This window comes from Synechococcus sp. RC10B2 (genome assembly GCF_047502635.1).
Genome location: NZ_JANSHO010000073.1, coordinates 1 through 55504, shown reverse-complemented (window position 1 = coordinate 55504; position 55504 = coordinate 1). Strand labels below are relative to the sequence as shown.

At 61.4% G+C, this 55504-nt stretch carries 53 protein-coding genes, 3 tRNA genes, 1 pseudogene and 1 riboswitch; of the genes and pseudogenes, 32 read left to right on the top strand and 25 right to left on the bottom strand.

All coding sequences use genetic code 11. The features are described from left to right. Positions 1-52: 52 nt before the first annotated feature. The 3 genes from NW855_RS11100 to NW855_RS11090 all read left to right on the top strand — a co-directional run bounded on the left by NW855_RS11100 (position 53) and on the right by NW855_RS11090 (position 1796). Positions 53-412, top strand: coding sequence for a methyltransferase domain-containing protein (locus NW855_RS11100; RefSeq protein WP_143596959.1), 360 nt, complete (start codon positions 53-55; stop codon positions 410-412). An 89-nt stretch (positions 413-501) separates the two neighbouring features. Continuing rightward, on the top strand, positions 502-1077 hold the full coding sequence (locus NW855_RS11095) for a tetratricopeptide repeat protein (protein WP_143596960.1): 576 nt from the start codon (positions 502-504) through the stop codon (positions 1075-1077). A gap of 167 nt (positions 1078-1244) precedes the next feature. Further along, complete coding sequence (locus NW855_RS11090; protein WP_099812198.1) at positions 1245-1796, top strand: hypothetical protein; 552 nt, start codon at positions 1245-1247, stop codon at positions 1794-1796. A 284-nt stretch (positions 1797-2080) separates the two neighbouring features. Here NW855_RS11090 and metK read toward each other — a convergent pair whose 3' ends face one another. Both metK and NW855_RS11080 read right to left on the bottom strand, forming a co-directional pair. Then, positions 2081-3340: a methionine adenosyltransferase gene (gene metK, locus NW855_RS11085; RefSeq protein WP_414508752.1), complete on the bottom strand. Its 1260-nt coding sequence runs from the start codon at positions 3338-3340 to the stop codon at positions 2081-2083. 302 nt (positions 3341-3642) lie between these two features. Continuing rightward, positions 3643-3753: riboswitch (SAM riboswitch) on the bottom strand. Positions 3754-3821: 68 nt separating this feature from the next. Next, positions 3822-4190, bottom strand: coding sequence for a hypothetical protein (locus tag NW855_RS11080; protein WP_011430055.1), 369 nt, complete (start codon positions 4188-4190; stop codon positions 3822-3824). A 189-nt stretch (positions 4191-4379) separates the two neighbouring features. Here NW855_RS11080 and cobO point away from each other — a divergent pair, with 189 nt between their 5' ends. The 3 genes from cobO to NW855_RS11065 all read left to right on the top strand — a co-directional run bounded on the left by cobO (position 4380) and on the right by NW855_RS11065 (position 7588). Then, a complete protein-coding gene (gene cobO, locus NW855_RS11075) occupies positions 4380-5066 on the top strand; it encodes a cob(I)yrinic acid a,c-diamide adenosyltransferase (RefSeq protein ID WP_011430056.1) in 687 nt (228 codons plus the stop codon). Between the two features lie 17 nt (positions 5067-5083). Continuing rightward, positions 5084-6490 (top strand): cobyrinate a,c-diamide synthase, encoded by a 1407-nt coding sequence (locus NW855_RS11070; RefSeq protein ID WP_099812197.1) that lies wholly within the window; start codon positions 5084-5086, stop codon positions 6488-6490. Between the two features lie 750 nt (positions 6491-7240). After that, positions 7241-7588, top strand: coding sequence for a DUF1815 family protein (locus tag NW855_RS11065; RefSeq protein WP_011430058.1), 348 nt, complete (start codon positions 7241-7243; stop codon positions 7586-7588). A gap of 118 nt (positions 7589-7706) precedes the next feature. Here NW855_RS11065 and NW855_RS11060 read toward each other — a convergent pair. Beyond that, positions 7707-7779, bottom strand: a tRNA-Glu gene (locus NW855_RS11060). 326 nt (positions 7780-8105) lie between these two features. Here NW855_RS11060 and clpP point away from each other — a divergent pair. The 4 genes from clpP to NW855_RS11040 all read left to right on the top strand — a co-directional run bounded on the left by clpP (position 8106) and on the right by NW855_RS11040 (position 11460). Beyond that, positions 8106-8708: an ATP-dependent Clp endopeptidase proteolytic subunit ClpP gene (gene clpP, locus NW855_RS11055; RefSeq protein ID WP_011430060.1), complete on the top strand. Its 603-nt coding sequence runs from the start codon at positions 8106-8108 to the stop codon at positions 8706-8708. A gap of 508 nt (positions 8709-9216) precedes the next feature. Beyond that, positions 9217-10641 carry a form I ribulose bisphosphate carboxylase large subunit gene (locus tag NW855_RS11050; protein ID WP_011430061.1) on the top strand — a complete coding sequence of 475 codons (1425 nt, stop codon included), beginning with the start codon at positions 9217-9219 and terminating at the stop codon, positions 10639-10641. Between the two features lie 70 nt (positions 10642-10711). Next, positions 10712-11119 carry a RuBisCO chaperone RbcX gene (rcbX, locus tag NW855_RS11045; protein WP_011430062.1) on the top strand — a complete coding sequence of 136 codons (408 nt, stop codon included), beginning with the start codon at positions 10712-10714 and terminating at the stop codon, positions 11117-11119. A gap of 8 nt (positions 11120-11127) precedes the next feature. Next, on the top strand, positions 11128-11460 hold the full coding sequence (locus tag NW855_RS11040; RefSeq protein ID WP_011430063.1) for a ribulose bisphosphate carboxylase small subunit: 333 nt from the start codon (positions 11128-11130) through the stop codon (positions 11458-11460). Positions 11461-11717: 257 nt separating this feature from the next. Here the strand turns inward: NW855_RS11040 and NW855_RS11035 are convergent, their stop codons facing one another. From NW855_RS11035 to NW855_RS11025, 3 genes are all read right to left on the bottom strand, one after another. Then, positions 11718-12476, bottom strand: coding sequence for a DUF92 domain-containing protein (locus NW855_RS11035; RefSeq protein ID WP_041438244.1), 759 nt, complete (start codon positions 12474-12476; stop codon positions 11718-11720). Between the two features lie 48 nt (positions 12477-12524). Next, positions 12525-12615, bottom strand: a tRNA-Ser gene (locus tag NW855_RS11030). 106 nt (positions 12616-12721) lie between these two features. Beyond that, positions 12722-13228, bottom strand: a complete 507-nt coding sequence (locus tag NW855_RS11025; RefSeq protein WP_228375466.1) for a hypothetical protein — start codon at positions 13226-13228, stop codon at positions 12722-12724. A 573-nt stretch (positions 13229-13801) separates the two neighbouring features. On the opposite strand from NW855_RS11025, the gene NW855_RS11020 reads away from it, so the two are divergent. Both NW855_RS11020 and NW855_RS11015 read left to right on the top strand, forming a co-directional pair. Then, a complete protein-coding gene (locus NW855_RS11020) occupies positions 13802-14779 on the top strand; it encodes a PhoH family protein (RefSeq protein ID WP_011430067.1) in 978 nt (325 codons plus the stop codon). Beyond that, a complete protein-coding gene (locus NW855_RS11015) occupies positions 14776-15501 on the top strand; it encodes an HAD-IA family hydrolase (protein ID WP_414402367.1) in 726 nt (241 codons plus the stop codon). The genes NW855_RS11020 and NW855_RS11015 overlap by 4 nt, the downstream gene beginning before the upstream one ends. Here NW855_RS11015 and NW855_RS11010 read toward each other — a convergent pair. From NW855_RS11010 to NW855_RS11000, 3 genes are read right to left on the bottom strand one after another with little or no spacing between them, the layout of a single operon-like run. Beyond that, positions 15479-16267, bottom strand: coding sequence for an alpha/beta fold hydrolase (locus NW855_RS11010; RefSeq protein ID WP_011430069.1), 789 nt, complete (start codon positions 16265-16267; stop codon positions 15479-15481). The two genes, NW855_RS11015 and NW855_RS11010, sit on opposite strands and share 23 nt — an antisense overlap. After that, positions 16255-16998: a lysophospholipid acyltransferase family protein gene (locus NW855_RS11005; protein ID WP_011430070.1), complete on the bottom strand. Its 744-nt coding sequence runs from the start codon at positions 16996-16998 to the stop codon at positions 16255-16257. The genes NW855_RS11010 and NW855_RS11005 overlap by 13 nt, the downstream gene beginning before the upstream one ends. 11 nt (positions 16999-17009) lie before the next feature. Then, complete coding sequence (locus NW855_RS11000; RefSeq protein ID WP_011430071.1) at positions 17010-18143, bottom strand: cob(I)yrinic acid a,c-diamide adenosyltransferase; 1134 nt, start codon at positions 18141-18143, stop codon at positions 17010-17012. 192 nt (positions 18144-18335) lie between these two features. Between NW855_RS11000 and NW855_RS10995 the strand changes: the two genes are divergently transcribed. Next, positions 18336-19268, top strand: coding sequence for a PLP-dependent cysteine synthase family protein (locus tag NW855_RS10995; RefSeq protein ID WP_414402366.1), 933 nt, complete (start codon positions 18336-18338; stop codon positions 19266-19268). A 74-nt stretch (positions 19269-19342) separates the two neighbouring features. After that, positions 19343-19423: transfer RNA gene (locus NW855_RS10990), tRNA-Leu, on the top strand. 72 nt (positions 19424-19495) lie between these two features. Here NW855_RS10990 and NW855_RS10985 read toward each other — a convergent pair. Beyond that, complete coding sequence (locus NW855_RS10985; RefSeq protein WP_011430073.1) at positions 19496-19987, bottom strand: pentapeptide repeat-containing protein; 492 nt, start codon at positions 19985-19987, stop codon at positions 19496-19498. Positions 19988-20669: 682 nt separating this feature from the next. Between NW855_RS10985 and lptB the strand changes: the two genes are divergently transcribed. Continuing rightward, the gene (gene lptB, locus NW855_RS10980) at positions 20670-21398 is read left to right on the top strand and encodes an LPS export ABC transporter ATP-binding protein (protein ID WP_011430074.1); all 729 of its coding nucleotides are present in this window, start codon (positions 20670-20672) and stop codon (positions 21396-21398) included. Positions 21399-21410: 12 nt separating this feature from the next. Here the strand turns inward: lptB and NW855_RS10975 are convergent, their stop codons facing one another. Continuing rightward, a complete protein-coding gene (locus NW855_RS10975) occupies positions 21411-22874 on the bottom strand; it encodes a pyruvate kinase (protein ID WP_414508751.1) in 1464 nt (487 codons plus the stop codon). 255 nt (positions 22875-23129) lie between these two features. Between NW855_RS10975 and NW855_RS10970 the strand changes: the two genes are divergently transcribed. Beyond that, on the top strand, positions 23130-24251 hold the full coding sequence (locus tag NW855_RS10970) for an LptF/LptG family permease (RefSeq protein WP_240527680.1): 1122 nt from the start codon (positions 23130-23132) through the stop codon (positions 24249-24251). A gap of 11 nt (positions 24252-24262) precedes the next feature. On the opposite strand, the gene NW855_RS10965 is transcribed toward NW855_RS10970, so the two are convergent. Together NW855_RS10965 and NW855_RS10960 are read right to left on the bottom strand one after the other, a co-directional pair. Beyond that, positions 24263-25276 (bottom strand): phosphate ABC transporter substrate-binding protein, encoded by a 1014-nt coding sequence (locus NW855_RS10965; protein ID WP_414508750.1) that lies wholly within the window; start codon positions 25274-25276, stop codon positions 24263-24265. A 92-nt stretch (positions 25277-25368) separates the two neighbouring features. Beyond that, positions 25369-27420, bottom strand: a complete 2052-nt coding sequence (locus NW855_RS10960) for a ribonuclease catalytic domain-containing protein (protein ID WP_414508749.1) — start codon at positions 27418-27420, stop codon at positions 25369-25371. Positions 27421-27800: 380 nt separating this feature from the next. Between NW855_RS10960 and NW855_RS10955 the strand changes: the two genes are divergently transcribed. Continuing rightward, positions 27801-28433 (top strand): response regulator transcription factor, encoded by a 633-nt coding sequence (locus NW855_RS10955; RefSeq protein ID WP_099812190.1) that lies wholly within the window; start codon positions 27801-27803, stop codon positions 28431-28433. A 199-nt stretch (positions 28434-28632) separates the two neighbouring features. After that, the gene (locus NW855_RS10950) at positions 28633-29841 is read left to right on the top strand and encodes a Coenzyme F420 hydrogenase/dehydrogenase, beta subunit C-terminal domain (protein ID WP_011430080.1); all 1209 of its coding nucleotides are present in this window, start codon (positions 28633-28635) and stop codon (positions 29839-29841) included. Positions 29842-29863: 22 nt separating this feature from the next. Here NW855_RS10950 and NW855_RS10945 read toward each other — a convergent pair whose 3' ends face one another. Continuing rightward, positions 29864-31060 (bottom strand): aspartate aminotransferase, encoded by a 1197-nt coding sequence (locus tag NW855_RS10945; protein WP_414508748.1) that lies wholly within the window; start codon positions 31058-31060, stop codon positions 29864-29866. A 165-nt stretch (positions 31061-31225) separates the two neighbouring features. Between NW855_RS10945 and der the strand changes: the two genes are divergently transcribed. Continuing rightward, positions 31226-32605 (top strand): ribosome biogenesis GTPase Der, encoded by a 1380-nt coding sequence (der, locus tag NW855_RS10940; RefSeq protein ID WP_011430082.1) that lies wholly within the window; start codon positions 31226-31228, stop codon positions 32603-32605. 35 nt (positions 32606-32640) lie between these two features. After that, the gene (gene smpB / locus NW855_RS10935) at positions 32641-33105 is read left to right on the top strand and encodes an SsrA-binding protein SmpB (RefSeq protein WP_011430083.1); all 465 of its coding nucleotides are present in this window, start codon (positions 32641-32643) and stop codon (positions 33103-33105) included. 185 nt (positions 33106-33290) lie between these two features. Here smpB and NW855_RS10930 read toward each other — a convergent pair whose 3' ends face one another. The 3 genes from NW855_RS10930 to NW855_RS10920 form a co-directional block, all read right to left on the bottom strand. Next, the gene (locus NW855_RS10930; protein WP_011430084.1) at positions 33291-33893 is read right to left on the bottom strand and encodes a glutathione S-transferase family protein; all 603 of its coding nucleotides are present in this window, start codon (positions 33891-33893) and stop codon (positions 33291-33293) included. 71 nt (positions 33894-33964) lie between these two features. Next, positions 33965-35041: a GTPase Era gene (gene era, locus NW855_RS10925; protein ID WP_011430085.1), complete on the bottom strand. Its 1077-nt coding sequence runs from the start codon at positions 35039-35041 to the stop codon at positions 33965-33967. An 8-nt stretch (positions 35042-35049) separates the two neighbouring features. Continuing rightward, positions 35050-36789 (bottom strand): SpoIID/LytB domain-containing protein, encoded by a 1740-nt coding sequence (locus NW855_RS10920; RefSeq protein ID WP_011430086.1) that lies wholly within the window; start codon positions 36787-36789, stop codon positions 35050-35052. 66 nt (positions 36790-36855) lie between these two features. On the opposite strand from NW855_RS10920, the gene NW855_RS10915 reads away from it, so the two are divergent. Further along, the gene (locus NW855_RS10915; RefSeq protein WP_049749741.1) at positions 36856-37287 is read left to right on the top strand and encodes a DUF1818 family protein; all 432 of its coding nucleotides are present in this window, start codon (positions 36856-36858) and stop codon (positions 37285-37287) included. A 58-nt stretch (positions 37288-37345) separates the two neighbouring features. Here the strand turns inward: NW855_RS10915 and NW855_RS10910 are convergent, their stop codons facing one another. Together NW855_RS10910 and NW855_RS10905 are read right to left on the bottom strand one after the other, a co-directional pair. Then, a complete protein-coding gene (locus NW855_RS10910) occupies positions 37346-37756 on the bottom strand; it encodes a hypothetical protein (protein WP_099812188.1) in 411 nt (136 codons plus the stop codon). A gap of 53 nt (positions 37757-37809) precedes the next feature. Further along, positions 37810-38805, bottom strand: coding sequence for an AAA family ATPase (locus tag NW855_RS10905; RefSeq protein ID WP_011430088.1), 996 nt, complete (start codon positions 38803-38805; stop codon positions 37810-37812). A gap of 129 nt (positions 38806-38934) precedes the next feature. On the opposite strand from NW855_RS10905, the gene NW855_RS10900 reads away from it, so the two are divergent. The 3 genes from NW855_RS10900 to NW855_RS10890 all read left to right on the top strand — a co-directional run bounded on the left by NW855_RS10900 (position 38935) and on the right by NW855_RS10890 (position 42164). Continuing rightward, on the top strand, positions 38935-39375 hold the full coding sequence (locus tag NW855_RS10900; RefSeq protein ID WP_011430089.1) for an RrF2 family transcriptional regulator: 441 nt from the start codon (positions 38935-38937) through the stop codon (positions 39373-39375). Positions 39376-39528: 153 nt separating this feature from the next. Then, positions 39529-40443, top strand: coding sequence for a S1 RNA-binding domain-containing protein (locus tag NW855_RS10895; RefSeq protein WP_011430091.1), 915 nt, complete (start codon positions 39529-39531; stop codon positions 40441-40443). 500 nt (positions 40444-40943) lie between these two features. Continuing rightward, positions 40944-42164: an S-layer homology domain-containing protein gene (locus tag NW855_RS10890; RefSeq protein ID WP_414508747.1), complete on the top strand. Its 1221-nt coding sequence runs from the start codon at positions 40944-40946 to the stop codon at positions 42162-42164. 157 nt (positions 42165-42321) lie between these two features. Here the strand turns inward: NW855_RS10890 and NW855_RS10885 are convergent, their stop codons facing one another. Continuing rightward, positions 42322-42963 carry an exopolysaccharide biosynthesis protein gene (locus NW855_RS10885; protein WP_011430093.1) on the bottom strand — a complete coding sequence of 214 codons (642 nt, stop codon included), beginning with the start codon at positions 42961-42963 and terminating at the stop codon, positions 42322-42324. A gap of 191 nt (positions 42964-43154) precedes the next feature. Here NW855_RS10885 and NW855_RS10880 point away from each other — a divergent pair, with 191 nt between their 5' ends. Then, positions 43155-43547 (top strand): hypothetical protein, encoded by a 393-nt coding sequence (locus NW855_RS10880; protein WP_041438250.1) that lies wholly within the window; start codon positions 43155-43157, stop codon positions 43545-43547. Here the strand turns inward: NW855_RS10880 and NW855_RS10875 are convergent. Together NW855_RS10875 and NW855_RS10870 are read right to left on the bottom strand one after the other, a co-directional pair. Next, entirely contained in the window at positions 43526-44272 is a 747-nt protein-coding gene (locus NW855_RS10875) for a GvpL/GvpF family gas vesicle protein (RefSeq protein ID WP_041438253.1), read from the bottom strand. The two genes, NW855_RS10880 and NW855_RS10875, sit on opposite strands and share 22 nt — an antisense overlap. Then, complete coding sequence (locus NW855_RS10870) at positions 44250-45371, bottom strand: sugar phosphate nucleotidyltransferase (RefSeq protein WP_011430095.1); 1122 nt, start codon at positions 45369-45371, stop codon at positions 44250-44252. Before NW855_RS10870 ends, NW855_RS10875 begins: the two co-directional genes overlap by 23 nt. A gap of 262 nt (positions 45372-45633) precedes the next feature. Between NW855_RS10870 and hisG the strand changes: the two genes are divergently transcribed. The 6 genes from hisG to NW855_RS10840 all read left to right on the top strand — a co-directional run bounded on the left by hisG (position 45634) and on the right by NW855_RS10840 (position 51023). Next, a complete protein-coding gene (hisG, locus tag NW855_RS10865) occupies positions 45634-46383 on the top strand; it encodes an ATP phosphoribosyltransferase (RefSeq protein WP_414402822.1) in 750 nt (249 codons plus the stop codon). A 199-nt stretch (positions 46384-46582) separates the two neighbouring features. Then, positions 46583-47377: a photosystem II manganese-stabilizing polypeptide gene (locus NW855_RS10860; protein ID WP_011430097.1), complete on the top strand. Its 795-nt coding sequence runs from the start codon at positions 46583-46585 to the stop codon at positions 47375-47377. 105 nt (positions 47378-47482) lie between these two features. Further along, positions 47483-47683, top strand: coding sequence for a hypothetical protein (locus NW855_RS10855; RefSeq protein WP_099812186.1), 201 nt, complete (start codon positions 47483-47485; stop codon positions 47681-47683). A gap of 409 nt (positions 47684-48092) precedes the next feature. Continuing rightward, positions 48093-49472, top strand: a complete 1380-nt coding sequence (locus NW855_RS10850; protein WP_011430099.1) for a DUF3084 domain-containing protein — start codon at positions 48093-48095, stop codon at positions 49470-49472. Next, the gene (locus tag NW855_RS10845; RefSeq protein ID WP_049749742.1) at positions 49469-49927 is read left to right on the top strand and encodes a Holliday junction resolvase RuvX; all 459 of its coding nucleotides are present in this window, start codon (positions 49469-49471) and stop codon (positions 49925-49927) included. Before NW855_RS10850 ends, NW855_RS10845 begins: the two co-directional genes overlap by 4 nt. Next, positions 49899-51023 carry an extracellular solute-binding protein gene (locus NW855_RS10840; RefSeq protein WP_099812185.1) on the top strand — a complete coding sequence of 375 codons (1125 nt, stop codon included), beginning with the start codon at positions 49899-49901 and terminating at the stop codon, positions 51021-51023. The genes NW855_RS10845 and NW855_RS10840 overlap by 29 nt, the downstream gene beginning before the upstream one ends. A 69-nt stretch (positions 51024-51092) precedes the next feature. Here the strand turns inward: NW855_RS10840 and tig are convergent, their stop codons facing one another. From tig to ccsB, 3 genes are all read right to left on the bottom strand, one after another. Beyond that, positions 51093-52766, bottom strand: a complete 1674-nt coding sequence (gene tig / locus NW855_RS10835; protein ID WP_414402821.1) for a trigger factor — start codon at positions 52764-52766, stop codon at positions 51093-51095. An 88-nt stretch (positions 52767-52854) separates the two neighbouring features. Beyond that, positions 52855-53238 carry a lipopolysaccharide assembly LapA domain-containing protein gene (locus NW855_RS10830; protein WP_011430103.1) on the bottom strand — a complete coding sequence of 128 codons (384 nt, stop codon included), beginning with the start codon at positions 53236-53238 and terminating at the stop codon, positions 52855-52857. An 84-nt stretch (positions 53239-53322) separates the two neighbouring features. Next, positions 53323-54330 (bottom strand): c-type cytochrome biogenesis protein CcsB, encoded by a 1008-nt coding sequence (gene ccsB / locus NW855_RS10825; RefSeq protein ID WP_041438997.1) that lies wholly within the window; start codon positions 54328-54330, stop codon positions 53323-53325. 239 nt (positions 54331-54569) lie between these two features. On the opposite strand from ccsB, the pseudogene NW855_RS10820 reads away from it, so the two are divergent. Further along, a pseudogene (locus tag NW855_RS10820) lies at positions 54570-55504 on the top strand (hypothetical protein); the annotation flags it as partial.

The window sequence follows — 55504 nt, the reverse complement described above, 5'->3', positions numbered from 1 at the left end:
TGCTGGGCAAAGTTCTGCTTTGTTCAGCGTTGCATAAGTCTTTCGGAGCGGCATCTACGACCACCTGATTCAGGGGGACTTGCTGGAGCTGCTGCAGCAGACCTCAGAGCGCTACGACTTGCTCCTGGCGGCAGATGTGTTTATCTATCTGGGGGATCTGGCCCAGGTCTTGCCGGCCTGTGGGCGGGTGCTCAATCCCGGCGGGCTTTTGGCCTTCACCGTCGAGCAGGGATCCGCCCCCGGCTACGAGCTGGGATCCACCACGGGGCGCTCTGCCCACTCCGCCGCCTACGTGCTGCAGCAGGCAGAACGGGCAGGGCTGGATCCCGTCTATCACCAGAACTTTACCCTGCGGCGAGAGGGAGAAACCGACGTGCCCGGAGCCGTGTGGTGTTTACGTCGGCAGCCGTGATCGAAAGCGGCTGGCCCGAAATGGCTGTAGGCCCTCTATCCGCGCCCGGAAAGAATCGAGTAGAGTGGGGGCGCCCGCCTGGATTTGGATTGGGTTTTTATGAATCCGGACACCCCGCCTGCTGCGCCCTCGTCCCGCCGCTTCCCCGTTCGTCCTGTGGCAACGCTGGCCCTCGCCGCCGGCCTCCTGGCGGGGCCTACGCCCTTCTGCAGCGGCTACGGCTGCAGATGCACCGGGATCTGATCCTCTATCGGTACGCCGCTTTCTCCGGCTATGGAGATGTGACAGCGTTCGATCCCGGCCCAAGCGACCGCTGGTTTCCGCTCACCTACCCCGTATTGGCTCGCTGGGGAGGATCCGCCGACCCAAGCCGCCGCAGCTACGCCTTTGACACGCCGCTGCCCGACTACGTGGATCCCGGCGACCCTGGAGATCGCTACTTTCTGGAAGCCAAAGCCTTGCGGGACGGCTATGCCCGCCAGGCAATCTACGCCGGCAATGAGCTGCTGGCCCGCTTCCCGCAGAGCCGCTATGCCGGGGATGTGCTCATGAGTCTGGACGGCCTGACGGGAGAGGCTGCCTTCCTAGGGCGGCTGCTGGCGCAATTTCCCGACAGCGATCGCGCTCTGGAGGCAGCGCTGGGGCTGGGGCCTGTTGACCACTGAGTCTTCACCGTACTGCAGCTTCATGGCCTCTTCACAGAGCCTGCATGGAAGGCCAACAGCGGCATCCTCTGACGGGAGCTGTCTTGCGGGATCCGGGGATAAGGCTTTATCTCCCTTTTATCTCGCCGGATCTGGGTTAGCCTTGGGTTGAGTGTCCTTGGGCCCTGATGGATCCCGCGACCTTTTTGGAGCGCTACGGGTTTGAGCTAGAGGGGCAAGCCAGTCAGGCCTGGGTGGAGCGCTGGAGCAAACAGTTCCCAGCCTCTTGGATCCCGGCGGCCCTGCTGGAAGCCCTCTACCAGGGTCGCTACAAGGCCACCTCTGTGGAACAGATCCTCCGCCTCTGGCAGCGCCGTGGCGCTCCTCACCTCACCTTTCCCCCCGAAATCAGCCAATCCCTGTGGCGGGAACAACAGGAGCTGATCCGGTCTTTGGTCTCGACTGCCGCCAGCTCTTTTGCCCGCCCTCCCTCACCGCTCCCAGCCCCGCTCAGGAGAGGATCCCTCTTCTCCGGAGAATCGGCCATTTCTCTCGACTTGTTGTTGGATGAGCTGCAGGATCTCCCGCCCAAGCTGCGCCACCTGCTCGTTCATGTTCATCCTGCCCCGCCGACCTCCTCGGCGGCTCGCGCTGGTGGGACGGAGCTTTTGGTAACTTTGGAGCTGCAGCTTGCCGACCCTGTGGATCCTGACCAGCCATCCCAAGGGCAGCCTGGGTGAGTTTGCGATTTTGCCTCAGGGATCCTTGCCATCACAAACTCCGGCCTGCTCCCACCCCAGCAGAGCTTGGCGGGATGGGGGATAGGAGTGTCAGGTCTAGTCAAGACTGGCGTTGAAGGTCAAGCTCCCGCCATAGCCTATCAGGGCTGAGCGGGAGTTCTCGACGCCAGGCTCCACGGCGGCAGTGAACTGGCTGTGCACAGCCTATCCTGCCGGAGCTATCCCACTTGTCGAGCAACTGCACCAGGGCAGGCATTGAGCCCAGCCTGTCCCCCTTGATCCCCCTAGCCTAGGATGGCGGTCGCCCCGGCGAAAGCTTCCTCCCGCAGCAGGGCAGCCTTATCCGTGCGCTCCCAGGGCAGATCCAGATGGGTTTGCCCGAAGTGCCCGTAGACCGCCACGTTTTGATAGAAGCGCCCTCCCCTTTGGCGGGGCAACTCTCGCAGTTGGAACTGCGCCAGAATGGCCGCCGGCCTCAGGTCGAAGTGGCGCTGCACCAGCCGCAGCAGAGCTTCATCGGGGATGCGGCCGGTGCCAAAAGTTTCCACCAAAAGGTTGATGGGACGAGCCACCCCAATGGCGTAGCTGACCTGCACCTCGCATTTTTGCGCCAGGCCGGCGGCCACGATGTTCTTGGCCACATAGCGGGCGGCATAGGCGGCGCTGCGATCCACCTTGGTGGGATCCTTGCCGGAGAAGGCCCCGCCCCCGTGGCGGGAATAGCCGCCGTAGGTATCGACGATGATCTTGCGTCCGGTCAGGCCGGCATCCCCCTGGGGTCCGCCGATGACGAACTTGCCGGTGGGATTGGTGAGGAAGCGGGTGTTGCCATCGGGTTTGATGGGCAGCTCGGCAAACACCGGCTGCACCACCGCCTCCCAGAGATCGGCGCGGATCCGCTCCTGCACCGCTGCCTCTTCTGTAATGGCACCGATGGTCGGCGTGTGCTGGGTAGAGATCAGCAGGGTGTGAATGCCCACCGGCCGCCCCTCCTCATAGGCCACAGTCACCTGCGTTTTGCCATCCGGACGCAGGTAGGGCAGGGTGCCGTTTTTGCGAACCGCGGCCAACTGGCGGCTGAGGCGGTGGGCCAAGCTGATGGGCAGTGGCATCAACTCGGGGGTTTCGTCGCAGGCGAAGCCAAACATCAAGCCCTGATCCCCGGCCCCGATCAAGTCGAATTCATCTTCCTGAGATGTGCGACTTTCCAGAGCCAAGTTCACCCCCTGGGCGATGTCGGGGGATTGTTCATCGAAAGCCACCAACACCGCGCAGCTTTCTGCAGAGAAGCCGTTCTTGGCGTCGGTATAGCCAATTTCGGCCACCTTGTCCCGCACCAGTCGGGCGAAGTTGACATGCGCCTGCGAGGTGATCTCCCCGGTCAGGATCACCATGCCTGTATTCACCACCACCTCTGCCGCCACTCGACTTAAGGGATCCGCCGTCAAGAGGGCATCCACGATGGCGTCAGAGATCTGGTCGCAAATTTTGTCGGGGTGCCCTTCTGTCACCGACTCTGAGGAAAACAAAAACGACTTGGACAACGAACCTCTCCTTAAGACGAAACAGATACAACCAAGAACTGCCCAGAAAGCAGAGCCTGCTGCTGCCGTTCATCATCCGCCGGCCTGAGCAGGGATCCCTTCCACCTCAGCCGAGCAGAAGAACAGACCTAGGCCGTGGCCGACGCAGGAGCAAGAGCGCCGTATCGCACCGAGGACTTTGCCGCCGAAGCAATAGAGCCTCGCTCCGCTGCTGCAACCAGAGCTATTGGGAAGCGCTAAAGGGCGAAGTCGTCAGAAAAGTCCCCCTGGCAAGAGGACTGTCCTCTAGAGAAAGCTTTATTCCTTTATCTTTCGGTTACTGACTAACCGCAGGAGTTGGCACCGTAGCGGAGGCTTCCGCCGGTTGCCGCAGCTTCGTTGGGCCTGATCCCTCAGTCTGCTCTGGATAAAGAACGGAACTTGTCCTTATCGTACCCCTAACCTCGACGCATTTGTCAAAAAAATGGTTGCTGAGTGAGCCTCAGTCCAACAGCTTCTGCCACCAGTCGGTGGACTGGGCGGCCCTGAGAAAAAAGACGCTGGCCAAGCCCAAGGGAAAGAGGACGCCGAGAAAACCGACCGTCCCCAGCGCCCAAGCTAGGCGATGCAGGTGTCTTTTGCTGGCAGCGCCCGCGGCTGTTTCTGCCAAGACGGCCAACATCGATCCCAAAGCCGCCAACAGGGATCCACCCAGCCCAGCCAGATAGGCGGGCCCCAGCCACGGCTGCAACTGGGCAGCAGAGGCAATTTCCAGGCGTGGCAAGACTTGAAAACACCCTATCGCCAGCACGGCCCAGATGAAAGAGTACATCAGCAGGCTATCTCGAAAAGCGGCAGCCGGCTCTTTCATGATCCCAGCCCAATTGGGGATGAGTATGCAGCAAAACCCAACTTCTGGCTTGACAGGGATCCTAACCCATCTGCCCCAACTCTCCTGAAACCTGAAAACCTGAAAGCCAGATTAGGATGAAGAGCAGTCTGCTGAGCGAAAACTTCGGCCTGCCAGACCCCTCCTGCGGCTTCCCAACCCTCCATAGCCATGCCCCCCTCTCCCCTGCCGGAAACGCCCGGATCCCTGCCCACCTCGGCCCCCGAGCCGGAAGCCGAACAAAACCGGCGACACCGCCAAAGGATGCAACGCCGCCAGCAGATCCAGCGGCAGCGCCTGGCGAGCATGCGCGACGACAAGGGCTTGGTGATCATCTATACGGGGCAGGGCAAGGGCAAGAGCACAGCGGCCTTCGGCACCCTCTTCCGTGCCCTCGGCCAAGGGTTATCGGTGGGGGTGGTGCAATTTATCAAGGGGGCCTGGGATCCGGGCGAAGCCAAATTGTTGCGCAAGTTGGCCGCCCATCCCGAGCTGGAGCTGGGGAAAATTGCCTTTTACGCCATGGGGGAGGGCTTTACCTGGGAAACTCAGGATCGGGAGCGGGATATCGCCCACGCGCAGGCGGCCTGGGAAAAGGGGCGGGAGCTGTTCAGCAGCGGCGAGTACCACCTGGTGCTCCTCGATGAGATCAATGTTGCCCTCAAGCTGGGGTATCTCTCCCTGGAGCAGGTGTTGGCCGGCCTGGCCGAGAAACCGGAGCGAGTGCACGTGATCCTAACTGGGCGGGGCGCGCCGGCAGGCCTGATCGAGCGGGCCGACTTGGTTACCGAGATGACCTTGATCAAGCATCCCTTTCGCGACCAAGGGATCAAAGCGCAAATCGGCATCGAGTTCTAGTCCTTGGGTGGGGCAAGATGGCCATTCTGCTGGCGGCAGCCACAAGCGGCAGCGGCAAGACCACCGTCACGTTGGCTCTGTTGGCCGCCCTGCGGCGGCGGGGCCTGCGCATCCAGCCCTTCAAGGTGGGGCCTGACTACATCGATCCCCTGTTCCACACGGCGGTGAGCGGGATCCCCTGTCGTAACTTGGATCCCTTTTTAACCGATGAGAACTTTGTGCAGCGCTGCTTTCGCCACCACTGCCAGGGCAAAGATGGGGCAATTGTAGAGGGGGTGATGGGCCTCTTCGATGGGCGGGCGCCCGCATCCCCGCCAGATCCCACGAGCAGAACGGAGCCCTTTTTTGCCAGCAGCGCCCATGTGGCCCGCCTGCTGGGGATCCCCGTGGTGCTGGTCATCGACGGCAGCGGCATGGGAATGACAGTGGCCGCTTTGCTCTACGGCCTGAGCCGCTTCGATCCCGGCCTGGCCATCGCCGGCGTCATTTTCAACCAGGTGGCCTCGGAGCGGCACGGCCAGATTTTACAGCAAGCGGCGGCAGCGGTAGGGATCCCGGTTTTGGGCCAATTGCCCCGCCGTGAGGATCTGCGCCTGCCCAGCCGCCACCTGGGGCTGGTGCCCGTCTCAGAGCTGGATCACTTCCCCCACTGGCAGGAGGCCTGGGCCGACCTGGCCGAGCAGCACCTGAATTGGGACAAGCTGCTGCCGCTGATTCGAACGCTTCCCCCGGCAGCAGGAGAGCTATGGCCAGGGATCCCCTCTCTCGCGGAAAGGACTCCGTCCCGCCACCGTGAACGGGTTCGGGTAGGGGTGGCCCAAGACGCCGCCTTTAACTTCTACTACGCCGACAACTTGGACTTGCTGCGGGCCTGTGGCGCCGAGCTGCTGGCGTACTCTCCCCTGCAGGTGGGGCTGTGGCCGCCGGATCCCTGCGACGGCCTGCTCTTGGGGGGCGGGTTCCCAGAACTGTTTGCCGCCACCCTCTCTGAGAAAATAGCCCGACAGCCACCGCCGCCCGCCCACCCACCCCTGTATGCCGAATGCGGCGGACTGATGGTGCTGGGACGATCTCTCACCGATTTGCAGGGAAAGACCTACCCCATGGCCGGGCTGCTGCCCATCACGGTGGACATGGGCAGCCGGCTGTGTCTGGGCTACCGCGAGGCCACTGTTTTGCGCCCCACCCTGCTGGTCGAGGCCGGGGATCGCCTACGCGGGCACGAATTTCACCGCTCCCGCAGCACCCCCACCTCCCCCAGCCCAATCTACAGCTGGGGATCCCCGCCCCACCGGGAAGGCTGGGCCGGCCAGCGCCTGCACGCCTCCTATCTGCACCTTCACTGGGGATCCCGTCCCGATCTGGCAGTGCGGCTACTCCAGAATTTCTTAAGAATTGCTCAAGGCGCTCCTGATCCCGCTTAAAATAAAGCAGCGATGCAGCCCCAGTCTCCCGTTGCTGCGTCCGCCTTAGCCGCTTTCCGGCAATTGTCTAAAAAAGCTGCCGCCCTGCTCTGGAAGCAGATTCAAAGCAGATCAGTGAAAAGATCGCCATTCAGGGTTCAAAATCCGCTCCGATAGCAGGCTTCAGCGATCCCCAACTGCTTTGAGACTCTTTGAGCAATCAGTCTCCCTTCTTCCCAATCCCCAGGCCACAGCATCGAGTGTTTCCCTCTAGTTATCCGTGATATTCCTCAGCCTTTTCCCACCACAATTCCTCGGGAACCTACCCTACCTCCATCCGTCTGTAAGACCTAGCCCACTTGACCTCGCAAACGGGTCAACCCTTTCTAGACGTGCCACAATCGTCCTGGCCAAAGGGTGGGCAAAATCTTCACCGATAAAGCACTTCGGGATCAAGGCCCAAGCCCCGCCAAAGGAAAACTGACCGGTTCTCGGCAGGGATCGGATCCCAGCGGGCAAGAGTTTTGAATTAGGGTAAACTTTAATGTCTGTTCTGAGAGGAGTGTTAAATTAAATACAACATCCTCCTGCCTTAGACTTTGCCTAGCATGCTATTTGGCCTTCAGTAGTCTTGCTTAGTCTCTGGAGAGATGCTAAACGGATCCCTTTCTTGAGGATTTGTCGATCGTTATGCTAGATATGACTCTAAGTGACTAGGCATAAATTACTAGAACGCGCCCCGATGGGCCAACTCGCTATGGGAGGAGTGTGATGTTCGCACGGTTGGCGGAACAATACCGCAGCTACGTTCAAGACCTGGTGATGAGTTTGCAGGCTCTGGCCATTGTTTTGGAGAAGCGGGGCTACCCGGCTTCTTGCTACACCTGCGGCACCTCATTTGAGAGCGCCTCCTTCATGGTCAGCTTACGGGAGGGGCACTTGATTCGCTTTTTGGTTTCCGAATGCTCCATCAGTTGGACGGAGATGCGGGATGACCGGGAGCTAATGAAGTTAGAAGGGGCAGAAGCCATTCGCCAACTCCAGGATCTGGCAGAGCTGATCAAAGACGATCTGGTTGCTGCTGCCGCGCCGGCAGAAGCTCTAGCTGCCAGCAGTTGATTCCCATGCAGTTGGATGAGAAGCCTAGCCTACGGCCCTTTGGGCCTAGCCGAAGCTAAGCTAGACTCAAGGCGCCTCCCGAGCACCTTCCCCCTCCAACACTTGTCACCGGCCTTCATACCCCCAAGGGGATTCGAACCCCTGTCGCATCCGTGAAAGGGATGTGTCCTAGGCCTCTAGACGATGGGGGCATCCCAGAAATGACGCGATCCTGATTGTAAAGAGAGAGGTGTAATTTTGTCAACTTAAACTTATGTCCTCTCCTAGTCGGCGTCTCCCGAGTCCCGTTCTGCCAAGTTCAGGATCAAAATCCCCAGCAGAGCCAGGCCCAGCAAGCCGGCAATCACGAGGGGTTCATCCGGGATCACATCCATGCTAGGCCTCAAGCTGTCAACTTTACAGGCTGCTGGCTCCGAGCAACGCAGCACAGCCTCAGGGCGGCAAACCGTCCTAGGCGGAGCAGCCGTCCAGTGGCTTACACTACACTAAAAAGTAACAACCCATCGCTTGGACTGGCATGATTCCCACCGTTATTGAGCAATCTGCACGCGGCGAGCGCGCCTTTGATATCTACTCGCGTCTATTGCGGGATCGGATCATCTTCTTGGGCACCCAGGTGGACGACGACATTGCCAACCTGATCGTGGCCCAGATGCTCTACCTGGAATCTGAAGACCCCGAGAAAGATATTTACCTCTACATCAACTCTCCCGGCGGCTCCGTCTATGCCGGTATGGCCATCTACGACACCATGCAGCACATTCAGCCGGATGTCTCCACCATCTGCATTGGCTTGGCCGCCAGCATGGGAGCCTTTTTGCTGGCAGGAGGTGCCAAAGGCAAACGCATTGCCCTTCCCCACGCCCGCATCATGATTCACCAACCCCTCGGTGGAGCCCAGGGGCCAGCCACCGATATCGAGATTCAGGCTAAAGAGATCCTCTTTATCAAAAACAGTCTCAACAGCCTGCTGGCCTACCACACTGGCCAGCCCCTGGAGCGCATCGAGCGCGATACCGACCGCGACAACTTTATGACTCCAGAGCAGGCCAAAGAATACGGCCTCATCGACCAGGTGATCACCAGGAGACCCCAACCATCCTTGGCCGCCGTTTCTTAGCCCCTCTGGCCGCTGCAGACAAACCCACCCAGCTCCCTTCTCAAGGGAGCTTTTGCCTTTTCCAGGGATCCCACCCAGGGATATTAAGAAAGCCAAAGAAATCTATATTTTCGGCGCCAACCAAGGGGGCTTACTTTAATCAAACTAATCGAACTCATAAAGAAAGTAACGATCAGCCTGTCTTTGCGGATGATAGCTTAGGATTAAACCAATGTAGGCTTGTGTTTGTCAAAGTTCTAGCCTAGACAGTGTATAGAAATCTCGCCACTGGATTTCCAAAATCCAGGCGGTTGAGGCTAGCGATTGGCAGCGCTTGAAAAGGAGGGTTTAGGACTTTACATCCGCTTGGATGAAGACTGTCTCGAAGCCCAAGTAGGGCCTCACAGTTGTGAGGCGAGTTCATTCACGAAAACTCGGTGGTCTGTGGTTTTGGCCCTGAGTTTTGCCTCTTGATTGCATCCGTGAATGGCATTTTCTGGTTTTGTGATTCGTTTAGAGGGAGATCAACGTGGCCTACTCAGCAACCCAAACCAAAAAGGGCTATCAAGCCGGCGTAAAGGATTACCGACTCACGTATTACACGCCCGATTACACGCCCAAGGATACCGACGTCTTGGCCTGTTTCCGGGTTACTCCTCAGCCGGGCGTTCCCCCCGAAGAGGCCGGGGCGGCTGTGGCGGCTGAATCTTCGACCGGCACCTGGACAACCGTGTGGACGGATCTGCTCACCGACTTGGATCGGTACAAGGGCCGCTGCTACGACATCGAGCCGGTCCCGGGCGAAGAGAATCAATACTTCTGCTTCGTCGCCTACCCGCTGGATCTGTTCGAGGAAGGCTCGGTCACCAACATGCTCACCTCGATTGTAGGCAACGTCTTTGGCTTCAAAGCCTTGAAAGCGTTGCGGCTGGAGGATGTGCGGATCCCGGTGGCCTACCTGAAGACCTTCCAGGGCCCTCCCCACGGCATTCAGGTGGAGCGGGACAAGTTGAACAAGTACGGCCGTCCGCTGCTGGGCTGCACCATCAAGCCCAAGCTGGGCCTTTCCGCCAAAAACTACGGACGGGCCGTGTACGAGGCGCTGCGGGGCGGGTTGGACTTCACCAAAGACGACGAAAACATCAACTCCCAGCCCTTCCAGCGCTGGCGGGATCGCTACCTCTTTGTGATGGAGGCTGTCCACAAGGCGCAGGCAGAGACTGGCGAGATCAAGGGGCACTACCTGAACGTGACGGCGCCCACCTGTGAGGAGATGTTCAAGCGGGCGGAGTTTGCCAAGGAGATCGGTGCCCCCATCATCATGCACGATTACCTGACTGCCGGATTTACCGCCAACACCAGCTTGGCCAAGTGGTGCCGCGACAACGGCATCCTGCTGCACATTCACCGCGCCATGCATGCCGTGATTGACCGCCAGAAAAACCACGGCATCCACTTCCGGGTGCTGGCCAAGTGCTTGCGCATGTCCGGCGGCGACCACCTGCATGCCGGTACGGTGGTGGGCAAGTTGGAGGGCGACCGCGCCATCACCATGGGCTTTGTGGATCTCATGCGGGAAAACTACGTGGAGGCCGACCGCTCCCGCGGCATTTTCTTCACCCAAGATTGGGCCTCCATGCCTGGGGTGATGCCGGTGGCCTCCGGTGGCATTCACGTCTGGCACATGCCGGCGCTGGTGGAGATCTTCGGCGACGACGCGGTGCTGCAGTTTGGTGGCGGAACCCTGGGACACCCCTGGGGGAACGCGCCAGGCGCCACTGCCAACCGGGTGGCCCTAGAAGCCTGTATCCAGGCCCGCAATGAGGGTCGGGATCTGGCCCGTGAGGGCAACGAGATCATCCGCGAAGCGGCCAAGTGGTCGCCGGAACTGGCGGCTGCCTGCGAGCTGTGGAAGGAGATCAAGTTCGAGTTCAAGCCCGTCGATACGCTCTAGAGATCTGCCGGGGGCAAGGGATCCCCAGAGTTCTCTTGCCCCGCTGCTTCGGCTTACCCCTGGACTGGCCATGGATCTGAAACAGATCGCCAAAGATACGGCCAAAACCTTGATCAGCTACCTGACCTATCAGGCAATGCGCACGGTGCTGGCCCAACTGAGCGAGACGGATCCTCCCAGGGCCCTGTGGCTGCAGCAGTTCTCGGCTCGGCAAAACCTTCAGGAGGGGGAAACCTACCTGCGGGCTTTGCTGGCAGAGCGTCCTGACCTGGCCTATCGCATCATGACCGTTCGCGAGCACATTGCGGCGGAGGTGGTGGACTACTTGCCGGAGATGGCCAAGACCGGCATCCAGCAAGCCAACATGGAACACCGCCGTAGCCACCTGGAACGGCTTACCTCAGCAGCGGGATCCCCGCTGGCCACGCACCCGGAAGCGGGATCCCCTCTTCAGAACCCTACACCTGAAACGGAGTAACTTCAGTCATGCAAACCTTGCCGAAAGAGCGCCGCTACGAAACTTTTTCCTACTTGCCTCCGATGACGGATCTGCAGATCCTCAAGCAGGTGCAGTACATCTTGGATCAAGGCTACATTCCTGCCATCGAATTCAACGAGTCTTCGCAGCCCACCGACCACTACTGGACGCTGTGGAAATTGCCCCTGTTCAGCGCCACTTCTCCCCAGGAGGTGCTGACCGAGGTACAGGCCTGCCGCAGCGCCTACCCCAATTGCTTCATCCGTGTGGTGGGTTTCGACAACATTAAGCAGTGCCAGGTACTCAGCTTCTTGGTTTACAAGCCCAGCGGCCTGCGCTAGGAGAGGTCCAGAGCAATCGGTCTAGTTCCCAGCCAATCGGCGCAGAGGGAGAGCTTCTCCCTCTTTATTTATTTCTTGCTTTGCATAGCCATTCCCAATGGCAACGGCGCCATTCTCAATCTCAAAAATACAGTCATTTCAAACAGCAACGAAACGGTTCTTTGCCTCGTTATTGCTACGCAACGCTCTAACTCCCCTCTCCCAGAGGGAGAAGGGCTGGGGGTGAGGGCAGCGGCGCGGAGCGCTTGGGCATCTTTTTAGGATCCGATCCCCAAAAGCGCCCCCAGACCCACTGCTAAAAGAGCTGCTAGGGTCGTTTGAATGCCGTTCACCACTTCATTGCTCATCCAAGCCAAGCGAGGCTGCAACACCACCCCCATCCAGCTTTCTGCCAAAGTGGCCAGGATCCCGGCCAGCCAGCAGATTCCCAACCATAGGAGATTCCCTCCCACCCATTCTCCGCCAATGCCCCAGGCCAAGGCGGCCATCCCTCCTGCTGCCGCCACCCCCGCCAGGGATCCCTCCAGGCTGACGGCTCCCTCAGTGCCTGCTGGCACCGGCTGCAAGGTGGTGATCAAAAAGGTCTGACGTCCGTAGGCTTTTCCCACCTCGCTGCTGACGGTATCGGCCAACTTGGCGGCGAAGCTGGCGCTATACCCCAACCACCAGAGGGGATGGGCAAAAAGCGCATATCCCACCGCACAGGCAGCTCCCGTCAGGGCAGATCCCCAGACATTTTCCGGCCCTCGCGCCCCCTCTCGCTTTTCGGCGATCCCCTGGGCCTGCTTGCGGCGGATCCCCAGCTTGGTTACGGCGGTGCCGACTAAAAAATAGGCGGCTACGACCAGGTAACCCCGCCCTCCCAGGCCCCCCCACACCAACAGGCCCAGCAGGCCCGCGTGGAGAACCCCAGCTCGCGTCAGCGCCTTCTGGGGGCTCAGCAGGGCCAGCGCCACCAAGGCCAGATTGAGCCAGAGCGCCACCCCCCACTGACTCAGCAGCCACGCCTGACCCATGGGTGCCCTCCACCACCGGCAAGGGCGGCTAGGAACTGGCCACAACAACGGAGAGGGAGGGATTCGAACCCTCGACGGAGCTTTTGGGCCCCGTAACTTCTTAGCAGGAAGCCGCTTTCGACCACTCAGCCACCTCTCCAGAGCGGCAGAGACCTCAGCAAGCTGGGATCCAGCCGCCGGTTCACCTATTGTAGAAGATGGGATCCCACCCGGCAACTGTTCTCGAGCGGGATCCCTGCTGCAGCTCAGTTCACCACCTGCACATAGATATCGAAGCTGCCGCTGTTGTCGCCGTAGCTGCCCTTGGCGTCATTGACGTTGAAGGCGATATCCAAGTTGGGATCCAGATCCACCTCTTGCGGCTGCTCCGGCGAGGATTCCCAGACCTGCCGGGCCACCAACCGGGCGTTGGGCTGGAACAGCACCAGGCCGTAGCGGCAAAGACCGGGGTAGCGCCACTCCGAAGGCGTGGGGATCCCTTTGCCGAGAGGAGAGCGGATGCTGGTGGAGAAAGAAAAGCCATAGCGCCAAGCCACATTTTTCACAAAAAAGCGAATGCGGCTGGCCCGCAGCGGCTGCCCCTGCCAGTGCAGGATGTTGCCCGGTTCTTGGTTGACCCGCAGGCCGTAAAAGGCGATCCAGCCCTGCAAGTTCTCCTCTTGGGGTTGGGTGCCCTCGATCGCTGCGGCTTGGCTCCAGTCTAAGTCGCTGCCATCGCAGGTAATCTCTGGCGGGACTTGCGTCAAATCCATTTGTGGCAGCCCTGACGTAGCGGGTGTAGCCGATTGGGTAAACATCTATCTCTCCTTTTCTTCAAAATGACTCCAGAAGTGAGAAGCTGTAAAGAGCTTACAGGGATCCCAAAAATGAGCCGGGGAAAGGTTTTAAAGACAAACCTATTCCTCTCCCTGCTGCTGGATGGAGAATCTCAGATGAACTGTGACATCGGGGCTGAGAACCTCAGGCTCTTCCTCGATCGGGCAAGAGATTAAGGTCTCAAGCTCTTTGTAATAGGTCAACTTTACTTGATGGATGGCGGCTATTCCCAGAGAAATAGACCTTTGCAATACTTTTTTAGGGAACCATAGGAATCTGTTAATTCCCCAAGACTTGATTGCCAACCAAGGCCGAAACCCAGATCCTTACTCAGCGCAGATCTTCTGGGACCTCGTATTCCAAAACACATTAATTTGTGCAATGCCCCTGTTAAGCACTCTTGCGCTCGTTTGGTCTCTGCAGCAGCTTTCCGCAACCCGGAGCGCTTTGACAACCGTTTTTGATAAGATCACCATTGCAAGTCTCGCGGGGTGCCCGGCGCCCACGGCATGCACGACACTTCTGCCGCCACCGATCTGGAGATCATCTCTTTGTCAAGCCCTCGGCAGGCCATGTCCTTGGCGGGCATTCAGGAGGCCAACCTGAAGTGGATCAGTCGCTCCAGTGGTGCCTCTGTAACGCTGCGCGGACAAGACCTGTACCTGAAAGGCACCCCTCAGCAGCGGCAGCAGGTGCGGCAGTGGCTAGAATTGCTGAAGCCGCTTTGGCAAACTGGACACCCTGTCACGGTGATTGATGCGGAGCAAGCTTTTCGCGCCCTCTCCGGCCAGGAGGCTACGGCCTATCAGCAAGCGCAAGCAGGTGTGTTGGCCCGCACCCGTAAGGGAGAGTTGATCCGGCCCAAGACACCCCGCCAACAGGAGTACGTGCAAGCCATTCGCACCCACGATCTCTGCTTCGGCATCGGGCCGGCAGGCACCGGGAAAACCTATCTGGCTGCCGTTGTGGCCATCACAGCCCTGCAAAACCGCGAGTACGAGCGTTTGATCCTGACGCGACCAGCGGTAGAGGCAGGGGAGAAGCTGGGCTTCTTGCCAGGGGATCTGGTGGAAAAGGTAGATCCCTATCTGCGGCCTCTCTACGATGCCCTGTTCGAGTTTATCGACCCGGCCAAGCTGCCCCAGCTTATGGCCCAGGGAGTCATCGAGGTGGTGCCGCTGGCCTACATGCGGGGGCGTACCCTCAGCAACGCTTTCATCATCTTGGACGAGGCCCAAAACACCACCCCGGAGCAGATGAAGATGGCCCTCACGCGGCTGGGCTTCCGCTCCCGCATGGTGGTTACCGGGGATCTCACCCAAACGGATCTGGGCAAGCATCGCCTGTCGGGCCTGGCGGCTGCAGAGCGCATCCTGGCGGGGGTAGAGGGGGTTGCCTTTTGCTACTTTGACCAGCGGGATGTGGTACGCCACCCCCTGGTGCAGCGGATTGTGGATGCCTACGCCCGCTACGAGAGCCAGCAGTGAGACCGAGGGTAATCTTCTTCGATGCCGTGGGCACGCTGTTTCGGGTGCGGGGCAGCGTCGGCCAGGCCTACAGCCAGGTGGCAGCAGCGTATGGAGTGGCGGTGGATCCGCAGGCGTTGGATCGCGCCTTTGCCCAAGCTTTTGCCAGCGCTCCGCCGCCAGCCTGTGCCGGTCTTCTGGGATCCGCCCTCCAGGAATGGGAGCGGGCCTGGTGGCGCCAGGTGGTGCGCCAGACCTTTGCGGGGGTGGGATCCCTGGCTGCTTTTGGGGAGGAACGGTTTGAGGCGTTTTTTGCCCGCCTTTTCGAGTATTTTGCCACGTCGGATCCCTGGGAGCTCTATCCCGAGACGCTGCCGGTTCTGCAGGTTCTGCAACAGGAAGGGATCCGGCTGGGGGTGATCTCCAATTTCGACAGCCGCCTGCCCAGGGTGCTGCAGGCGCTGGGGCTAGGGGGCTATTTTTCCAGCCTTACTCTCTCTACCCAGGTGGGCTATGCCAAGCCCGATCCCCGCATCTTCCAAGCTGCCCTAGCGGCCCAGGGGATCCCGCCTGCCGCTGCCTGGCACATCGGCGACAGCCGCCGCGAAGACTATCAAGGGGCCAAGGCAGCAGGCCTGAGGGCCCTTTGGCTGGATCGAGAAGGACAAGATCCCTCCTGCCAAGAGCGAATCGAAAACTTGGGGGGATCCCTCTCCCTGCTCAATGCGCTGGAGCGGAATTAAGCAGTAGCGGGGCAAAAACCCCATCGGGCTTGAGCAAGTAGCGCCGCAGGTTCATCTGCCGCTCCAGAAGGCAGGCATGGCCGCTCAAAGGCGAGATCTCCACCTGGGCCTGGGGCAGTCGCTCCGCCAGACGCTGCACCTCCTGCACCGAGGGCAGGAGGCGATCCCGCCCCCCCGCCACCAGCAACGTCGGCAGGGTCATCGACTCCAGGGGCAGCTCCTCCACGACAAACGATCCCAGCAAGGCCAGGCGCTGGGCGGCCACCGTGGGCTCAACACTGTGAACGGCCTGGCGCAGCCGCTCCCGATCCGGCGGCTCCATTTGGCTTAGCTCCGCCAAAAATCCCAGCCCCCGCTCCGCCATCTGGTGGTAGAGCGCCGGCGGCAAAAAAGGCAGGAGAACATGACCTGCCCACCACCAGGGCCGGCGCCGCAGCGACGAGGCCGGATTAACCAGAATCAGGCCGCGACAGCGCTCCGGCTGCTGGGCAGCCACAGCCAGGGCTAGGCAAGCTCCGAAGGACTCGCCACACAGGTAGGCTCCCTCGTCCAGCTGGGATCCCACCCAATCGGCCAGGCTCTCCCAGCTCTGCCCTGCTGCGGGGTGGTTTAAGCTCAAAGGGCGGACGTGAAACTCGGCTTGCAGAGCCTGTGCCTGCCGGTAAAACAATTTGCCGGTGCCATCCATACCCGGCAAATAGAGCAGCAAGGGCCGCTTCTGGCGGCTTGGACTAGAGGCAATGGGCTTGCCCTTCAATGTTTCCATCTCCTTGCCAACCCCAAGCGCACCTGTTCGCGAGCGGCTGCCGTCAACTCCTGAATTAGCTGCAGCCGCTCCTGGCGGCAGGTAGAGCGCCCTGCTCCCCCTACCCAAAGAGGGGATCCCACTCGAACCACCACCTGACGGTAGATCACCACCGGATGCCCCCCCGGCCGCTGAAACCTGGGCTCCGTGGGATCAAACCAGCGGAAAAAAGCCATGGGAATATCCATCGCCCGCCACTCTTCCTGCGCCCACACGGCCACCGGCAGGATCGGCAGGGGATCCACGCCAGCAGCCAAGGCCAGATGGGCAAAGCCCGGCTGAAACCAGCCCAGCTCTTGGGGCGAGGTCTCGCGAGTAATCTGCTCCGCCCCTTCCGGGAAGATCCCCACCCCTCCGCCTGCCGCCAGAGTGGCCTGCGCCTGGCGAAAAAAGGCAAGCTGCGGCCCTGATCCCTGCTGGAGGGGGATACAACCCAGGGCCAAGGCAACCTCCCGCAAGAGGGGCACTTGCGATAGGTAGTAGTGGCAGGCAAAACGAATCGGTCGATCCAGCCCAGCAATCAGCACCGGCGCATCCAAAAAGCTGCGATGGTTGCTCACCACCAGCAGGGGGCCCTGGGGAACCCGCTCCTTGCCCTCCACCCACACCTCCGTCTGGAAAAGGCCAAGCAAGACCTGCGCCAGCGCCCTCGCGTCGGGGAACCCGCTTTGCTGCAGGAGTTGATCCAGCATCGCCACCCTGCTCAATAGTCCACCCCGCGCCGCAGATCGGCCCCCTGTTCGGCATAATGCTTGTGGCTCACCATTTCCGAATGGACAGAGGCCAGCTCAAAGTAGGGCAAAGGCGCATGGCAGCGCCCTGTGATGATGATCTCCGTATCGCGTGGCTTGCGCAGCAAAGCCTCAACAATCGGCTCCACATCCAATAGCTCCAGATCCACCGTTGGGTTGAGCTCGTCCAGAATAATGGTCTTGTAAAGCCCAGAGGCGATGGCCGCCCGTGCCAGCTCCCAGCCCCGCTCCGCCTCCACGTAGTCGATTTCCTGCTGCTTGCCCCGCCAAACGATGGCGTCGCGGCCGCAGCGCTGGTGATCTACTAGATCGGGATAGCTCTCTCGCAAAGCCCGAATGGCCGCATCTTCTGTGTAGCCCGTTCCCCCCTTTAGCCACTGCATAATCAGGACGCGGTGGGAGAGATCTTTGCTGATGCCGCGCCCAATGGCCTGCAGAGCCCGGCCCAGAGCGCTGGTGGACTTGCCCTTGCCGTTGCCGGTATAGATCTCGATGCCGCTGAGGAGGGGCTGGCCGTCCTGGGGATCCGCCGCCCGCCGCACGCTGCGCATTTCCGAGTGCAAATCTGCTAGGTCGATAATTTCCTTAGGGGCGCCCCGTCCGGTGATGATGACCTCCATTTCCTCTGGCTTTTGCTTGAGGGTGCTGACGACCTCGTCCACAGGCAGCAGGCCCAGATCCAGCACCGGGTTCAGCTCGTCCAGCACCACCACCGAGTAGAACCCCGACGCCAGCGCCCCCTTGGCCACATCCCAGCCGCGGCGGGCCTCTTGGCGGTCAAACTTAGTGATCTCGTCGGGGCCGAAGAACTCTCCTCGCCCCGTGCGCAGTTGATCGATAAGGTGGGGGAAGCCGCGCTGCAGAGCGGCAATCGCGGCATCCTCGGCATAGGTGCGGCCCGGCCCCTTGAGAAACCGCACCAGCAACACCCGGCTGGGGGCCGAGTTTTCAATCCCCAGCCCAATGGAACGCAGCACAACCCCTAGCGCCGCCTGCGACTTGCCCTTGCCCTCGCCGTCGTAAACATGGATCTGGCCTCGCCGGCGGTCAAATTGTTGCGCGGTTACAATGCCGATTTCTGCCATGCCCCTCCGCATCACGCCGCTGTCCAGAACTCGTGCTTCCCTACCCCCATCTTAGAGTCTAGCCAGAGGTTTTCGGGGAAGCGCGGAGAGGGCCAGAAAAAGCCGGCAAGAGCCGATAAACACCGGGATAAGATGAGCAATGGTTGTCCAGCCCAGTGCTTATCTAGCGAGGGATCCCCCTTGTATCCAACCGTGTTTTCTTCTCGCCCCTTGCCCCCTGCGGTCGATAGCCCCATCGAGCTGGTGGGACGGACGCCGCTCATTCGCCTGCGGCGGGTCACCGCCGACCTGCCGCCGTCGGTGCGAGTGTATGGCAAAGCAGAGTGGTACAACCCCGGCGGCTCGGTCAAGGATCGCCCGGCCCTGAATATGATCCGCGCTGGCGAACGCGAGGGCAAGCTTACGCCTGGCAAGATCATCCTGGATGCCACCAGCGGCAACACCGGCATCGCCTACGCCTGGATCGGGGCAGCTTTGGGGTACAAGGTGAAGCTGGCCCTGCCGGCCAACGCCAGCCCAGAGCGCAAGAAGATCCTCGCCGCCTACGGGGTGGAGGTAGTGCTCACGGATCCGGCCCTCGGCTCCGATGGGGCCATCGAGAAAGCCCGCGCCCTCTATGCCGAAAACCCGGATCTCTACTTCTATCCCGACCAGTACAGCAACCCCGCCAACTGGCAGGCCCACTACGAGACCACGGGGGTAGAAATCTGGGAGCAAACCCAGGGACAGGTCACCCACTTCGTAACCGGGTTAGGCACCAGCGGCACCTGCATGGGGGTGGGGCGGCGCTTGCGGGAGTACCGCTCCGATATCCAGATCATTGCCATGCAGCCGGACTCCCCCTTCCACGGCCTTGAAGGCCTCAAGCACATGGCCACTGCTCTCAAGCCCGAGATTTACGATCCCACCCTGCCCGACCAGCACATCGAGATCTCCACCGAAGCAGCCCAGAAAATGGTCAAGCGTTTGGCCTTGGAGGAAGGCTTGTTGGTGGGCATCTCTGCCGGAGCCAATGTGGTGGCGGCTCTACAGGTGGCCTGTCAGCTCTCCTCCGGCGTGGTGGTGACCATCTTGTGCGACGGGGCCGATAAGTATCTCTCAGAGCGGTTTTGGACAGAAGATTAAACTAGCCCGTACCGCAATGGCCCCTCCTCTTAACAGCCCCGCCCTTTTGCCGCTATGATGGTTAAACCTGGAATGCGGATGTGGCGGAACTGGTATACGCGCACGTTTGAGGGGCGTGTGGCTTTGCCATGCGAGTTCGAGTCTCGCCATCCGCACTGGGCCCTCACCCCCAGCCCCTCTCCCAAGGAGGAGAGGGGAAGCGGGCAGTGGTCAACCAGCCGATTGCACTATTCCCGAACGGCGCCCTGAAGGCGTGTGCCCCAGGTGCGGGCAAAGCTCAGGTCAGTCCCGGTCAGATTGGCATCGCGCAGATCGGCCCCCCGCAAGTCGGCGCCGTACAGGGAGGCAGAAGAGAGATCGGCACCCCGCAAATCAGCACCCCGCAAGTCCGCTCCCTCCAGGTAGGCACCGCTGAGATCGGCGCCACGCAACTGGGCGCGCCGCAGATTGGCTCCCACCAAGTAGGACTGGCTGAGATCGGCGCCAGTGAGGATGGTGCGCTCCAGGTTGGCCTCGATCAGGTCGGCACCCTGGAGGTTAGCCTCTGCCAGATCCAGGTTGCTCAGCTCAAGGGATCCCAGCCGGCAATTGGGACAGGTTCTGGAGGCCAGCAGGTAGCGCAGGAAGCAGGCGTTGGGGGTTGTGGCGGCGGCATTGGAAGCGACGGCTGTCGTGGCCAGCAGGGCCAAAATGGCGGAAGCTTTGAGATGAAAGTTCATGGTAACCGAGCCTCACAAAAAGTTGACTGAGACAATCCGGCAGAGCGGGGTTGTTTTGCGTTGGTCACATGATAGTGGCATCTGCCGGCTTCGGCCACTGCACAGATCTGCCTGGTTTTGTGGATCGACAGACGCTCCCAAGGTGTGATGACGTTGTGGCCTTATCGCCCCAGAGCTTGTGGGCTATCGCCGGGCGGGGGAGGATCTTTCAGCAGCGGATCCACCCAATGCCAAGACAGTTGCCCCAGTCCCAGCAAAACCGAAAGTATCGCCGAGGCAGCCAAGACGCAATCCTAGCGGGTTGCCAGCCGAGAAGGATGGCTCGGCTGGCGTTTCCTCCGGCCGGGCCGGGCAACGGGCAAGCTTTCCCAGGGGGGGAGAGGGCGACAACGCAGGAAGCAACCGCAGCGGCGACAGCGACGATCGGAGTCGAGGTTGAGCCAATGGCAAGCTGGACAGCGGAGCATGGGAAAGGCCAGGGATCCCATCCGGGGGCAGCGCGAGCAGTTGCGGCATCCGGCAACCGTATCTGAAGATCTTCCCAATTCCCATGCAGGTGGTCAATTCTGCTCGTCCCCCTCTAGATCAGGGGTCGAGTTCGGGGCAGCCTTGGGAGAGAAGCCTCTGTGGAACTAGCCCTCCAGAATCAGTCAGCATCGAACAGCAACCCTGTGCCGATCCTATGCAGATTCGACTGGAAAACATCTGTAAGCGTTATGGCCGCCGTGAGGTGGTGAGCGACGTCAGCTTGCACATTCAGCAGGGAGAAGTTGTGGGGCTGCTGGGGCCCAATGGGGCGGGGAAAACCACCACCTTCTACATCATGACCGGCCTGATCCAGCCCAACCGAGGCCATGTCTGGCTGGATGACCAGGACATCACCCATCTGCCGATGCATCGCCGGGCCCGCTTGGGGATCGGCTACTTGGCTCAGGAGCCGAGCATCTTTCGTCGCCTCAGCATTCAAGACAACCTGCTGCTGATCATGGAGCAGACGGGGGTGCCTCGCCGCCTCTGGCAGCAGCGGCTCAACCACCTGCTGGAGGAGTTTCGCATTGCCCATGTGGCCCACAGTTTGGGTTTGCAGGTGTCGGGGGGAGAACGGCGCCGCGCCGAGATCGCCCGCGCCCTGGCAGCCGGGATCCACGGGCCAAAATTCCTGCTGCTGGATGAGCCCTTCGCGGGGGTGGATCCCATTGCGGTGGCGGATATTCAAGAGGTGGTGGCCAAGCTCAAGCAGCGGGGCATCGGTGTTTTGATTACCGACCACAACGTGCGGGAGACGCTGGAGATTACCGACCGGGCCTATATTCTCAACGACGGCGCCATCCTGGCCAAGGGCACACCAGCGGAGCTGGCGGCGGATCCCTTGGTGCGCAAGTATTACCTGGGGGAGAAGTTCCGTCTTTGATGCCGCTCCATCTCATCGCCAGGAGTACAAAGCTCGCAGGCGTTGGCTTTTTTTGTGCTGGTGGGCCTGCATGCGGGCCAGCAGCTCGTCCAGCAGGGCAACCGCCTCCAGGAGATAGGGGCCCTTATTGAGCATGACGCACTCGGCCCGGGCCGACATCACCGCATCGGAAAGCTCAGGCCGGGAGGGCAGGCCCTCCTTGGTGAGCTGATCCAGCACCTGGGTGGCCCAGACCACCGGCACATGGGCGGCCTCACAGATCCACAGCAGCTCCTCCTGGATCTCGCCCAGGCGCAGCCAGCCAATCTCCACGGCCAGATCTCCCCGGGCAATCATCACCCCCAGGGGCCGGCAGCCGTCGACGGCCGCGATCAGAGTGGGCAGGTTTTGCACCGCTCGCTGCGTTTCAATCTTGAGGATCAAGCCCAGATCGGGCCGGGCCTGGCGCCGCTCCAGCTCAGAAAACAGCAACTGCAAATCCGCCGGCTGCTGGACAAAGGAATAGCCCACCAGGTCGGCATGCCGCACCACGAAGTCCAGGTCTTGGCGATCTTTCTCGGTGAGGGGCTGGATCGAGAGCTGGCTGTCGGGAAAGTTGAGGCCTTTTTCCTCCCGCAGCTTCTTGCCCTGCGGGGCGACTTTGTCCACCTCCAGCACCACCCCTGCCGGCTCGATCCCCACTACACGAGCGCCGATTTTGCCGTCGTCGATCCAAACAGTTGCCCCCACCTTGAGGTGGGCCAAGATCTCCGGCAGGGTGCAAGCCACCTGGCAGCAGATGTCAGAGTCGACCGGCGGAATGGCTGCCGTGAGCAGGATGCGATCCCCACCGTACACCTTGGCTTTGCCGGGTGGCATGGCCACCGGGCCAGTGCGGATCTTAGGGCCGGCCAGGTCGAACAAAATCTTGCAGCGCCGTTGGGTCTGGGCTTCGGCCCGGCGCAAGTGGGCCACCATTTTTTCCCACACCGAGGGATCGTCGTGGGCGCAGTTAATGCGGGCCACGTTCATGCCCCGTTGTAACAGTTGCAGCAGCAGCTCGGGCTGCTCGGCGGCTTCGCCGGGCAAGGTCACCATGATGCGGGCGCGGCGGTGGGGAGAAGGAGGGCCAAAAAGAGCCTCGGTGTGCTGCTCTAGGGCCATGTCCCCAGCGTAAAACTCCTCATAGCTGGGCCCCTTGTGGCTTAGGCCCTGCGTGGCTGCCAAAGTGGCGATCACCGCATCCAGGGTCTCTAAGACCCGCGATTCACACCGTCCCAGCGAGGACAGCCCCACCGCAGCCAGCTCCAATTGCAGGTTGCGCAGATCGTGTTGGCGTAGCGCCAGGTAGCGCGCCAGGTTGCAGAGGGCTGCAGGAGGGTTCCCAAGGCAGCCCCAGGCGGCCAGGTAGTTCTGGGATCCCTCCACAACTTGCTGTCGCAGCTCCAGGAGCTGCTCTAGCAAACGCTTAGGCGAAGAGGGGGAAGAGGAAGCCATGCTGAAAGCTATCTCAAGACAAACAAGCCCAACGCCCGGCCCAAGCCCGCCTTGGGTCGATCATAGGCAAGTTAGGGTGAAAAAGGGAGGCGATTAACCTTTTGTTGGCCAGCGTTCCGGTCTAGAGTCGTTAACAGCCTTCGGGTTGTCCTGACTGCTACTTCCCTTGGTTTTGTGAAACTTCATTCTCCCCCTACTCCTCCTTCAATCAAGCAGTCTTGCAACAGGCTCTCCATCGTTTGCGCGGTGGGCCTGATGGATCGCTACATCATCTCCGAGATGCTCCTGCCCTTTTTCTTTGGGGTGGGAGCGTTCACCACCCTGGTGATGGCAGTGGGATCCCTGTTTGAGCTGGTGCGGCTAGTGGTAGAGGCGGGGCTGTCCCTTTCAGCAGCGTTGCAAGTGTTTGTGTTGCGGGCGCCGGGGATCATCGTCCTGACGTTCCCCATGTCGATGTTGCTGGCGACGTTGCTGGCCTATGGGCGCCTGTCTGCTGATAACGAGATCACTGCCCTGCGCGGCTGCGGCGTGAGCCTCTATCGTCTGGTGGTGCCGGCCCTCCTTCTCAGCCTCTTGGTGACGACGTTAACGTTTCTCTTCAACGAGCTGGTGGTGCCGGTGAGCAACCGCCAGGCGGCCCTGACTCTAAACCGCGCTTTGAACCGAAGTCCAGAGTTCCGCCGCGAGAACATCCTCTACCAAGAGTTCGGCGAGATCCTCGCGCCCGAGCCAGACGGCACTTTTTCCCGCCGGCAAGGGCTAACCCGTCAGTTCTATGCCCGCAGCTTCGATGGCCAGCAGATGCGCGGCGTGATCGTGCTGGATCTTTCCAACGAGGCTCTCAGCCAGATCCTGCTGGCGCAGCAGGGGCGCTGGGATCCCCAGGAGAACCTCTGGGTGTTTGAGGAGGGCACCAACTACATCGTCTCCCCTGATGGCACCTACAGCAACATCGCCACCTTTGCCCGCCAGGAGTTGCGCCTGCCGCGCGCGCCGCTGGATTTGGCCCAGGAGGTCCGCAGCCCCGAGGAGATGAACATTCAAGAGCTGCGCCGCTACATCGAGGTCATCGCCAGCTCGGGGGATCTGCAGGGGGTACGCCGCCTTCAGGTTAGCCTCAGCCAAAAGTACGCCATCCCCTTTGCCTGTCTGGCCTTCACCTTGATTGGGGCGCCCCTGGCGCTGCGCCCCCAGCGCACCAGTTCTTCTCTGGGCCTGGGCCTCAGCGTGCTGATTATCTTCGCCTACTACGTGCTGCTGTTTGTCAGCCAGGCGCTGGGCCAGATTGGAACCTTGGGGCCGGAGGTGGCGGCCTGGTTGCCCAACTTCATCTGCTCCGCAGTGGGGCTAGGACTACTTTACCGAGCCAATCGCTAGGCAAAGGCCAGCTACCGCAGCGGGATGAACTCGGTGCGGCCAATGATTTGCTGGCCTTGGTCGGAGAGGGCATAGTTGATGAAATCAGCCACCACGGGGCTGGTTTTTTGCGGTACCACCAAAAACACGTTGCGGGCCAGCGGGTAGCGGCCACTTTGGATGGCCTCGCGGGTGGGCATCTGGCCGTCGATGGGCACCATCCTCACCGTTTGCTGGTTTTGCACCTGATCCACGGTGCTGTAGGTGATGCCGTCTTCTCCCAAAGCCCGCAGGAGAGGGGTGGTGGCATCCTGGGTGGCAGTGGTGAAGTAGGGCGGGTTATCGGGGGCAAAGGGCAGCCCCAACAGCACCAGCTCCTGGAAAACGCTGTAGGTGCCGCTCTGAGGGGCGCGGTTGAGAACGCGAATCGGACGATCGGGGCCGCCTACCTGGCTCCAGTTGGTGATCCGGCCCTGGAAGATGTCGGCCAACTGCTGCAGCGTCAGGCCGCCCTTGTAGGGGTTGTTTACCCCCACCGCCACCGCCAGGGCATCTTTGGCCACCGGGATGGCCTGCAAACCCGCCTGGACTTCGCTGGCATTGAGGGGGCGAGAGCTGGCAGCAAGCTGGATGCGACCTTCCATCAGGGCCTTGAGGCCGGCGTTGGATCCATTGGGCTTGCCGTCGGGGATCCCGTAGGTGATGGGGATGGCGGGGTTGCGCTGGCTGTAGCCTGACTTCAAGGCCAAGACAATGCGGATCATGGTGACGCTGCCGTCCATCTGCAGCACCGCCGGGTTGGGCAGGGAAGTATCCAGATTAACCGCGCTGGGTGGCTGGTTGGGGGCCTGGGCTGGAGGAAGATTGGGGGCCGTTGGCGCTTGCGGATGGGCAGCCGGGATCTGGCCAGGGACAGAAGGCGCGTTCCCTCGCTTCAGGAAAGAGTCAAGCAGGCCGGAACGATAGGCATACCAGCCGCCTCCCCCCAGTATCGCCAGCAAAAGAATGTAGACAATCGGAGGTGGGCCGGAAGGTCGTACGGTCATGGGATCCCCCTCGAGAAATTCGCAGTCCAGACTTTGGCGGACTTTCCCCCTCTGTTGTATCAACTGTTTGCCCGGACTGGGCAAGCCGCAGGTTAAAGGGCATTCTGTCCCACCTCCCGCAGCTCAATGACATCGGCGCGGGGATCTGCCTGCAGAACCTCCAACTCGATCCAGGCCCCCAGCGGCACCTGCCGTTCCAAGCGCACCGGCACGCGAAAGGCAATCTCATCCAGCATGGCCATCACCAGGTTCTCCTGCTCGCGCAGGTAGCCCAAGACCAAGGCCTGCCAAATCTGCCCCGGTCGCTGACGCAGGTACTCGATGCTCCAGTAGCGCTTGGACTTGCGCTCCACCTGGTTGGCCTCGGCGGTGCCTGGCTCGATCCCCAGCAACAATTGCTGCACCTTGGCTTCTGTCAAGGGCAAGGGATCCCCGCGCAAAAAAGCCTTGATCTGGTAGTGGGCCACCAGATCCAGGTAGCGGCGAATGGGAGAGGTCACCTGACAGTAGGCATCGAGCCCTAGCCCCGTATGTCGCCCCGGTTGGGTGGCCACTTCCGCCCGCGAGAGACAGCGCATGATGGCAAACGACCGAACCGGACCCTGGGGGTACAGATCCAAAACCTCCGGCGGGGGCAGCTCAGGAGCCGGCTGCAGGCGATAGGGCACCGGGATCCCGTTTTGGCGGGCAAAGCGAGCGGCTACCTCACCGGCCAGCACCATCATCTCCGCCACCATCTGCCGCGCCGGCGTATCCTCGATCACCCGCAGGTGGGGGATCTCGTCGATGACCTTAATGTCCTGCTCCGGCAGGCCGATGGGGATCGCCCCTTGCGCCAGTCGCCAGGCGTAGCGCCAGCGCGCTGCCCGAGCAATGGCTGTCAATTGGGCCTCCGCCCCCAACTCCAGCATCTCGTCGGCATCGTCGTAGGTGAGGCGGTAGTTGACCCGGATCTGGCTGAGGCAAATTTCGTAGTCGCGCACGGCCCCGTCGGATCCCAGCCGGATGCCGAAGCTAAGGGCAGGCCGCACCTCCCCCTGCACCAAGCTCATCGGGCCGGTGGACAACTCCGATGGAAACATCGGGATCACCCGCTCCGGCAAATAGACGCTGGTGCCCCGCTTGCGGGCTTCTAAGTCGAGGGGATCCCCCCACCGCACCCAACAACTGGGATCGGCGATGTGGATCCAGAGCTTCACCTCGTCATCCGACTCAAACTCGACGCTGAGAGCATCGTCGATGTCGCGGGTGCTGGCATCGTCGATGGTGTAGGTGTGAAGATGGGTGAGATCCCGGCGCAGAGGCAGATCCAAGAAGGGGGGAGGCCCGCCAAGCAAAGTTTGGGCGTAGCGCTCCACCTCCTTGGGAAATTGGGTGGGGATCCCCGTAAGGCGCAGGGCCAGGTTCTCGTGGCGGCTCCACAGGCCCAGGGCTACCAGGGCGTCAAAGGCTCCTTGAGGAGTGTCGGGAAATCCCATCAGTTGCAGCAGTTGCGAGACCCGCTCCCGATCCGAGGGGGTGAGGTTGTGGGAGAGATCCTCGTGGCTGCGAATGCTGGCCGCCGCTCCCTGCAAAGCTAGGCGCTCCAGCACCTCCAGACGAGCTCGTTCCGCTGGGCTCCAAGTGTACTTTTGCCCAGGCTGGGCCACCGCTGCCTTTAGGCGGGCCTCAAACTCGGCCTGTTCCTGCTGCCGCTGCTGGGTAACGGCAATTTGATGGAGAATTTCCTTCACCTGAGCCGGAGTACGCGGCTCGTAGCCTTCCCCCTTTGCCTTAAAGTAGACGTAATCCTCGCTCAAAAGACGGTAGGCAGCATAGGTGGAGACCGGGGAATCGTCGGAAAACAACAACTGGGCCATCTCCGACAGGCTCAGGGGCCGCCGCTCCTCCTGAACCAATTCCCAGGCCAAAGCCAAACTTTCGGGATCCAACTTTGCCTGCACCGCCTGCCAAAAGCCCGGGATATCGGACACCGTAAAGCTGGAATTGCCGTTCAAGGCAAACGTAATTTGGCGAGGGTGAACGCTGTGCACCTGCCCCGAAGCCACGCCCAGCAGCAGGTTCTTTTTGCCCTCGGTGCCCTCAACTACTGCCAGTACCCGCTCGTTGTTGTGGCGAAACTCGACCAGCGTGCCCTTTTCCACCCTCTTTCCCCATGTAGGTTGCCGCCAGAATTGTATTTTCTCCTGGCTCTACTTCTCCTGCCCATGGGGAAAACCCGACAAGCCAAACCAGCCCCAGAGGGCGAGCGCTTGCCAGCGGGAGGATCCCAAGGCAGGGCGGAGGCAGTTGCCGAGCCGGCCAGAGGAGGTACCCGGCCTCTTCGTGTTTCTTTGGATATGCCGCCACCTCCGTCTGTATGTGATACCTTATTATCCAGGTTTAGGGGAAACTGACGAACCGGCTAGAGGTTGGCAGGTTTTTTCTTGGCGCCACCTGGGCTGTAGATTTGCCGATTTGTCCAAAGGTTTGCTAAGCGGGCTATCCTTTTTCCTTGGGCTTTCTTGCAGCAAAGGGATGAGCAGTGGACAACCCAAAGCGATTGTTGCTGATTGACGACGATCCAAACCTGATCCTTCTGGTGAAGGATTACCTGGAGTTTCGCGGCTACGAGGTGGTTGCGGCGAGCAATGGCCTGGAAGGGTTAGAGGCGATGCGCCACTTTACTCCGGATTTGATCATCTGTGATGTGATGATGCCGGAGATGGATGGCTACACGTTTGTCCAGACCATTCGCTCCAACAGCGCGACGGACTGGATTCCGGTGATCTTTTTGTCAGCCCGCGGGCAAACGGCAGATCGGGTGCGCGGCCTCAACACGGGGGCAGATGTTTACCTGGTCAAGCCCTTTGAGCCGGAAGAGCTGGTGGCTCAGGTGGAGTCCGTCCTCAAGCACACCGAGCGCCTGTTGCAAATGCAGAATGCGGGCATTCAGCCGGTCATCAAGTTAGATCGGGAAATCGAGCTCACCCCTACGGAAGCCAAGGTGATCCAGTATGTGGCCAGGGGCATGTCCAACCGCGAGATTGCCGAGGTGATGGGAGTGAGCCAGCGCACCGTCGAAAGCCATGTCAGCAACATGCTGAGCAAAACCGGCCTGCACAACCGCACCGAACTGGCCCGCTGGGCCCTCGAAAGTGGTTTGGGCAGAGGCTGAGGGGGCCTTTGTTGCATCGCCGCTTGCCGACAAAAGGGCAACTCAGGGGATCTGGCTTTTCCTCTCTGTCTGGGGGCAACTCTGGAGGGGCGGGCGAGCGTTGGGCAGGATCGGGGATCTTTCAACTCCTCTGCCCGCCGTCTGCGGTTTTGGCGGCAAACTGAAGAAGGTACCCCGCCACGGCTACGGTTTAGACCTTATGGGATCCCGTTTACCGCGTCCGGCCCGGCCCATCCGCTCCGGCCACTACCCGGCCAAGGAGCTGTGCAGCCAGTGCGGCCTCTGCGATACCCGCTACGTCGCCCACGTCAAGGAAGCCTGTGCCTTTTTGAACCAGCAGTTCACCCGCCTAGAAGAGCAAACCCACGGGCGATCGCGGGAATCGCTGCGCTCCAAATCGGATGCCGTCAGCGACAGCGACTACTTCGGCGTCTACGAGGCAATGTACACGGCCCGCCGGCGGGATCCGATCCCGGGTGCCCAGTGGACGGGCATCGTCAGCAGCATCGGCATGAAGGCCCTCAGCAGCGGCCTAGTAGAAGGGGTGGTGTGCGTGCAGGCGGATCCCCGGGATCGCTTTCAGCCACGGCCTGTCTTGGCGCGTACCCCAGAAGCGGTCTTGGCGGCGCGGGTCAACAAGCCAACGCTATCGCCCAATCTCTCCGTGCTGGAGCAGGTGGAGCAAAGCGGCCTCAAGCGCTTGCTGGTGATCGGGGTGGGCTGCCAGATCCAGGCTTTGCGGGCGGTGGAGAAAAACTTGGGCCTGGAGAAGCTCTATGTGTTGGGCACGCCCTGCGTAGACAACGTCAGCCGCGCCGGGCTGCAAAAGTTTCTTGAAACCACCAGCCGCTCCCCGCAAACGGTGGTGCACTACGAGTTCATGCAGGACTTCCACGTCCACTTCAAGCACGAAGACGGCTCGGTGGAAAAGGTGCCTTTTTTTGGCCTCAAAACCAAAGAACTAAAAGACGTGTTTGCCCCCTCTTGCCTTACCTGTTTTGACTACGTCAACAGCCTGGCCGATCTGGTGGTGGGCTATATGGGATCCCCCTTTGGCTGGCAATGGCTGCTGGTGCGCAATGCGCGCGGGCGGGAGCTCTTGGATCTGGTTTGGGAAGAGCTGGAAACCCAGCCGGTGATCTCGCGGGGCTCGCGGCGGGCGGCGGTGCAACAGGGGATCCAAGCCTACGAGCAGGCCCTGAGCTTGCCCATGTGGCTGGCCCAGCTCCTGGCGGTGGCCATCCAGCGCTTTGGGCCGCGCGGACTAGAATATGCCCGCTTTTCCATCGACTCCCACTTTGTCCGCAACTATCTCTACGTCCGCCGCCACTATCCCCACAAGCTGGAGCAGCATGTGCCTCCTTTTGCCCGGCGCATCGTGGAGCAATACCAACTCCCCTCTCCCTAGGGGAGAGGGCCAACCCTAGAGCTCAGCAATAGCGGATCCCGGCTTCTGCCCAGCGGTCGATGGCCTGGCCCAGGCGTTCGCAATCGGCAATGAGGCTAATCCGCACGTAGCCCTCTCCCCCTTCTCCAAAAGCGTTGCCAGGGGTTACGACCACGCCTGTGGACTCCAAAAGCCGCAGGGCAAACTCCGTCGAGCCTTCGGGGGTGCCGTCGGCGGTGCGGGGGGTCGGGATCCAGAGGTACATCGTCGCCCGCGGCGGCTCGATCTGCCAGCCCAACTCGGCCAGGCGGGCAATGAGGTAGTCGCGTCGGCGGCGGTAGCGCTCCTGCACCTGCTGTAGGTAGCTATCTGGCAAGGCCAAAGCGGTCTCGGCCGCCTTTTGCAGGGCGCCAAAAATGCCGTAGTCGAGGTTGGTTTTCAGGGTGCGCAGGCTCTGGATAATCTGGCGGTTGCCCACCACAAAGCCTACCCGCCAACCGGCCATGTTGTAGGTTTTGGAGAGGGTGTGGAACTCCACGGCCAAGTCCTTGGCGCCAGGGATCTGCAGCAGGCTGGTGGGCCGGTAGCCGTCAAAGGCCAGCTCGGCATAGCACAGGTCGTGCACCAGGAGGAGGTCGTAGCGGCAAGCAAACGCCACCACTGCTTCAAAAAAGGAGCGGGTCGCCACCGCTGTTGTCGGGTTGTTGGGGTAGTTGAAGTAGAGCAGCCGCGCCTGCTTGGCCACCTCCGGCGGGATCTCTTGCAGGTCGATGAGCCATCCTTTCTCCGGGCGCAGCAGCAGTGGGTAGATCTGCCCGCCGGCAATCAGGGGACCGCGAAAATGGGGCGGGTAGGCAGGGCTAGGCACCAGCACCAGATCCCCGGGATCCACATAGGCCAAGGCCAGGTGGGTCAGGCCCTCTTTGGATCCCAATAGAGGCAGCACCTCGCCATTGGGATCCAGCTCCACCCCGTAGCGGCGCCAATACCACTCGGCAATTGCCTGGCGAAAGCTAGCCGTGCCCTCGAAGGGTGGGTAGCCGTGGTGAGCGGGATCGGCAATGGCGGCCTGGGCCGCCTCCACCACCGGCTGGGGGGTGGGGCCATCGGGGTTGCCCATGCCCAGATCGATCAAATCCAACCCCTGCTGGCGGGCGCGGGCCTTCAGCTCATCCAAGCGGGCAAAGACATAGGCAGGCAGTTTGTTCAGCCGCTGGGCAGGGGCGAGGGCACGGTTCATAGCAAGGAGGGGAAACGAGTGCAGCCGGTGTCTGATGGGAGGTTAGCTACCTAACTTACCGCCAGAGCTGCCTTCAGGGCAATGATTGAGATCAGCGGGTTTGGGCATCTGGGATCCCAAAGGCTAGGATAGAAGTCTGGGTTCGGCTTTTTGGCAAGCGGAGCAGTGGCTTTACCCCTTGTAGCCGTTGTGGGTCGCCCCAACGTGGGCAAATCCAGCCTCGTCAACCGCCTGGCGGGGGTGCGCTCGGCCATTGTCCACGACGAGCCGGGCATCACGCGGGATCGCCTCTACCAAGAGGTGGAGTGGAACGGGCGCCGCCTGCGGGTGGTGGATACCGGCGGCCTGGTCTTCGGCGACGACAGCGAGTTTTTGCCCCACATCCGTCAGCAGGCCATGGCGGCGATGGCCGAGGCCCACGCTGTAATCTTTGTGGTGGATGGCCGCGAGGGGCTGACCCCTGCTGACAAAGAATTGGCCGATTGGCTGCGCAGACAACCCCTGCCGGTGGTGGTGGCCGTCAACAAGTGCGAGTCGGGGCAACTGGGCCTGGCGCAGGCGGCGGCTTTTTGGGAGTTGGGGCTGGGGGAGCCGATCCCTTGTTCTGCCGTCCACGGCAATGGGGTAGCCGAGCTGTTGGAGGCGGTGCTGCCTCACTTGCCCGAAGTGGCCCAAGAAGCCGCAGATGAGCCGGATCCCATCGCCGTGGCCATTGTAGGGCGGCCCAACGTAGGCAAGTCCAGCCTGCTCAACCGCCTGGTGGGATCCGAGCGGGCCATTGTCAGCCCCATTGCTGGCACCACCCGCGATGCCGTTGACACCCTGGTGGAGTGGGAGGGGCAGAGCTATCGTCTCATCGACACGGCTGGGATCCGCAGAAAAAGCCGGGTGGAATATGGGGTGGAGTTTTTCAGCATTAACCGCGCCTTCAAAGCCATCCAGCGCTCGGACGTGGTGCTGCTGGTCATTGACGCCCTGGAGGGGGTAACCGAGCAGGATCAGCGGTTGGCTGGCCGCATCGAAGAAGAAGGCCGCGCCTGCATCATCGTTGTCAACAAGTGGGACGCGGTGGAAAACAAAGATACTCACACCATTAACGAGTACACCCGCGAGATCCGCGAGCGGCTTTATTTCATTGACTGGGCACCCCTGTTGTTTGTCAGCGCCCTCACGGGGCAGCGCACCCACAAGATCTTTGCCGAGGTCAACACAGCGGTAGCCGCCCATCGCAAGCGCATCGCCACCTCCGTGGTCAATGAAGTTCTCCAGGATGCCCTCGCCTGGCAGTCACCCCCCGCCAACCGCCAGGGCAAGCAGGGCAAAATCTACTACGGCACCCAGGTGGCGGAGCGGCCTCCCACCTTTCTCCTGTTTGTCAACGATCCCGATCTGTTCAAAGAGAACTACCGCCGCTACCTGGAAAAGCACTTCCGGCAAAACCTCGACTTCACCGGTACCCCCATTCGCTTTCGCTGGCGCAGCAAATCCGAGCGCCTGGTGGGACGGGCAGTGCAAAAATTGGAGGGTTCCCTGGCCTCTCGTTAGGCCCTCTGGTGGACGAAGCTCTCTTCTGAAAGCGTATGGCTGTGGATCCCAACGTCAAAACCCTGGTGGAGAATCGCCGCGCCCGCTTCGAGTACGAGATCTTGGAGACCTACGAAGCCGGGATCCAACTGACCGGCACAGAGGTAAAGTCCATCCGAGCGGGCAAAGCCAACTTGCAAGACGCTTTTGCCCTCTTTCGCGATGGCGAGGCCTGGCTGCACAACTTGCATGTTGCCCCCCACGGAACTGCCAGCAAGGTGTTTAACCACGACCCGACCCGCCGCCGCAAGCTGTTGTTGCACCGCCGCGAGATCGACCGGCTGCGGGGCCTGGTGGAGCAAAAAGGCCTGACTGTGGTTCCCCTGCGGCTGGTGCTCAACCGCGGCTGGATCAAGGCTCACCTGGGCGTGGCCCGCGGCAAAAAGCTCCACGACAAGCGACAAGCAATTAAGGAACGGGAGACGCGGCGGGAGATCCAGCGGGAGCTCAAGGGGCGCTAGGGCCCGACAAGCTCCTGGCAGCTCCTATTTTCCGAGGGGGGTGGCCCAAAGCCGCTGGAGCCCTTCGTGGCAACAATTTCCAGTTTTCCTCTCCCTCAGGGAGAGGGGCTGGGAGTGAGAAATCCTCCGCTAGGATTGGAAGCGAGATCCGACTCGGTCGGCTGCAAAGGCACCACTGGGAAATTCTAGGCGCCGGGGAGAGGAAAGAAGCGGTCGGTGGCCTTGACCCGCTCACACCAGGCGCGGATGTTGGGGAAGGGCTTGAGGTCAAACCCGCCCTGCTCGGCCACATGGGTATAGGTAAACAGGGCCAGATCGGCGATGGTGTAGCGGTTGCCCACGAAGAACTCCTTCTCCCGTAGGTGGCTTTCCATGATCTCCAGAGCCTCGGTACCGAGTTTCAGGTTCTGGGCAATTAGCTCGGCATTGGCCTCGGCCTGGCCGGCTCGCACCCAAAAGCGGGTGGTGGCAATGTAGCGGGCAATGCGGGTTTGTTCAAAAAGGAGCCATTTCAAGATCTCGGCCCGCTCCAGCCGCGTCTGGCCATAGAGGGGAGTGTCCTCTGCTAGGTAAACCAAGATTGCGGCTGACTCGGCCAAGACGGTGCCGTCTTCCAGCTCCAAAGCCGGGATCTGCCCCAGGGGGTTCTTGGCCAGGTACTCGGGGCGGCGATTTTCTCCGACCCTGGAGTTGACCTCAACCGTCTCGTAAGGGATCCCCAACTGTTTGAGAAGCAGCTCTACTTTGTAGCAATTCCCGGAGGTCGGGATCCCATACAGTCGCAGCATTGCCGTTAACCTCAACGTGCAGCATCCCCATCAATACCACCAGATAGCTCAACCTCAGCCACAAAACCCCTTCACGTTTCAACGCGGTAGCCGAAGTCGCGCAGCAGGTGCTCGGAGCGCCGCCAGTGGGGCCGCACCTTGACGAACAGCTCCAGGTACACCTTGCCGGCAATGAGCTTTTGAATCTGGAGGCGGGCGGCCTGGCCAATTTGCTTGAGCCTTTCCCCCCCTTTGCCGATGAGGATCCCTTTTTGCGAGTCCCGCTCCACGTAGAGGGTGGCCAGGACGCGGGTGACGGTGGGGGTTTCTTCCACCTGGTCGATGGTGACGGCCACCGAGTGGGGCACCTCCTCGCGGGTGTGCAAGAGAACTTGCTCGCGGATCAACTCCGCCATGATAAACCGCTCCGGCTGATCCGTCACCAGATCCGGGGGATAGTAGTAGGGCCCAGGGGGCAGCAGGTCGACGGTGGCCTGGATGAGGGGCGCCAAGCTGCCGGGATCCAACGCCGACACCCAGACGACGGGGGCACCGGGGCGCAGGGCTTGGTAGCTCTCTTGGTGGGCCTGGCGCGCGGCAGACTCTTTGGGCAGCAGATCGGCTTTGTTGCAGACGAGGATGCAGGGGGTCGCGCTGGGGATCCGCTCGGCGATAAAAGCATCCCCCCGCCCTGCCGGCACCGAGCCATCCACCACGAAGAGGACGACATCCACGCTCCCAATGGCAGCCTGGGCGTTGTGTACCAAGATCTCCCCCAGGCGGTGGTGGGGCTTGTGGATGCCAGGGGTGTCCACCCAGATGATCTGGGCTTGCGGCAAAGAGAGGATCCCCCGCAGGCGGTTGCGGGTGGTCTGGGCCACGGGAGAAGTGATGGCGATCTTCTGGCCCACCAGAGCGTTCATCAAGGTGGACTTGCCCACATTGGGCCGCCCGATGAGCGCCGCAAATCCCGACTTAAACCCCGGTGGGGCGACCGGGATCCCCGACAGCCCCGCCTCCCCCCGGCCACCCTCTTGTCCCCTCGTGTACGGGGGGATGTAGGGGGGGGCCAGCTCTGGCGGCGCTTGGGCCGCCCCTTCCTGCCACCCTTCCTCTGGAGCGGGATCCCGAAGAGGGGGATGGCCGCGTTCCCGTCGCTCTTCTTCCATCGTGCCCCCTATCTCTGGTAGCCGGACCAGGACTGCGCCTGGCTACTGTCAAAGGCCAGGGAAACCTCAGGCAACTGCAGGGAGAGGGATCCCAGCTCGGCCAGGGTGGTGCCGGGGTAGTAAAAGGCGAGGATTTGCGCCGCGTTCAACCCCCGCCGCGCCAGGGTGTAGGCGCCGTACTGGCTCAGCCCCACCCCGTGGCCAAAGCCGCCGCCGATAAAGCGGTAGCCTGTCAGCCGCCCGCTCTGTTTCAGGGGTTCCACGCGAAACAGAGTGCTGTACAGGCGGGGAAAAGCCAGGCGCACCTGATCCTTGCGCAAAAGAATCGAGTGGAGCCCTTGGGGCGTCTGCAAGTCCACGTGCAGCGCCTGCACCCGACCACTGACCGAGCGCTCCAGGACGTGCAGCCCCTGGATGGTCATCCACTCGGGGAGAGGGATCCCGAGGTACTCTTGAGCGGCCCGCAGTTGGGCGTTTAGCTCCTCCAGCGACTGAGAAAACTCCCAGCGGAAGAGGCGCGATACCCCTGCTTCGTTGAAACCCTCCCGCCGGGCCAGAAAGGCCTTGAAGTCGCTCTCCTGCCGCAAATCGAAGGGCTGATCGGGCTGGTGGGCGATATCCACCTGCGGGCGCAGGTAGGGGCGCGGCTCTCCGTCCCAAACCTCTTCAAAGCCTGCCGAGATGCCGCCGTTGGTGGAAGAATAAACGGCATCCACCAGCTCGCCCTTGTAGGTGAGCACCAGGCCGCTGGTCTGGCGAATCGCTTCGTCGGCCCGCGGATGGGTGCCGCTCAGCCCCTTGTAAACCTGGCAGTGGGTATTGGCACAGAGGTGGTAGTCGTCGATCTGAAAGCGGTGCAGGTTCTTGAGGGCGTAGGTGCGCGCCAAAATTGCCTGGGCGGCCATGGCGGCAAAGGGGGCCCCTGGCCCCACCTCATGGGGCACCACCCCCCGTAAATAGGTTTCCAGGGGCACGGCGTTGACCACCGTATAGCTGCCGTAGGCATTGGGCTGAATGGTAATGGATCCGGCATAGTAGCGGTCGTTCACCCGCAGATAGCCGGCATCGGAGGTTACCCTCAGGCGGGTGCGATGGTAGCGAAAATGCTCATGTACCCAGCTCAGCTCCGCCCGTTCGCGCCGCTCCTGCACCTCCAGCCGCACCTGAGGGATCCCTTCTTTCTGGGCATACTGCTGAATCTGGATCAGTTGTTGGGGAGTGTAGGCGCGGCTGGCCCACACCTGCCATTCCTGCGGTTGGGCGATCTCGGTGCGGATGCCCAGAGATTCCCAGGAGTTGGCGCTGGCCTCGGCGCTCTCGAAGCTTTTGTGGCTGCTGAGGATGAGGCGGTACACGGTTTCCGGGCTGGCCAGGGCGCGGTTGACGATCCCAACCGTAACTTGTGGGAGCCGCTGCCTCTGGGTGCTGCCGTCTGCCTGGGCAAATTCCAGGGTGAGGAAAGACCCCAGCGGCGCTGCCAGCTCCACCTGATCTTGCTCAGAACGGCCAAAGCGTTGCACAATGCCCACGTGCAGGATCGGGTTTTCGGGGGTGGCCGCTGCAGACAATTGCGCTGGCAAGACAGGATCTTCGGCCTCTTTGCGAACCCCGGTCGCGTCAGCGGCACGGAGCACCAAGGCTGTCAGCAACAGGCCCAAGCCGGAAATGAGGCTGCTCTGTTTGCGCCAGCGGAGCGGAGTCCTTAAAAACCGGCGAGGTTGGGCAGTAGGAGACTGACAACTGGCCATGGCCGCTTTATCCTGACAACACACCCTGTCGATTGTACCCGCATCTTTTCTGGCCTAGCCGCAGCGATGGATGCTCCTCTCCCCTCTACCTCCCTGCTTTTTACCGGAAACGACGGTGGATTCTCGAACCTGCCTCCTCCTGCTCTACGCAAGGGATCCGGCTGGCGGTTGGGCTGGGATCCTGGGCGCTCCCCTTTTGTGGCCCTGGTGGGAGGAGAGACTTGGGCGTTGGAGCTAACCCTAGAAGAATGGCAAGCATTTGTGCAGGGGGTGTATCGTCTGCAGCAGGATATGGAAGCTGTCGCCTCCCAACTGATGGCCGAGGAGAGCATTACGCTGGAGCAGACCTTTCCTGCCCTCACGTTGGTTGCCAGTGGCAGCGCCACTGCTTGGGGCCTCTATCTCCAGTTGCACCAGGGCCGGCGGGGTGAGGGTTTCTGGCCAGCAGAAGTTGTCCCGGAGCTGTGTCGTGCCCTCGACCAATTCCAGGAGTGCTGACCCGCCGCCGCTTGCAGGTTTTGGGGAGGAACCCAAGGCAACTCAGGTCAAACTCCAATCAATTGCTGAAGAAAAGATACTTGATAAACCCTGAGGCCACCCCAACGACTAGGGCCACGATCGCGCCGCGGCTGATGAACTCCTGTTGGTCAAGCCGCTTGCTGTAGCCATCCATTTTGCCGCTTAGCTCCGCGATTTTCACTTCCAGGCTGCTACGGCTGAGGTCGATCTTGGCTTCCAGCTCGTTGCGAGTGAGGTCGATCTTGGCTTCCAGCTCGTTGCGAGCGCCTTGGATCTTGCTCTCTAGGTCGTTGCGAGTGAGGTCGATCTTGGCTTCCAGGTCGGTTTTGACCAGCCGGATCTCGCTTTTGATCTCCGTCACCTGGATTTCCAACTTGCGGTCGATTCCCTCCAGCTTTTTGTCCAAAGCCAGGATGAGGTCTTTAATTTCTTGATTGGGATCCGACATCCGCAGTTCTGCCCAAGACCGCTGGCTCCTATTATCGCCTAAGGGATCCCTCCTCAAACTGGCGGCTCAACCGTTGCCACGATGTCGCGGATGACGGCCTCTGCCTCCTGCCGTCGGTTGCTCGTCATGTCCCCAGATCCGGCCAAAGAAATGCGATGGGCCAGCACCGGCACAAACAAAGCTTGCAGATCTTCCGGTAGGCAAAAGCTCCGCCCTCTCACCAACGCCTGCGCCCGTGCTGCCCTTGCCAAGGCCAACGCCCCGCGGGTGGACACGCCGGCCCGCAACAGCCTGGAGGCACGCGTCGCCTGCACCACCTGCAGCAGATAGTCGGCCAGGGATCCATCCAGGTACACCTGATCCACCGCCGCCTGGATCTCCCGCAGCTCCGCCAGGGAAAGCACCGGCTGGAGAGCCTCCACCGGCTCTGCCTGCTGTCGCTGCAGCAGCAAAGCCCGCTCCACCTCAGGGCTGGGGTAGCCGATGGACAGCCGCACCAGAAACCGATCCAACTGGCTTTCCGGGAGGGGATAGGTGCCGTGATACTCCAAGGGGTTTTGGGTGGCCAACACCATAAAGGGACTGGGCAGCGGGTAGGTGCGGTTGTCCAGCGAAACCTGCTTTTCCGCCATTGCCTCTAGCAGGGCACTCTGGGTGCGGGGAGAGGTGCGATTGATCTCGTCGGCCAGGATGACATGGGCAAAAATGGGGCCTGGGCGAAATTCAAACTCCCCTTTCTCTTTGTTGAAAAGGGTGAGGCCAAGAATGTCAGTCGGCAAGAGGTCGCTGGTAAATTGAATTCGCTGAAACTTGGCCCCCAAGCTGCGGGCAATGGCCCGCGCCAACGTGGTTTTGCCTACTCCCGGCACGTCCTCCAGGAGGACATGGCCTTCCGCCACCAGGGCCGTCACCACGGCCTGCACCACCCGTGGCTTGCCTTGAAACACCGACTCGACGTTGGCGATCAGCTTGCCGATCTGCTGCCGCAAAGTTTGCAATCGCTCCGCCGGGATCCGCGCTGAACCGGACAGGGTGCCAACACTTGCCATAAACCACTCCCAAAGGGGCCTATTCCACCATACAGGCCCAACCCACCGGCAACCCAAAGGGGATCCCACAAAACCCCGGTGGAAAACCGGAGTATCATAGACCTGATCCTTGCAGGAAGGATGGGTATTTTGGAACTGTCTTGTAAAAGTGAGTACGCTCTCCTGGCCCTTCTGGAGTTGGCCCAGCACTACCATGACGGCCGGGTATTGCAGATTAAGGAGATCGCAGCCCACCAGTCGATTCCCGACCGCTATCTGGAGCAGTTGCTGGCCACGCTGCGCAGGCAGGGCCTGGTACGCAGCCAGCGGGGCGCCAAAGGAGGTTACTCTCTGGCTCGACCGCCCTGGCAGATCTCCCTATTGGACATCATTCAGGCCATCGAGGGAGAAGATCTCACCCGCCCCCGCGACTTGCCCAGCGGCGATCTCTCGCCGGAGCGCCAGGTGCTCTGGCAGGCTTGGCAAGATGCCCAGGCGGCAGCGGTGGGCATTCTCCAAAAAACGACCTTGCAAGACCTCTGCGACCGGCAGGCGCAACAGCAACAGGCCAGGTTGATGTACTACATCTAGAGGAAGCTGCCGGTGTCGATGCCCTGGGCTTGGCCTCCTCTCAAGAGGGTGAGTACCTCTTCCCGCCGAGGCGGACGAGAGGAGCTGGGATCCCTGTCAAGTTTTGGGTTATCCTGAAACCCATTGCCTCTTGAATTGCTTCCTTTGCATTCCATGACCTTTCGCTCCCCTCGCTCTCAGGCTGCCGATACGTTTTCTTCGGAAGATTTTGCCAAGGCTCTGGAGGCGCAAAGCCTTGACTTTCGACCGGGACAGGTGGTGCGAGGCCGCATCTTCCAGCACCAGAACGATGGGGCGCTGGTGGATATCGGCGGCAAGTCGCCGGCCTTTTTGCCCCTGAAAGAAGCCGGGATCCGCTCAGGAGAGGATTTGAGCGAGCTTTTTCCCCTCAAAAGCGAAGCCGATTTTCTCATCTTGCGAGAGGACTCGGAAGGGCAAATCGTACTCTCGGCGCGGCGGCTGCGGCTGAAGCGACTTTGGGAGGAGCTGGCCGAAAAACAGACCAACGGCCAGACGGTAACTGCCCTGGTGATCGGCACCAACAAGGGCGGGGTTCTGGTGGACGTGCAGGGGCTGCGGGGCTTTATTCCTCGCTCGCATCTCAACCAACGGGAAAATCTAGAAGAGCTGGTGGGCCAATCGCTGACCGCCAGTTTGTTGGAGGTCAACCCCGCTGCCAACAAGCTGGTGCTCTCCCAGCGAGTAGCGCGACAAGCTGAGAGCCTGGGAATCTACACCACCGGTCAGGTGGTGCGGGGCAAGGTCAGCGCCCTCAAGCCCTTCGGCGTTTTCGTGGAGCTGGAGGAGGGGGGCAGCGGGCTGTTGCCCATCAAGCAGGTCAGCCAAAGCTTTGTCGCCTCCTTATCCGACTTGTTCCAGCCCGGTCAGCCGCTCAAGGCCGTGGTCATCGATGTGGATGAGGCCAAAGGGCGGGTAGCGCTCTCTCTGCGGGTGTTGGAAAAATACCCCGGCGAGGTGTTAGAGCAACTGGCCCTCATTACCGAGGAAGCTGAAGAGCGGGCCGGCAAACTGAAGGGGAGAATCACGTCCGAGGGCAAGGTCATTTAACCCATACCGACTGCCAAGGCGCTCCTGGGCGAGCCTTCCGGATCCCTGGGCTGGGCCTCACCCAAGACTTGGCGCCGATCCCCCAATCCCGCCAGCAGCAGGGGACCTTTCGTAGCCACCGGCTGTGGAAACAGCACCCCTTATCCCTGATGCTCAGCTTCCCTCTCCTTCTGGGAGGGGGGCTGGATCCTATGTCCTGCCAGCATCAACTCCCTGGCACTGCGGAGCCCTGGGGGGCTGTTTCAAACTTGTACAGAGTGGCAATGCCGTGAACAGCAACTGAGGCTGGGGTGTTGTCTATACGCGATGCTGGCGCAACAGAGATGAAGAGATTTCCTTACCAATCCTCCGCTATTGCGTTTCCATGCAAATCTTAGGTTGGAAATGCTCAAATTAGGACACAGCAAGGGTTTTAGCTATTGCCGCCACTGAGGAAATAGCCAGAATAAGAGTAGCTATTGACCCAGCAATGGGCGCTACGACAACTTGGTGAATGCACGATGTTTCCCTCTCTGTTGACCCCACGCACAGCCGGCCTACTCCTATCGGGAGCCGCACTGGGCATCCACTGCCAGGTGGCCATGGCCGCTCCTTTTCGCGACACCTTTGGCCACTGGGCGCAAGCCTATATCGAGACCCTCTCCTCTCAAGGGGTGTTGAACGGCTTCCCGGATGGCACCTTCCGTCCCAACGAGCCGGTGACCCGCGCTCAGTTTGCCACCCTTGTCACCACTGCCTTTCGCCTTCGCAACACCTCTGGTACCTTCATCGGCTTTCGGGATGTGCCTCCCAGCCACTGGGCGGCCAATGCTATCTCCACGGCGGCAGCCAACAACTTGGTGGCCGGCTTCCCAGACGGCACCTTCCGACCCGAACAGCCCGTTACTCGCACCGAGGCGCTGGTGATCCTGACTAACGCCCTTGGCAACACGAGTGCCATCCCCGCGGCTCAGCCGAGCGAGCTGTTCAGCCGCTACCGCGACGCGGCAGCCATTCCCAACTGGGCCCTGGCACAACTTGCAGCCGCCAACCGTGCCGGCCTGATTGTCAATTACCCGGATCCTATGCTTTTGGAGCCAAACCGCCCTGCCACCCGTGCCGAGGTGGCCGCTTTTACCCACCAGGCCCTGCTCAATCGGGGATCCCTGGTGGCCCAGAACCCGAGCAGTTGGGTTTCCACCCCCCCGGCGGGCTTTGACCTGCACCTTTCCACGCTGGCGGCGGGCACCCTGATGCAGACCACCACCCCCTTCAACGAGCGCCTCTTCATCGCCCCCAACGAAACTCGCCCCCTGTCCTTGATCGTCCGCACCCCGATTCGCAACGCCCAGGGGGACATCCTGGTGCCTTTCGGCTCGCGGGTGGATGGCCGCTTTGAGCCGGCACCGGGGGGCACGCGCTTTGTGGCAGAAAGCATCATCGCCAACAACCAACTGTTCCCCTTGGCTGCCCAATCGGATGTGATCCACGATGTTAAGGATCCTCGCTACACCACCACGGGCAAAATCATCCAAGATGCGGCCATCGGCGCGGCAGCGGGCGCCATTCTCGGCTTGGTGACCGGCGACAATGCCATTGCCACAGAAGAAGTGCTGGGGGCTGGGGTGGCCGGAGCGGTGATCGGCAACGTCACGGCGCCACAGGTGGTAGTTTTGGATCCCAACCAGGTGATCGAGCTGCGCCTCACCCAGGATCTGGCGCTGGTCCCTCAATCCCGCTAGCGGCGCGGGGGTGTCCGTTGCAACAAGACACAGGCGATACAACTTCGTCACCGTCTTTCCATCGGTGAAGCTGGGCGTTGCCTCGATCCCCAACTCCGTATCCCCCCGTACACGGGGGGATATAGGGGGGGCCGGGGTTGGGAGTGAGGGCAAAAGGCTATCTTCTCAGCCAATCCAACAGAGTCGTTCCCCCCAGCCACAGGCCCACCAAAATGGAAGTGGTCAGCAGCCCCGCCGCCACACAGATCAGGGATCCCAAGCTGCACAGGATCCCGTCCTCTTCGAGGAGGCCAAAGGCGGTGACGAAGACCCCCATCGCCGGCAGGGTGTTGGTGCCGGGCACGGGAATGATCATGGAAATACCCATCAAGCTGATCAAGGTGCTCAGCCAGACCTGGCCCAGGCGGCTGGTGCAGACTGGTTGCCAACGGGGGCAGGCAACTTTTTCAATGCGCTGCAACCACGGGATCCCGGCCTGCACCCACTTTTGAAATTGCTTCCGTTCAATGGATGTCTGCAGCACCCATGGCGGCAGCCAGGGGGTGGTTCGCCCCGCCAGCATTTGTAGGGCCAGCAGCAGAATAACCACGCCAAAGGGAGTGGAATAGCCAGGAGCTGGCAGAGGCAGAGCAGAAGGGAAGGAGAGCACCGCCAAAAACAAGCCAAAGCTGCGCTCGCCCGCCAGTTTGAGAATCTCTTCAAGGCGGATGGGTGGGGATCCCTCTGGGTAAGGCTCGGGCTGCTCTGGATGGGCGGGAAGGCAGGCAAATCGGGCCAGCTCTTGCGATAGACGAGCCATAGGGGGGGCTGCAAACGGTTTGGGAGCCAACGATAGCCTACTGCAAATCCAAGGTTTGTTGGATATCTTGAACAAAGGGGTGGTCTTGGAGGGGTAAGATGAGCGGCGAAGCGCTGGGCAAAAGGTTGGCTAGCGGTAGCCTTGGAGAAGGTCTGGGGAAGCGTGCTCCGCTCAGCAAGGGAATAGGCAGGTTGGGGGGGACGCTGTTGCTGGGATCCCTGTTGGTGGCAGGGCGCGGTGTGGCCCTGGCCGAAGCGCAGTTGGAGGTGGGTACCTCCACCACCTTGCCCCCGCAGGCGGCGCCGCCGGTGTTGCCTCCCCCGCCGGTGGGAGTTCGACAAATTAGAGAGGATACCGATCCTGAGCAAACCGCCGATATGCCCCTTTCCCTTCTGGCCGAGCAGGTGCTGGAGGCGGTGTGCGAAGCGCAAATCGATCCCCAACGGGCCCTGGCCCTCATGCCCGACCTGAGCGAGTCCCACATCCGCGCTGCCTGTCCCAAGCGGCTGGCCCCCCAGTCCCTCCGTAGACGGGGGGATATAGGGGGGGGAGTACAGGCCGGTCAAAGCTTGGCGAAATTGTAGGGAGCGGTGAAATTGTTGTAGCGAATGCGCAGCCGTCCCTGAAAGGCTCGATCCAGCTCCTCCACTTTTTGGGCAAAAGCCGGCTCATCTTCCCAGTTGATGAGAAACGAGCTGTTGTAGGCCATGTTTTCCGTAAGCAGCTCTCCCTCGACGCGATCGCTGGCCAGAGAGCCGAGGGCGGCTGTGAAGGTTTGGGCAATGTGTTGGCGCCGTTGCTCCAGCATTTGCTCCAGAGCCTGCCCAATTTCCACTACTGCATCTAGCCCCAAGGGGGTGCCAGCCATCTCGTCCCGCCGGGCTTTCAGGGCCGGGTTTTCCTCTAGCCCCAATTGGAGCTCTTGCTGGGGATCCCAGAAGACTTTTACCCCCACCTCCCGTTTGCCCTCCAGGCGCTGCAGCAGGGCCAGCAGATCGGCCAGGTGCGGTTTGATCAAATCCTGCTCTACCTGATCCCAGCCGCTCACCACCAGGCCAAATTGCAGCGGCAGCAGGGCGCGGTATCCCTCGCTCATCACGGTTTCTAGGACAGCTTCGTGGGCCAGCAGATTGGCCCGGCTGGCCAAGTAGCGCTCCTGGCGAGCCTGGGAATAGAGAAAGGCCAAAGATCCCAGCACGTGAATCCCCACCGGCTGCTTGTCCAGCCCCACCACATTCAGGTGGCGCGGGCCGGGGGCAGCGACGATCCCGTAGAGATAGAGGGTGCTATTGGGATTTGCCGTTGGCATGGCTGCGAGCATCTCCGATCAACCAGGTGAGGTTGGACTCTTCCGTGTCGATGGCATTGCCATCGGAGGAAATACAGTAGCGACCCATCACCATCTGGTGGCGCAGGGTAACTCCTGCAGCGATTTGGGTGTAGTTGAAGATGAGGCTGCCATCCAGCGTACACCCTTCGTTCAACACACAGCCGTAGCCAATGGCTGTGGGGCCGATGAGCTTCACCCCGTCTGCCAGGTAAGTGCTGGCCCCAATGTAGACCGGCGGCTCGATATGGATGCGATCCCAGTTGGCGCGGATGTTGATCCCCGTCCAGACGCCGGGCCGAATCTGGATCCCGGGCACCTTGACCCCCTTGATCTCGCCGCGCAGCACCTTCTGTACCGCCAGCCAGTAGTCAGGGGTACGGCCAATGTCCACCCACTGGAAGTCGGCCTTGAGGCCGTAGAAGGGGGCGCCGGCTTTCACCAAGGCGGGGAAGAGATCGCTGCCGATGTCATAGGGGCAGCCGGGGGGGATGTAGTCCAGGACTTCTGGCTCGAACACGTAGATGCCGGTGTTGATGGTGTTGCTGAGGGCCTCTTCCTGCCTGGGTTTTTCTTGGAAGGCGGTGACCCGGCCCGTCGCATCGGTTACCACCACGCCATAGCTGGAGACTTGGCTGGGATCCACCTCTCGCAACACCACCGTGGCCAATGCCCCCTTAGATTTGTGAAAGTTGACCACCTGGGTCAGGTTGAGGTCGATCAGGGCATCGCCGCAGAGCACCACGAAGGTGCTGTCGAAAAAACCGGAAAAATCCTGGATCTTGCGCATGCCACCGGCGGATCCCAGGGGTTCGGCCACCGGCTGGCCGTTCTCGAAGTGGCCCTCGAAGGAAAAGCCGATGTGTACTCCCCACTGCTGGCCATCGCGAAAGTAGTCTTCGATCTGGTGAGCGAGGTGGCTGGTGTTGATCATGATTTGGTCGAACCCATGTTCCCGCAGCAGCTCCACCAAGAACTCCATGACCGGCTTGTGCAAAATCGGGATCATCGGCTTGGGCATCATGTAGGTGATGGGCCGTACCCGCGTCCCTTTGCCGGCTGCCAGGATCATGGCTTTCATGCCGTCCTCTCTCCTCCGGGTCTATCGTCTCCTGACTTTATCATCCCAGGATCGGCAGTCTGGATAACAGAAGAGGGTTTTCGCTCTGGGCTGGCCCCCCAGTCCCCCCGTGTACGGGGGGATAGAGGGGGGAATCGCCGCCAAGAGGCCGATCCTCTACAATCGAGGGGAAGCAACGCCCGCAACTGCTCTGCCGCTGTCAAGGCTTTACTCTCTATCTAGCCCTGGCAAGAGCAGGGATCCCGGACATCCTTCTATGTCGATGGCTTTCGGCCTCAGCCCCGCCCCGCATCCCGATACCCCAGCTTGCCGTTCCGCCGGCCAGCCGATCACCATTGCCCTGGCCAAGGGAGCCTTGCTGGCCGACGCTATCCGCTGCTTGCAACAGGTGGGGATCGATTTCAGTCGCTTTTTGGATCCCGGCAACCGCCTGCTGCGGATTGAATCGCCCACCCAGCTCAACGGGCAACGCTACGAGGCGCTGCTGGTGCGCAACCACGACGTGCCGGTGTATGTGGAGTACGGCCAGGCCCAACTGGGCATCGTCGGCTACGACGTCTTGCGGGAGCGCTATGCCGGCAGCGAGGTGCGAGTGGCCCACCTGCTGGATCTGAAGTTCGGCCACTGTCGCATGTCGGTGGCTCTTCGCCAAGAAAGTCCCTACACCTCGGCGGCCCAGTTGCCTCCCCATGCCCGCGTGGCTTCCAAGTTTGTCGGCTGCGCCCGCGAGTATTTTGACCGGTTGGATTTGCCGGTGGAAATTATCTCCCTCTACGGCTCAGTGGAACTGGCTCCCATCACCGGCATGGCCGATGCGATTGTGGACTTGGTGGCCACCGGACGTACCCTGAGGGAAAACGGCCTGGTGGAACGGGACTGCCTTTTCGAGAGCACCGCCCGCTTGATCGCCCATCCCACCAGCTACCGCGTCAACCAACAGCCCATCGGCGAGCTGGTGAACCAGATTCGGGAGCGCTGGCTGGGATCCCTGGTGGCGAGTGGCCCGCTTTGAGGGGGCCGCGAGGTCTTTGTAGAAGGGCAGGGGTCGGCAATCCAAGAAGTAGGAAAACGCAGCTACCCGACAGCTCTGCCTGGCCAGGAAACTTCTGCAAGCCCGGCCAAAGAGGGGATCACTATTGCGTACAATAGGGGCATTCGGGCTTATTTTCCCCAGCAGCATTGAGATTAAAACAGGTTTTTCGAGGTTGATTATGCGGTACCGTCCACTACTCGCCATCCTGTTGGCGCTCTGTTTGAGCGTCTTCGCCCTGCCGGCGGAGGCGGCCAAGGCCCCCTTAACCTACGACCAGATCCGCAACACCGGCAAGGCGGCCATATGCCCTTCCGTCTCGGACGATGCCCGCGGCCGCATCGAGGTGCCCAAGGGGGGATCCCTAAAGTTGACAGACGTCTGCTTCCAGCCGGTGCAAATTGAGGTGGAAGAAGAGAAACGGAACGGGGAAAAAGAGTTTATCAAGGCCAAAAACATCATGATCTCGGCAGCCACGCTGGGGCCGATTAAGGCTGAGGTCACCCCCAAAGACGGCGGGTTGGAGCTCAAAGTGGTGGACGGGATCACCTTTCAGCCGACCACCGGTCAGTTGCCCCGCCGCGAGCTGGTGCCATTTTTGTTTAGCGTGAAAGATTTGGTGGCCACAGCTCAGGGCTCCGCCATTGACCCCTCGACCGACTTTGAAGGGGAGTTCTTGGTGCCCGGCTACCACACCAGCACCTTCCTCGACGCGCGCGGGCGCGGCTCTAACACCGGCTACGACACAGCCGTAGGGCTACAGGCGGCCAAGGACGACTTCGCCACCAACCGCAAGGTGGACGAGGTTTCGCGGGGGAAACTGTCGCTGCGCATTGCCCGCGTGGATCCCAGCACGGGAGAGATGGGCGGCTCCTTCGTTAGCATTCAGCAGTCCAGCACCGAGCAAGGGGCACTGGAACCCCGCACCGTCCGTGTCCAGGGCTTGTTCTATGCCCGCCTGGCGCCGGAGTCTTGAAGAGAGCAAATTTTGGGCTTGAGGGGGCAGGGATCCGGTCGATCCCTGCTCACTCCTGTTGATACTCTGTCTGTCTGGGTTTGCCTGTTGGGGAAGAGGGCGGCGATGGCAGGATCCCACAGCGTTTGTTTTGATCGGGCTGCCGACTTTTACGATGCTACCCGCAGCTTTTTCCCCGCTGTAGAGGAAGAGATCGCCGATGCCATCTTGGCGACAGGGGGAGCCACTCCTGAGACCTATTTTCTCGAGGTGGGCATTGGGACTGATTCGGCGTGGCTACTCCTATTGCGGCGTCGATATTTCTAAACGGACGTTAGCTGAGCAGGTGGAAGCCTTCTCAAGGGGCTCATGTGCAGCAGGTAGCGGCGGCAGGTAGGTGTCTGCGCATCCACCCAGAGCCAGGCAAGTCTTGTAGGAAGGGTTTTCTTGTGGACATTGCGGCTGGAGGGGTGACGCCGACCTGAACGGTGCAAAGGTTACCGCCCTTTTGGGGCGTTCTATAAACCAGCCCCCCTGCCCCGCGTATACGGGGGGGTTCGGGGCTTGCTTGCTCTCTAAGCGAGCATGCTTCAGGGCTACTGTTCGCGTCAGCCGGACGGAGTCCTTCAACCCCATCCGCTTACGCGGGGCCGCACTTCTCTGGCTCGGCCTGCCCTCAACTTCCCAGACCTTCAGGGTAACCTTGCTAAGATTTCCATGGCAGGGATCCCGGGCTATGCAAGGCGTACTGCTGATCCTTTACATGTTGTTTGTCAGTGGCCTGATTGCCGTTGTCGGGGATCGGGTCGGGTATCGGATTGGCAAAAAGCGCCTCACCTGGTTTAACCTGCGTCCCCGCCACACGGCCGTTTTGGTAGCCGTGATTACCGGCGTGAGCATCTCGGCGCTGACCTTGGGCACGCTGCTGCTCCTCAACCGCTCTCTTTCGGAAGCCCTGTTCAGCTACACCAACCAAATTGCCCAGGCAGAGCAGGAGCTGCGGGCCCTCAACCGCCAGAAAGCTCTGCTGGAAGCGGAGAATGCCACTCTCAGAGCCGAGCGAGACCGCCTCAAGCTGGATCTCGACCAATTTCGCAGTCAGCAATCGGCAGCCCAGACACGCCTGAGCGAAGTCCGGGATCAACTGGCTATGGCGCTACAAGAGCGGCAAGAGGCGGAGGCGAAGCTGGCGGCAGCCAACGAGCAACTGGCCCAAGTGCAGCCCGGCCTGGAGCGGGCCCAGGCGGAGTTGGAGGCGGTGAAGGCAGAGGTGGAGGCGGCCCGAAAGATGATTGCCGATCTGGAGTCGCAAAAGCAGGCTCTGCAACTGGATCGGGATCAACTGGAGCGCTCTCTGGATACGGCGCAGACGGCCCTGAGCCAACTGGAAACTCAAAAAAAGCAGCTTGAGCAGGAGATCGCGCAGCTCAACCAGTTAGCGGTGCGGCTGCGGCGGGGAGAGCTGGCCATTCTGGCGGGAGAAGTCCTGGCTACAGGAGTTGTGCAAACGCCAGCAGGGGCAGACCCGGCGGCAGTCCGGCGGCAGTTTGAGCGAGTTTTGGCCCAGGCAGAACAGCGGGCCCTTGCCCTCGGCTCCCGGCCCATCCCCCCTCTGGAGAACGCCATCCTCATCCGCCGCGAGGAGGCCGACCAAGCTCTGGAAAAGTTGAAGGAACCTGGTAGCTGGGCAGTGCGCATCCTCTCCCTCACCAATCGGCTTAAGGGAGAGCCTGTGCCTGTGCTGGTGGAGATTTACCCCAACCAGCGCATCTTCGCCAGGGGATCCGTGCTGGCGCAGGGTGTAATCCAGCCAGGCTTGAGCGAGAACGAAATCCAACAGCGGCTGCTGGAGCTCCTCAACCAGGCCAATCAGCGCTCCCAGGCAGAAGGCCTCCTCTCGGATCCCATCACCGGCACTGTCGGAGAATTCTCGCAGGTGAAGTTCTTGGAAGTTGTGCAGCATCTCCGCCAGAGCACTACCCCCCTGGATGTGAAGCTGGTTGCTGACACCGACATCTACACGGCGGGGCCGCTGCGGGTGAGTTTCCTGATGGCGGAGGCCTCTGGCCAGCAGGGCACCACCCCCGTTCAGCAGGCGGGGCAGATTGGGGGATGAGGGATCCACTCCATCTGGGCGGGCTGGAAGAGGGGCGAGTGCTGATGGGTTTTGACCCGGGGCGGGACAAGTGCGGCCTTGCCGTGGTGCAAGTTCAGCCGGCGTGGCAGGTCTTGCATCGGGAGGTGGTCTCAGCCGGGGAGGCCTTGGCCAGGTTGCAGGCCCTCTGGCAGCAGTTTGGGGCGGAGCGGCTCATCCTGGGAAATCAGACAACGGCGCGAGGCTGGAAACGGCAACTGGAGTCGCTCCTCCCACCCCAACAGATTGTTCTGGTGGACGAGAGGCACAGCTCAGAAGAAGCCCGGCGGCGCTACTGGGATTTTTACCCACCGCGGGGATGGGAGCGGCTGTTGCCCAAGGGGATGCGGGTGCCGGACAAGGCTTACGATGATCTGGTGGCCCTGATTCTGGTGGAGCGGTACTGGCGTGGGCAAGCAAGGGCTGAGCCGACGTGAATTTCTGTACGGGCTCCTGCTGGGGCTGGCGGTGGCCGGCTGTGGCGGGCCTAGGGGCTCTCTGCCCCTCATTCTCGCCCTTAAACAGGGGATCCCGGCCAGCTTGGTGAACGAGTTTCGCCGCCGCACCCAGGTTCGCTTTCGGCTGCAACTGTTGGACGAGCGGGCCCAGTTGCTGGCCTACCTGCAGCAGAGCGTCCAGCCGCCTGAGCCGGCCTGGTGGGAGCCGGGGAGATGGTTCCGGCGACAGCCGCCAGCAGCGGCCCTGAGCCTGTTGGGAGCTGACGCCTTGGATCGGGCCATTGCTGCCGGTTGGCTGGATCCCTTGCCACCTGACCTCTTGGGAGAACGGTGGCAGCACTTGGATCGCCGCTGGCAGGCTGCTGCCCGGCGAGAGGGGCAGATCTGGGGCGTGCCCTGGCGCTGGGGGGTAACGGCCATTGCCTACCGCCGCGACCGGGTGAGCGACCCCATCCGGGACTGGGCGGATCTGTGGCGGCCTGAGCTGGCCGGCAAACTCACCCTGCCAGATCACCCCCGGGAGGTGATCGGGCTCGTCCTCAAAAAGCTGGGCCGCTCCTACAACGATCCCCTCGATCCCGAAGAGGCCGAACTGCGGCGAGAGCTGGGATCCCTGCACCGCCAGGTTCTGGCCTATACTTCCGCCGACTACTTGCCCATGTTGCGCCTGGCCGATAGCTGGGTGGCTGTGGGCTGGTCGCAGGATCTCTATGCCACCCAGGCCAACTACCCCGAGCTGGAGGTGGCGATCCCGGCTTCGGGATCCGCCATCTGGTGGGATGTCTGGGTGCGGCCGCATAGAGCTCACAACGCTTCCCCAGAGCTGGAAGGATCCCTGCTGGCCGACTGGATTGACTTCGTCCTAACCCCAGAGTTCGCCCCCCGCCTGGTGAACTTGAGCGGGATCCCTTCGGTTTGGCCGCTGGATTTGGCCCAACTCTCTCCTCGGCTGCGTCGCAGGGCTGACTTTCAGCCTTCTACCTGGGAGCGCGCCGAGATTTGGCGGCCTCTGAGCCCCGCCGAAGCCGAGTCCTACCTCCGCCTCTGGGACCAGATGCGGCGCGGCCTCTTGTAGCCCGGCTTTTTCCGACCCCGGCGGCCAAGGTGTGAGAACCGGCAAGTCTAGGGAGGCAACCAGGACCCTCTACTTGTCCTTTTTGCTCTTTTTGCCCGCTTTGGGTGTCTCCGCGACGGCCTGTTCCAGTTGCAAGCCAGCAGGGTTTGTGGCCGCCTCTGCAGAAGGCTCAACCGCCTCAGGGATCCCAGACGCCTCTGCTTCTACAGAAGGGAGAGCTGCCTGCGGCTCTGTTGCAACCTCCCCCTCAGCTTTCGCATCGACAGGAGGCTCAACTGCCTCGGGGATCGCGGATCCCTCTGGCTTCTCGGCCTCAAACTCCGTCTCCGGCACCCCTGCCCTAGCCGACTCAGACCTCTCCTGCCGGTCTTCACCCTCAGAGCGGGGCGAGAGGGTGGGCGGTTCGGTGGGGTTGCCTTCGCTATCGACCCAGTTGACCGTGGTTTGGGACTTCAGCCAGGCCATCACCTTGTTGGCGAGCAGATCTTCGTGGACTGCTTGGCGGACTCGCTCCCGATCCAGCTTCTGCCCTTGCTGCGCATAGGCCGCCATCACCTCTTCCACCTCGACTTCCAATTCGTTGGGGCCTACGGCAATCTGCTCCTGCCGGACGATAGCGCTCAGAGCCAAGGTGCGCCGCAGCCGGTTGATGGCCTCGGGCCGGTGGCGCTCCATCAACTGGTTGAGAGTTTCCGGCGGCAGTTGGGACAAGAACTTGCGGATCTCTCCCGGCGTGACCCCTTGCTGCTGCTGCAGCGACTGAAGGCTTCGGGCCAGCAGTTGTGTCGTTTCTTGCTCGACTAGGGTCTCCGGCAGATCCACCTCGGTGGTTTCCAAGATGGCATTGAGGATGGCCGTCTCCAGGTTCTCCTCAGATTGCCGCAGGGCATCTTGCTCGAGGCGCTTTTGCAGGTGTTCCCGCAGTTCGGCCACCGTCTGAAACTCGCTGATCTCCTGCACAAAGGCGTCATCCAGCTCCGGCAGCTCTTTGGTCTTGATCTCTTTGAGGCAGACGGTGAACGTAACCGTTTTCCCGGCCAACTCTTTTCTGAAGTAATCGTCGGGGAAAGTAGCTGTGATCTCCTTGGTTTGGTCGAGCTGCATGCCGACCACGCCCGCCACAAAACCAGGGATGAAGTTCTCCTCTTTGAGCTCCAACTGAAAGTCCTGGGCGGCGATTTCCTCCAGAGGATTGCCCTCGGCATCGCGGGCTTGAAAATCGATCACCACCACATCCCCCAACTGGGCGGGCCGATCCTCCACCGGCAAGAGGGTGGCCCGCTGATCCCGCCACCGGTCGATGAGCTGGTCGATCTGTTCGGGCTTGACGGTGACGCGGGTGGCCGTGACGGTCAGGCCCTTGTATTGGCCGACACGGGCTTCGGGGTACACCTCCACATACCCCGAGAAGCTGAAGTCGGCCTCCGGGTTGAAGCGATCCAGAAGCTGCTCCACCTTGTCGTCCAGCTCGAAGCGGCTGATGGGATGCAGTTGGGTGTCCTTGAGCGCCTGTTGGATGGCCTCGTTGATCAGGTCATCGACGGCACTGGCCATGACGCGCTCGCGGCCCACCTGGCGTATCACCAGGTTGCGGGGAGCTTTGCCCTTGCGAAATCCGGGGATCTGGATATTCCGCTCCAGTTGGCGCAAGGTTTTTTCGTAGGAGCGCTTAACCTGGTCGGCTTCTACCACGATCTTGAGGCCAACCCGGCTGCCAGGACGTTTTTCTTGTGTGACCTGCATAGGAAGTGATGGGCTAGTGGAAGAGGCAAGCAGAATTTCAATTTTACCCCAACTGCTTGGAGATCGACGGGATCCATTCGGAACAGTTCTAGGCAGGGGATCCCTCTGTGGTGACTTCCTTAACGTCCTGAATGTCTTCCTGGGGCTCGGCACGCTTGCTGGGGGGCAGTTGCTTGACTTTGGCTTCCAGCTCCACCACCATTTCCTTCAGCTCGCTAATGGTGACTTCCTTTTCTTGCAACTGCCGATTTTTCTCGCGGGCTTCGATGCTGAATTGGAGACGCATCCAGAGGCTATAGAGCCAGGCAAGGGCGGCCCCGATCCCGGCAGAGGCCAACAGTTCGATCGCCAGCGGGCTTTCAACGCTGACGCCGGGGGCAAAGGTAATCGTGACCGGGCTGGCGTTTTGCATGGCGAAAAGAGCGATTCCCAGGAGGGCCGAGAACAGGATCAGGTAGTTGAACAGTCGCATGCTTTTCTCCTCAGAGGGATCCACGACGGCTTGCCAGCACCAGAATACCCACAAACGGGGGTTGATTTGTTGGCCCAAGAGATCTCAGAAGAACCAGCCATAGCTGTGTAAGCCTTTGCCCAGAAAGTTCACCCCCAGATAACACACCCAAACCACCCCAAAGCCCAAGCTGGCCAAGAGAGCGGGGCGCTTGCCCTGCCAGCCTTTGGTGATGCGGGCGTGCAAATAGGCGGCAAAGACCAACCAGGTGATCAAGGCCCAGGTTTCTTTGGGATCCCAGCTCCAGTAGGTGCCCCAGGCTTCGTTGGCCCAGACGGCGCCGGCAATGATGCCGATGGTCAGCAGCGGGAACCCCAGCCCGATTAGCCGGTAGCTGGTGTTGTCTAAGATTTCCGCCAGGCTCAGCCGTTGCAGCGGGATCCCTTCGGGTGCCGGTTGGGGAGGGGGTTCAGCCGGTCGGGGGGAGCGGATCCCGGCGTAGACCAGTTCTGCAGCGGGCGATGGCAGGGTGGCTTCTGTCCATTCGGGGTGGGTTGCAGGCTGGGAGGGTCCAAATTGCAGGCCGAGGGAGTTGCCCTTTAACTGAACTTCCTGGCCGCGGGTGACGATGAGAAAAGCGATGGCCAAAAGGGATCCCACCAAGAGGGCTGCATAGGCCAGAAGCATCACCGTTACATGCATCATCAGCCAGTTGGATTGCAAAGCCGGCACCAGTGGCTGGGCCTCCTGCATATCTGCCGGCAGGGCCAGGGCGGCAAAGGCCACAACGCCCGTCGCCAGCGGGGCGGTCGTCACCCCCACCCAACGGCTACGAGTCCAGTGGAGAGCCAGCAGATGCAAGGCGGTGATCCCCCAGGCCAAGAAAAACAAAGACTCGTACAAGTTACTCAAGGGGAAATAGCCGGCATCGATCCAGCGGGCCGTCAGCAGGGCGGCGATCGTCAAGTTCGCCCCGATCATCCCCGCCAAGCCCAGCTCCGACAGAAGCTGCACCTGGGGAAACGCTGCCCCGCCCCAATAAAACAGCATGGCCCCTAAGCAAACGGCAAAGGCCACGTTGTTGAGCAAAGCCTGCCACTGAGCTAGATCCAGGCCTGCAAGGGCCGTTATCGCCAACACAGCCATACCTGACCTCAGAAGTTCTCCTGACCTGGCTTGGGCCAGACCGCTGATCCCATTCTAGGGCGGGGGAGGGGATCTTCCCCAAAGGACACATGCTGGTAATGTGGGGATGGCTTATCTGCAGCTCGGCAGGATACCGAAAGTGTTGGGATGTGAGGCTCATGCAAAGACACGCGGGAAAGGCCAGAACCTGGAGATGGGGATGGTGGATGGCTCTGGTGGCGGCTCTTGTGCTGGTCGCTTGCGCTGGATCCCCGCTTGAACAGCCCCAGGAACAGCTACCTCAGCTCGAGCGGGTACCGGTGCCGCCGGAGATCGCCAAGCTGGATGCCTACTTGGAGCACTGCCGTCCGCGAGTACAGATCCTCAGCCCCCAACCCGGAGAGGTGTTGTCGGAGCGGCAAGTAACCGTTCGCTTTGCGGTGCAGGGGTACCCGCTCTTTAAAGATCCGCAACTGGGCCTTGGCCCCCATCTGCACGTGGTGCTGGACAACCGGCCCTATATCGCCCATTACGACGCCGATGCTCCCCTCGTTTTCGAAGATTTGGAGCCGGGATCCCATACTCTGCGGGTGTTTGCCGGCAAGCCCTGGCACGAGAGCTTTAAAAACTCCGAGGCCTACGCCCAGGTCAGCTTCCACGTGCTCGCCTCCACACCGGAATATGTGCCGCAACCGCAGTTGCCCCTGCTCACCTACAACCAGCCCAGCGGCAGCTACGGTGCCGAGCCGATCTTGGTGGATTTTTGGCTGGCCAACGCCCCGGTGCGCGAAAGTTTGCTGACCGACCTGCCGCGGGATTGGCGCATCCGCTACACCCTCAACGGCCAGTCCGGCCTGCTGGATCGCTGGGAGTCTTTTTACTTGAAGGGCTTGAGGCCCGGTCGCAACGTGATGGTGGTGGAGCTGGTGGACAGCAAAGGGGATCCCATCCGCAATGTGTTCAACAGCGCTGCCCGCGAGATCACCTACACCCCCGGGGGCCAAGACACGCTCTCCAAGCTGATCCGCGGCGAGCTGAAAGCGGAAGAGGCCCTGGCCATTGTGCAGCCTCAGCCCACGCCGACCCCAACACCCACCCCGACGCGGACGCCCCCCCCCGGGCGCGCGGCCCCCCGCCGCGCCCGAGCCGCCGAGGGGGGAGT

Excerpts from the sequence above, each read along its gene's own strand:
- NW855_RS11090 (WP_099812198.1), top strand. The coding sequence starts at position 1,245 with ATGGATCCCGCGACCTTTTTGGAGCGCTACGGGTTTGAGCTAGAGGGG.
- NW855_RS11080 (WP_011430055.1), bottom strand. The coding sequence starts at position 4,190 with ATGAAAGAGCCGGCTGCCGCTTTTCGAGATAGCCTGCTGATGTACTCT.
- cobO (WP_011430056.1), top strand. The coding sequence starts at position 4,380 with ATGCCCCCCTCTCCCCTGCCGGAAACGCCCGGATCCCTGCCCACCTCG.
- NW855_RS11070 (WP_099812197.1), top strand. The coding sequence starts at position 5,084 with ATGGCCATTCTGCTGGCGGCAGCCACAAGCGGCAGCGGCAAGACCACC.
- NW855_RS11065 (WP_011430058.1), top strand. The coding sequence starts at position 7,241 with ATGTTCGCACGGTTGGCGGAACAATACCGCAGCTACGTTCAAGACCTG.
- clpP (WP_011430060.1), top strand. The coding sequence starts at position 8,106 with ATGATTCCCACCGTTATTGAGCAATCTGCACGCGGCGAGCGCGCCTTT.
- rcbX (WP_011430062.1), top strand. The coding sequence starts at position 10,712 with ATGGATCTGAAACAGATCGCCAAAGATACGGCCAAAACCTTGATCAGC.
- NW855_RS11040 (WP_011430063.1), top strand. The coding sequence starts at position 11,128 with ATGCAAACCTTGCCGAAAGAGCGCCGCTACGAAACTTTTTCCTACTTG.
- NW855_RS11035 (WP_041438244.1), bottom strand. The coding sequence starts at position 12,476 with ATGGGTCAGGCGTGGCTGCTGAGTCAGTGGGGGGTGGCGCTCTGGCTC.
- NW855_RS11025 (WP_228375466.1), bottom strand. The coding sequence starts at position 13,228 with ATGGATTTGACGCAAGTCCCGCCAGAGATTACCTGCGATGGCAGCGAC.
- NW855_RS11020 (WP_011430067.1), top strand. The coding sequence starts at position 13,802 with ATGCACGACACTTCTGCCGCCACCGATCTGGAGATCATCTCTTTGTCA.
- NW855_RS11010 (WP_011430069.1), bottom strand. The coding sequence starts at position 16,267 with ATGGAAACATTGAAGGGCAAGCCCATTGCCTCTAGTCCAAGCCGCCAG.
- NW855_RS11005 (WP_011430070.1), bottom strand. The coding sequence starts at position 16,998 with ATGCTGGATCAACTCCTGCAGCAAAGCGGGTTCCCCGACGCGAGGGCG.
- NW855_RS11000 (WP_011430071.1), bottom strand. The coding sequence starts at position 18,143 with ATGGCAGAAATCGGCATTGTAACCGCGCAACAATTTGACCGCCGGCGA.
- NW855_RS10985 (WP_011430073.1), bottom strand. The coding sequence starts at position 19,987 with ATGAACTTTCATCTCAAAGCTTCCGCCATTTTGGCCCTGCTGGCCACG.
- lptB (WP_011430074.1), top strand. The coding sequence starts at position 20,670 with ATGCAGATTCGACTGGAAAACATCTGTAAGCGTTATGGCCGCCGTGAG.
- NW855_RS10975 (WP_414508751.1), bottom strand. The coding sequence starts at position 22,874 with ATGGCTTCCTCTTCCCCCTCTTCGCCTAAGCGTTTGCTAGAGCAGCTC.
- NW855_RS10970 (WP_240527680.1), top strand. The coding sequence starts at position 23,130 with ATGGATCGCTACATCATCTCCGAGATGCTCCTGCCCTTTTTCTTTGGG.
- NW855_RS10965 (WP_414508750.1), bottom strand. The coding sequence starts at position 25,276 with ATGACCGTACGACCTTCCGGCCCACCTCCGATTGTCTACATTCTTTTG.
- NW855_RS10950 (WP_011430080.1), top strand. The coding sequence starts at position 28,633 with ATGGGATCCCGTTTACCGCGTCCGGCCCGGCCCATCCGCTCCGGCCAC.
- NW855_RS10945 (WP_414508748.1), bottom strand. The coding sequence starts at position 31,060 with ATGAACCGTGCCCTCGCCCCTGCCCAGCGGCTGAACAAACTGCCTGCC.
- smpB (WP_011430083.1), top strand. The coding sequence starts at position 32,641 with ATGGCTGTGGATCCCAACGTCAAAACCCTGGTGGAGAATCGCCGCGCC.
- NW855_RS10930 (WP_011430084.1), bottom strand. The coding sequence starts at position 33,893 with ATGCTGCGACTGTATGGGATCCCGACCTCCGGGAATTGCTACAAAGTA.
- era (WP_011430085.1), bottom strand. The coding sequence starts at position 35,041 with ATGGAAGAAGAGCGACGGGAACGCGGCCATCCCCCTCTTCGGGATCCC.
- NW855_RS10920 (WP_011430086.1), bottom strand. The coding sequence starts at position 36,789 with ATGGCCAGTTGTCAGTCTCCTACTGCCCAACCTCGCCGGTTTTTAAGG.
- NW855_RS10915 (WP_049749741.1), top strand. The coding sequence starts at position 36,856 with ATGGATGCTCCTCTCCCCTCTACCTCCCTGCTTTTTACCGGAAACGAC.
- NW855_RS10910 (WP_099812188.1), bottom strand. The coding sequence starts at position 37,756 with ATGTCGGATCCCAATCAAGAAATTAAAGACCTCATCCTGGCTTTGGAC.
- NW855_RS10905 (WP_011430088.1), bottom strand. The coding sequence starts at position 38,805 with ATGGCAAGTGTTGGCACCCTGTCCGGTTCAGCGCGGATCCCGGCGGAG.
- NW855_RS10895 (WP_011430091.1), top strand. The coding sequence starts at position 39,529 with ATGACCTTTCGCTCCCCTCGCTCTCAGGCTGCCGATACGTTTTCTTCG.
- NW855_RS10890 (WP_414508747.1), top strand. The coding sequence starts at position 40,944 with ATGTTTCCCTCTCTGTTGACCCCACGCACAGCCGGCCTACTCCTATCG.
- NW855_RS10885 (WP_011430093.1), bottom strand. The coding sequence starts at position 42,963 with ATGGCTCGTCTATCGCAAGAGCTGGCCCGATTTGCCTGCCTTCCCGCC.
- NW855_RS10875 (WP_041438253.1), bottom strand. The coding sequence starts at position 44,272 with ATGCCAACGGCAAATCCCAATAGCACCCTCTATCTCTACGGGATCGTC.
- NW855_RS10870 (WP_011430095.1), bottom strand. The coding sequence starts at position 45,371 with ATGAAAGCCATGATCCTGGCAGCCGGCAAAGGGACGCGGGTACGGCCC.
- hisG (WP_414402822.1), top strand. The coding sequence starts at position 45,634 with ATGGCTTTCGGCCTCAGCCCCGCCCCGCATCCCGATACCCCAGCTTGC.
- NW855_RS10860 (WP_011430097.1), top strand. The coding sequence starts at position 46,583 with ATGCGGTACCGTCCACTACTCGCCATCCTGTTGGCGCTCTGTTTGAGC.
- NW855_RS10855 (WP_099812186.1), top strand. The coding sequence starts at position 47,483 with ATGGCAGGATCCCACAGCGTTTGTTTTGATCGGGCTGCCGACTTTTAC.
- NW855_RS10850 (WP_011430099.1), top strand. The coding sequence starts at position 48,093 with ATGCAAGGCGTACTGCTGATCCTTTACATGTTGTTTGTCAGTGGCCTG.
- NW855_RS10845 (WP_049749742.1), top strand. The coding sequence starts at position 49,469 with ATGAGGGATCCACTCCATCTGGGCGGGCTGGAAGAGGGGCGAGTGCTG.
- tig (WP_414402821.1), bottom strand. The coding sequence starts at position 52,766 with ATGCAGGTCACACAAGAAAAACGTCCTGGCAGCCGGGTTGGCCTCAAG.
- NW855_RS10830 (WP_011430103.1), bottom strand. The coding sequence starts at position 53,238 with ATGCGACTGTTCAACTACCTGATCCTGTTCTCGGCCCTCCTGGGAATC.